Origin of the sequence: Lentzea sp. NBC_00516, assembly GCF_036346835.1 — a bacterium.
Taxonomy (GTDB): Bacteria; Actinomycetota; Actinomycetes; order Mycobacteriales; family Pseudonocardiaceae; genus Lentzea; species Lentzea sokolovensis.
In genome coordinates this window covers 4,124,665-4,181,388 of the sequence record NZ_CP107840.1, presented here as the reverse complement: position 1 = coordinate 4,181,388, position 56,724 = coordinate 4,124,665, and the positions used below count along the sequence as shown (strand labels likewise).

Genomic DNA, 56,724 nt, shown 5'->3' with positions numbered 1-56,724 from the left:
GTCGTAGAGCCGAGCCAGTCTTGGGTCGGCGAAAATCGCGTCAGGCATGCCACATCCTAGGTCCGACCACGAAGGGCATCAGCAACTCGATCACCTCGCGGTCAGGTCGTCCGTTGAGTTCTTCCTCGGCGACCCGTCGCGCGATTCCGGCCAGGAAGTCGGCAACCTGCACGCGGGCGTCGTACTGCGAGTCGACCAGCGTCAGGCTTTGCAGCCGTGGCGCGAGTTTCTTGAGCTGCCGGATCCGTCCATCGGTGAGCGACAACTGCTGGTCGTGCACGATCGACACCGGCCCGCCCCCCGAAGTCTGCCACTGCGCCACCGCGCGCAGGATGGCGGGGAACAGTGGGTCGAGATTCCCGCGCGGACCGCGGGCCCGCAGCAGGTCGTTGTAGAGCTCCAGCGGCCCCGTCACTCCGCCGAACTCGGCACGTACCCGCGAGGCGAGGTACCGCCGTTTGTCCACGAGTTGTACGCGCGCCTTGCCCACCAATGGGCCGTCTGGCCCCAAGAACCACAACAGCACCCACCTGTTCTTCTGCCGCAGCAGGTGGTTCGCCTTGTACTCCAGCGCGGGCGACTTGATCATCTCGCGCAGCGTGTCGACGCACGCCGAGGCCTCCTCCCGCGAGAGCAGCACCCCGGCATGGGCGAAGACCGCGGTGACCCCGCCGACGAGCTTCTCGCCCTCGGACCCCGACTCGTCGCAGGCGATCTCCATCAGGACATCCGGAAGACGGGGCCGCGAGCGCGGAACGGCAGATGCGCGCCCGCCGGGATCAGGAACGCGTGCTCGCGCCGGATCCTCAGCACGTCGCACCCGGCGTCGGTGATGATGAGAATCGGACCGGCCTCGGGAAAGTCTGAGGCGCGTTCGAGCAGGTCGACACCGGGCTGCAGCACCGTTCCGCCGCGCCCGCGCACCGTCACCCGGCCCGCGATGTCCTCCACGGGCACGTATCCAGCGTCATATGCCATCGCGTCACAGAAAACCACGCGTGCGGCGGGCACGTCACGTGCCGCGGCATAAGAAGCGATCGCGCCGAGTGCCTTTCCCAGCAGTTGGGGGTCCATCGAGCCGGACGTGTCGAGCACGACGCCGAACGTCGACCGCGCCTCCAGCGACTCCGGCCGCACCCAGCCGGGCCGTGGAATGTCCGGAGTGGACGCTTGCCGCCGTGACGCGCGAGCGTAGGTGCGGCGCTTCTCCACGGCCGGAACGAACTCCTCGAACCACCGCGCCAGCTGGGCGTCCCACGACAGCGGCGGGTGCTCCAGCGCCCGGATCTCCTCGACCAGTCCGGCGGGCAGGAGCCCGCGAGACGACGTGTGACAGCTCAGCCCCGTCAGCAACGCACGCCGGTAGAAGTCGTCCAGATCGGCCACGTCCGAAGGCCCGCGAAGAGGTTCGCCAAGCAGGTCGCCCTGATGGTTTCCCCGCAACGTGAGCAGCTTGCGGTACCGCCGCAGGTCCACCGCGATCCGGTCGTAGACGGACTCCGCCGAAAGGCCGCGCAGCTCGCGGTCGTGCAGGACCCCGGAAGGCGGGGAGCCGACGCCCATCTCGACCAGCCAGCCGTTCACCACGAAGTCGGCGGCGATGTTCCACAGGTACGGATCCCGCCCGCCGACCCGGTCGCAGTGGCGCAGCGCGGCGTGCAGCATCTCGTGCGCGAGCACGAACCGCCATTCGGGCTTCGTCAAGCCCGCCAACGGGTTCACGTAGATCTCGGCCGAGGCCGCGGACACCGCCGCGATCGAGATGTCCCAGCCCCGCGCCAGTTCCGCGTCCGCCACGACCGTCATCGTCGACGCCAGCGCGCCCAGCAACGGGTAGTTCGACACGAACCAGCTCAGCGCGAGGTCCCATTCGCTGCGCACCGGCCGTGAGTCGGACAACGACGACCTCGCGCCGCCCGCCACGTCGATCGCGGCCACGGCGGCGTTGGACAGTCCGGCGGCGAACCGATCGACCCAGCGCTTCGGATCTTCGGCCGGTCCGCCGCGCACGCATCGACCTGGCTCCCAGGAGAACGGGCGGGTGCCGAGCCGGATCGCGGGCTGGAAGTCCAGCACCTCGTCGCACGAGCCGGTGCCGAAACCCAGGTGCAGCAGACAATGCGCGAACACCCACACCCATTCGGCCTCACCGGCCTTGCGCGTCGGGTGCGCGCGCATCGACCCGTCCAGCGAGATGTCCGCCCACGGGTGGTCGGAGCTCCGGCTCTCGTAGCTGCTCAACGGCGCGAACAGCGGATGCAGCCGGATCTGCGCGCGGGCGGCCTCGAAGTCCAGCGCTGCCTGGTCTACATGAGCCTTCCCGCGCCGGCTCATGCGCGTGCGGCGACCAGTCGGGGCAGGTCGCGGGTGACCTCGACGAGGAACCACGCGGGCAGCACGGGATTGCCGTCGTCGTCGGCCGCGATCACCATCTGCGCGATCTCCAGCGACAGCTCGGCCAGGTCCAGCAGCAGCGCCTTGCCCCGGTGCGCCAGCTGCTTGCCCGCCGCCGGCGCATGCGCCTTGTCGTGCGGCAGTTCCTTCACCAGCCGCGCGCGGAACGCCTCGGCCAGGAAGTACAGCAGGTCGCGGTCCTGGGGAGCGGACGGCCAGCGGGCGTCGCCGCGCAACACGGCCTCCAGCCCGTACGCGTGCCGCACGGTCTTCACGTACGCCTTGAACATCGACGCGTGGTTCGCGGTGACCGTGCCGAACGCCAGCACCTCCAGCAGGTCGTCGGAGATGTCGTCGCCGAACGAGTGCAGCGCGTCGGAGAGCATGTGCCAGCCACGCGGCGTGGAGAACGACTCCTCGACCTTCGGTGCCGCGCTCCACAGGTGGTCCGGGCGCTGCGTCAGGTACTCCAGCACCCACGGGTGGATGTCGCTCTCACGCGCCCATGCCAGCCAGTCCTTCGAAGACGCCGTGAGGTGCACGTGGATCATGCGGTTCACGAGTGCGGACGCCATCGGGCGCGCCAGGGCGTTGTCGACCGCCCGGTTGCCGGCGCCGATCACGATCGAGCCCTTCGGCAGCTCGTAGGTGCCGATGCGCCGGTCGAGGATCAGCGAGTAGAACGCCTTCTGCACCTCGGGGGAGCTGGCGTTGAGCTCGTCGAGGAACAGGCAGTACGGGTCCTGCCGCGCGATGGACTCCGGCGGGGCGAACCGGGAACGGCCACCGACCAGTTCCGGAACCCCGATGAGGTCCTCCGGCGCGAGCTGCGTGCCCAGCAGCGTCACGCACTCCAGGCCCAGCTCGGCGGCGAACTTGCGCACGAGCGAGGACTTGCCGATACCCGGTGCTCCCCACAGGAAGACCGGCCGGACGACGGCGACGTGCAGCAGCACCTCCGGGAGCTGCGCTGGGGTCACGGTGACTTTGGATCGCATCAGGTGGTTGAGGATGCCTCATCCGACTTGTTCCGGTCGCCCGAATTTGTTGACACGAGCAGTGGTCTAGTGCTGTGATTCAAGCCACCACTGATAGGAAACCTTCTTAACTAAATCGCCGCCGCGCCCTGCTCTCCCCCTTACACAGGAGGCACCCTGTGGCCAGACCCCTGTTCCTGGTCGTACCAGCAGCTCTCGCACTCGCTGTTGTTCCGGCCGTCGCCCTCGCCGCCCCGGTCCAGTACCAGGCGGAGAGCGCGACGATCGCCAACGGCCTCGTCGAGTCCAACCACGCCGGCTTCACCGGTTCGGGCTTCGTCAACTACGACAACGAGGTCGGCAGCTCCGTCGAGTTCACCGTGAACGCGGGCACCGCCGGTCCGGCGGCACTCACGTTCCGGTTCGCCAACGGCACCACGGCGAACCGCCCGATGGACATCTCCGTCAACGGCACCGTGGTGGCGTCGAACCTCGCGTTCCCTGGCACCGGCGCGTGGACCACGTGGACGACCAAGTCCACGACGGTCACCCTCGCGGCGGGGTCCAACACGATCAAGACGGTCGCGACGACGGCGAACGGTGGCCCGAACCTGGACCGCGTCGACGTCGACGCCCAGTCGGGCACGCCGGACACCGTGGCCCCCTCGGTGCCGGGCAACCTGCGCTCGACGGGCACCACGTCGTCCTCGGTCTCGCTGGCGTGGAACGCGTCCACCGACAACGTGGGTGTCGCCGCGTACGTCCTGTCCAACGGGCAGACCGCGGCCGGCACCACGCACACCGTCACCGGCCTGACGCCGGACACCGCGTACACCTTCACCGTGCAGGCGCGCGACGCGGCGGGCAACCTGTCCGGCGCCTCGAACTCCGTCTCGGTGCGCACGCAGCCGGGCACGCCCGGCGGCACCAGGCCGCACGACATCAACGGCCTGCTGCGCGTGTGCGGTGTGCAGCTGTGCAACCAGTACGGCAACCCGATCCAGCTGCGCGGCATGAGCACGCACGGCATCCAGTGGTACCACCAGTGCGCCAAGTCCCAGTGGTGGGACGCGCTGGTGAACGACTGGAACGCGGACTTCATCCGCGTCGCCATGTACATCCAGGAGGACGGGTACGAGACCGACCCCCGCAAGTTCACCGACATGATGCACGGCTACATCGAGGAAGCCACGCGTCGCGGCATCTACGTCCTCGTGGACTGGCACCAGCTCTCGCCCGGTGACCCGAACTACAACCTGTCCCGCGCCAAGACGTTCTTCACGGAGATCGCCAACCGGCACAAGGACAAGACGAACATCATCTACGACATCGCCAACGAGCCCAACGGCACGTCGTGGGCGAAGGTCAAGTCCTACGCCGAGCAGATGATCCCGGTCATCCGCAACATCGACCCGGACAGCCTCATCGTCTCGGGCACGAACGGCTGGTCGACGTTCGGCCACTCCGACGGCGAGGACCCGTCGACGGTGCTGAACAACAAGGTCAACGCGACCAACTTCATGTACTCGTTCCACTTCTACGCCAACTCGCACAAGCAGGCGTACATCGACGTCCTGAACCGCGTCTCCAGCGCCGTTCCGGTGTTCGTGACCGAGTTCGGCACGCAGACCGCGTCCGGCGGCGGCTCGAACGACTTCACGACGTCGCAGAAGTACATCGACCTGATGGCCCAGAAGAAGATCTCGTGGGCCAACTGGAACTACTCCGACGACGGTCTGTCGGGCGCGGTGTTCAAGACGGGCACCTGCTCCGGCACGAACTTCTCGGGTACCGGTGTGCTGAAGGAAGCGGGTGTGTGGGTGCGCGAGCGCGTCCGCACGCCGGACAACTTCCCGACCAGCTGAACTGAATGAAGAAGGGGGTGTGCCGTCAGTGAACTGGTCCCCAGAAGTTGGACTGGCTAACTGAAGGTTAGGCCGCGAGGGCCTGGGCTCGGTATTGGACCGGGCTCAGGCCCTTGAGCGTGGTCGAGATGCGGGTGGTGTTGTACCAGCCGATGTAGTCGTGCAGTGCCGCGGTGAACTCTGCGATGGTGTCGAACTTGTTGTGGTGGAACAGTTCTTCCTTGAGGTGACCGAAGAAGTTCTCGGCTAGGGAGTTGTCGAGGCAGTTGCCCCGTCTCGACATCGACTGAGTCAAGCCCGCGTCGGTCAGCAGGGTGCGCCAGGAGGCGTGCTGATACTGGAAACCCTGATCGGAGTGCATCAGCGGCCGGGCGCCGGCCTCGGTGGGCAGGGTCGCGATCGCCTTGCGCAGCGCGGAGTTCGTGAGTTCCAGTGTCGGTGATGGGCCGTAGGTGTAGGCGATCACAGACCGGTCGAACAGGTCGATCACCGGGGATAGATAGAGCTTGTCCACGCCGATCCGGAACTCGGTCACGTCAGTGACCCATTTCGTGTCCGGAGCGGACGCGCTGAACTCGCGGCCGAGCACGTTGTCCGCGACCGTGCCGGTGTGTCCCAGCCAGGACCGGTACCGCCGCGGCCGCCGCACCTTGCAGACAAGGCCGAGGACGTTCATCAGCTTCAGCACGGTCTTCTTGGTCACCCGCCGGCCCTGCCGTGCCAGCACGATGTGAACCCGCCGATGCCCGTAGCGGCCGTGGGCGGACTCGAACGCCTCGGTGATCGCGGTCTTGAGCTCGGCCTGCGGGTCGGGTCGGGTGAGTCTGGCCTGGTGATAGAAGAACGTCGAGCGGGCAAGCCCGGCGGCCGCCAGCAGCACCGGCAGCGGATAGTCGGCCTTGAGGGTGGCGATGACCTGGGTCTTCACTCTCGCCCCTGCTCCTTCAAGGCCCGCAGTTTTTCCAGGAACGCCACCTTCGCGGACAGCTCCAGATTCTCCTGCCTCAGGCGGTCCAGCTCGCTGAGCCCGGACGGGTCGACAGGCTTGGCAGGCCGGCCTTTCGACTTGGGCCGCAACCCGTCCTCACCGTCACGCCGATACAACCTGACCCAGGTCTCGACCTGCTTGGGTGAGGCCAGATCATGCTCGCGGGCTAACTCGATCGCGGTCGCCTCACCCGCGACGAACCGGCGCACTATCCCGAGTTTGAACTCGAACGTGAACGACCGCTTACCCGGCATGGACACCAACGCTCCCGCGCTTCGCAGCCTCCAACGATCACGCAAGCGTCGCACCGCCGACCGCGACACACCCAGCCGGGTCGCGACAGCCTTCTCGCCATACCCGGTCTCGAACAACGCGACAGCAGACTCCCGCTGCCACTCACACAACGAACTTCGCGGATGCAACGAACCACTCCCCGGACGTCAGAACTGGATTCCCAGTCCAACTTCCGGGGAGCGGTTCACAGCGGCACACCCCCTTCTTCAGCCGCTCGACGGCCAGGTGTGCACGGGTTCGTTGGCGTGCATCAGGTCCACATAGGTCCGGAGCATCGTGCGCAACGCGTCCGCCCGGTCCATGTGCGTGTGGTCGTAGTGCCGGTGGAACTCCCGGGCCTGCCAGGTAGCTCCGTTCACGCCGCTCAGGCACCGCTGCTCGATCACCCCGAGCAACCGGTCACGTTCCGAGGATTCGACGCCCCACCGGATCAGACCCTCGTGCGCCAGCGGCAGCAACCGGCGCAGCACCAGCTCGACCACCGGCACGGTGCCGACGCCGGGCCAGTACATCTGGGCGTCCATCCCGTTGCGCGAGGCGGCGTTGAAGTTCTCCTCCGCCGCCTGGAAGCTCATCTGCGACCACAGTGGACGCTCGTCCTCCGCCAGCGCGCGCACCAGCCCGAAGTACAGCGCGGCGTTGGCCAGGGTGTCCACGATGGTCGGCCCGGCAGGCAGGACGCGGTTCTCGACGCGCAGGTGCGGGCGGTCGCGGACCACGTCGTACACGGGCCGGTTCCAGCGGTAGATGGTGCCGTTGTGCAGCTTCAGCTCGCTCAGCGCGGGCGTGTCGCCCTTGTCGAGCACGGCCAGCGGATCCTCGTCGTCGGTGATGGGCAGCAACGCGGGGAAGTAGCGGACGTTCTCCTCGAACAGGTCGAAGATCGAGTTGATCCACCGCTCGCCGAACCACACGCGCGGCCGCACGCCCTGGGCCTTGAGCTCGTCGCCCCTGGTGTCGGTGGCCTGCTGGAACAGGGCGATGCGGGTCTCGCGCCAGAGCTCCTTGCCGAGGAAGAACGGCGAGTTGGCGCCGACGGCGACCTGCACGCCCGCGATGGCCTGGGCGGCGTTCCAGTACGCGGGGAACTGCTCCGGTGACACCTGCAGGTGCAGCTGCGTGCTCGTGCAGGCGGCCTCGGGGACGATCGAGCTGGCCGTGAGGTGCAGCCGCTCGACGCCGTCGATGGAGATCTGCAGGTCCTCGCCCCGCGCGGCCAGCACCTGCTCGTTGAGCAACGCGTAGCGCGGGTTGCCGGAGAGCAGGGCGGGGGAGATGTCCTGGGTGCGCAGGGTCGGCAGGATGCCGTTGATGACCATGTGCGCGCCGACCGCCCGTGCCTTCTGCTCGGCGTCGTTGAGGCTGCGGCGAACGGTCTCCTCGAACGACGTGATGCCGCCGCCCGCGAGCCGGCGCGGAGCCACGTTGATCTCGATGTTCCACTGGCCGAGCTCGGTCACGAAGTCCGGGTCGTCGATGACGTCCAGGGCCTCGTGGTTCTTCATCGCCGGATCGCAGTTCTCGTCGATGAGGTTGATCTCGATCTCCAGGCCGGTCATCGGCCTTTCGAAGTCGAAGCGCGCTTCACGCAGCATCCGCGCGAACACGTCGAGACATCGCCGCACCTTGGTGCGGTACCGCGTGCGGTCCTCGCGCGTGAACTCGTGCTTCGCGACGTCCTCGCCCATGGTGGCCTCCCGGCGGTCGAGGGTTCAGCCCACCACTCTGCACCATGGTTGATCAATCCGACACTCGTGTGTCCTGTTCCGGAACAACGCGACAGGCCCCCGGAACGCCTCCGGGGGCCGTGTCACGCACTGTCTCAGTTGGCCGCGAGGTCCCAGCCGGTCCAGCCGGAACCGATCTGGGTGCCGGTGCCGAACCCGCCGGTCCCGGTGCCGAGCCACTGCCACAGCGTGTTGTCGGACGTGCGGACGGCCACGAGGTCGGCCCTGTTGTCGCCGTTCACGTCCATCGACGTCATCTGCCGGAACCCGTTCCAGCCGGAACCGACCTGCACCGCAGTGGCGAAGTCCGCCCCGCTGCGCTTCCAGAAGAAGAGCTCGCCCGCGCTGCTGGTCGCCCAGACGTCGCCGTCGCCGTCCCCGTCGGCGTCCGCCGCCGTGTGGCGGAACAGGCTCGCCCAGCCGGCGCTGACGAGGTCGCGTTCGGCGAACTTGCCGTTGCCCTTGCCGACGTAGAGGTACATCTTGCCGCCGTCACGGGCGAGGATGTCGGTCCGGTTGTCGCCGTTGACGTCGCCGAACGCCACGTTCTCCATCGCGGCCCAGCCGGTGTCGACCGTCGCCGCCGAGGTGAACGTGCCGTCGCCGCGGTTGTGCCAGTAGTACAGCGAGCCGTTGCCGATCGCCCACAGGTCCGCCCAGCCGTCGGCGTTCGAGTCGCCGATGCCGATGCGGGTGAAGCCGCCCCAGCCGGGGCCGAGCTTGGTGCCGGTGCCGAAGCCACCGCCCGCCTTGCCGCGGTAGATCCACGCGTTGCCGCTCGGGTCGACGCCCAGTGCGTCGTCGTACTTGTCGCCGTTGATGCTCTTGGCGGCCAGCACGGGGGCCGGGGGAGCCCCGATCGCCGCGCGGGCGTCGTCCACGAACTGCTTGTAGCGGCCCGACTTGTAGGTCGACCACGGGGTCCAGCCGTCGGCCTGGTCGTAGATCTTGCGCGCCGCGTTGGCGTTGCACTGCGCGTTGTAGGCGCAGGTGTCGCTGACCTCGGGGTGCCAGTAGTCGTTGATCTGCCAGAGGCCGCGGTCGACCGAGTTGTGGCTGTCGCTGTTGACGTAGCGGGCCGACGGGTCGCAGCGGGACTCGGCCATGCCGACCGCCACCGCGACGACGAGCGTCTCACCGGTGAACCCGGCGGTGCGGCCGGTGGAGACGCAGAGGTCGATGTCACCGGCTGCCTGGGCAGGCAGCACGAAGCAGGTCAGAGCGGCCGCCGTGGCCAGGATGGAGGACAGGAGCTTCATCAGTTCACCGCCAGGTCGAAGCCGGCCCAGCCGCTGCCGATCTGCACTGCCTTGCCGAACGTGCCCGCGCCGCCGCCCAGCCACTGCCACAGCGTGTTGTCGGACGTGCGGATCGCCACGATGTCGCTCTTCGAGTCGCCGTTGACGTCCATCGACACGAGCTGCCGGAAACCGCCCCAGCCGGCACCGACCTGTGTCGCCGTGGAGTAGCCGCCGGCGTCCTTGCGCCAGAAGAACAGCTCGCCCGCGTTGTTGGTCGCCCAGATGTCGCCGTCGCCGTCCGCGTCGGCGTCCCCGCCGGTGTGCCGCGCGAGACCTGCCCAGCCCTCGCCGAGCAGCGACCGCGCCGAGAACGCGCCGTTGCCCTGACCGGTGTAGACGTACATCTTGCCGCCGTCACGGGCGAGGATGTCGGTCTTGTTGTCGCCGTTGATGTCCACGAAGGACACGTACTCGAAGGCGGCCCAGCCCGGCCCGACCTCCTTGGACGCGGCGAACGTGCCGTCACCGCGGTTGTGCCAGTAGTAGAGCGTGCCGTTGGAGACGGCGAACAGGTCCGCCCAGCCGTCGGCGTTGGAGTCGTTCACGGCGACGCGGGTGAAGGCGCCCCAGCCGGGACCGAGCTTGGTCGTGGCGGTGAAGCCACCGCCCGCCTTGCCCTTGTAGATCCACGCGACGCCGTCGGGGTCGATGCCGATCGCGTCGTCGTACTTGTCGCCGTTGATGCTCTTGGCGGCCTTGCCGAGCGTGCCGCAGTTCTGGCTGACGTACGTCTCCTTGCCGGTGGCGTAGTCGAACGGGTCGTCGTGGAACGAGGCCGGCCTGATGTAGTTCGGGTAGGCCTGGCCGCCGCCGCGGTTGCGGTACTCGAAGTGCAGGTGCGCGGACAGACCGGAGGTGTTGCCGTCGGTGTTGCCGACCGTGCCGATCACCTGGCCCTGCCGCACGGTGTCGCCGTCGTGCACGGACTTCTTGTCGAGGTGGGCGTAGAGCGTCGAGTAGCCGCCGCCGTGGTCGATCTCCAGGTAGTTGCCGTAGGCGGACGACTCGCCGCCCTCCAGCACGACGGTCCCTGTGGCCGCCGCGAGCACGGGCTCGCCGAGGTCCTCGTTGCCGCTGGTGCCGGTCATGTTGAAGTCGATCTCGTTGTTGCGGTGCGCGCTGCTGGCACCGGAGTTCCCCTCCCACGACGTGCCGCAGATGAACGGCAGTTCGAGAGCGGGCGCGGCGGCCTGGGCGGCGGGTGGCGCGAGCGTCAGCGCCACGGCGGCCACGGCGATGCCCGCGACCGTCCGACCGATTCTGAGAGACATCAGGGAATTCCGTTTCTTTCGGGAGGTGGTGTGCTCCCTGAATTCCAGGTCCATTCCCTACACGGCACCTACACGGCTTCTACAGGGTTTTGGCACCTTTAGGCGCTTGGAGCCGCTGCTACGCTGCGACGCGGGGGGCCTGTCAGGCTGGGGGAGCGTTGGGGAACGCCGCGAGTTTCGAGATCCTGGGTCCGCTGAGGGTGGCCAATTCCGGTCAGCCGCTGAAGCCGGCGGGGCCGCGGCAACGGGCGCTGCTCGCCGCGTTGCTCGTCCGCGCCGGACGCCCGATCAGCCTCGACGGGCTCATCGACGCGCTTTGGGGCGAGAACCCGCCGGTGTCCGCCGTCGCGAACATCCACACCTACGTCAGCCGGTTGCGCCGCGACCTCACCGACATCGGCCTGCCCGGCAGGCTCACCACCGACAGCGCCGGCTACCGGCTGCGGGTCGAGCCGGACGAGCTCGACAGCGAACTCTTCGAAGCCGTCGCCGCCAAGGCCCGCGAGGCCCTGGCCAGTGGCGACGCGGCCAAGTCGGTGGCGTTCTGGCAGGAGGCCTGGGCGCTGTGGCGCGGCCCGCTGCTCGGCGACGTGCCGCGCGCCGGGTGGCTGGAGGCGGACGTGGTGCGGCTCGACGAACTCCTCGCCGCCGCCCGCGAGGACTCCGCCGACGCCCGGCTCGCCGCGGGCCAGTACGGCGCCCTGATCACCGAACTCGGCGTGCAGGTGCGGCAGTTCCCGTTGCGCGAGGGCCTGTGGTGGCGGCTCATGCGGGCGCAGCACCAGGCAGGACGGCGGGCCGAGGCGCTGGAGACCTACCGCGCGGTCCGCGAGGTGCTCGTCGACGCGCTCGGCGTCGACCCGTGCGAGGAGATCCAGGACCTGCACCAGGAGATCCTGCGCGGCGGCAGACCCGAGGCGCCCGGCCTGAACCCCGTGCGCCCCATGCAGTTGCCGCCCGACGTGGACAACTTCACCGGCCGCGACGCCGAACTGGCGCGGCTGCGGAAGGTCCTCACGCGACGGTCGAAGTCCACCCTGGCCGCGATCACCGGCAAGGCGGGCGTCGGCAAGACGTCACTGGCCGTCCGCGCGGCCCACGAGTCCGGCGACCAGTTCGGCGGCGGCCAGCTCTACGTCCGCCTCGGCGGCACGAGCTCGTCGCCGCGTGATCCCGCGACCGTGCTCGCCGAGCTGCTGATCGCGCTGGGAGTGCACCCGCACGCCGTCCCGGAGGACGTCGAGGCCCGTGCGGCGCTCTACCGCTCGCAGCTCGCGGCCCGCTCCGTCCTGATCGTCCTGGACGACGCGAAGAGCATGGCGCAGGTCCGCCCGCTGCTGCCCGGATCCGAGTCCTCCGCCGTGCTCGTCACGAGTCGCGTGCAGCTCGTGGGCGCGCAGACGGTCAACCTCGACGTGCTCGACGCCGAGGAGGCCGTGCGGCTGCTGGGCGAGATCGCCGGGCAGGACCGCATGACCGCCGAACCGGACGCGGCCGCCGCCGTCGCCCGCTACTGCGGCAACCTCCCGCTGGCCCTGCGGATCGCCGCGTCCCGGCTCGCCCGCCGCGGCCACTGGTCGGTCGGCCGCCTCGCCGAACGCCTGGCGGGCGAGGGCACCCGGCTCAACGAGCTGCGCATCGACGACCTGGAGGCGCGGGCCAGCCTGGCGTGGAGCTACGAGGCGCTCGACGACGTGCAACGGCGCGCGTTCCGGCTGCTCGGCCTGCTCGACGTGCCGGACTTCCCCGGCTGGGTGCTCGCCGCGCTGCTCGACGTCGGCGTGCACGACGCCGAGGAGATCGTGGACGGTCTCGCCGACGTGCACCTGCTGGAGGTCTCCGGCACGGATCTGGCCGGGCAGGGCCGCTACCGCTTCCACGACCTGTTGCGGGTGTTCGCCCGCGAACGCGCGAACGAGGTCGACGCCCCCGAGGAGCGTGGTTCGGCGCTGCGCAGGGCGTTCACCGCGTGGCTCGACCTGGCCGTGCAGGCCGAATCCGGTCTGCCGTGCCGGTTCCTCAAGGTGCGGCTCGATCCCGAGCGCAGCGGCGTCGAGCACCGGTTCGCCGATCCGCTGGCCTGGCTGGAGGCCGAACGGGACGCGCTCGTCGGTGTCGTGGAGCAGGCTCTCAAGCTAGGCATGACCGCGCTGGCGTGCGATCTGGCGTGCTCGCTGACGACGTTGTTCGACCTGCGCAGCCACTACGACCTCTGGCGCCACACGCACGAACTGGCGTTGGGCGCCGCCACCGAGGACCGCCATCGCGCGATCCTGCACCAGGGCCTGGGCGCGCTGGCGTTCTACCGCGACCACTACGGCGAGGCGAACGAGCACTTCACGACGGCGCAGGAGATCTTCGCCCGGATCGGCGAGCACCGCGGCCACGCCTACGCGAACCTCGGCCTGGGCAGCGTGCACCTGTTCCACGGCAGGCAGGACGAGGCAGCGGTGCGGCTCGGCCAGGCGCACGAGACGTTCGGCGCGTGCGCAGACGCGAGCGGTGAGGCGTTCGCGTTGCAGGCAATGGGGATCGTGCACCGCAACCAGGGCAGGCTCGACGACGCCGAGCGGTGCCTGGGCAGCGCGCTGGAGATCTTCAGCGGCCTCGCCAGCCGGTACGGGCAGGCCTGCGCGTTGTTCAGCCTCGGCCTGCACCACAAGGCACGCGGCGATCTCGCGCGGACCGAAAAGGCGTTGCTGGACGCCATCGGCCTGTTCCGCGCGGCGTCCTGCCCGCGCGACGAGGCGCTGGCGTTGCACGTGCTGGCCGCCACCTACGCCGAGCAGGGCGACGCGGGCAGGGCGTCGGAGATGATGTCCCGTTCGCTCACCGTGTTCCCGCAGGAGGACGAGAGCGTCGGCAAGGCCGCCACGCTCTACAGCCTCGGCTGGGTCGCGCACCGCAACCAGCGTCCCGAGGAGGCCGCGGTCTGCTTCGAGCAGGCGCTGCGGCTGTTCGACCGGCTCGACCTGCAGGTGCACGTCCGCCGGACCGTCGATGCGCTGGAACAGCTGGGGCTCACCGTCCCGGCCCGGTGAAGGTGACGGTGTCCACCAGCCTGCGCTGCACCAGCAGGAACACCAGCAGGCACGGCACCCCGGTGACGGTCGCCGCGGCCATCAGCTCGGGCGCCGTGAGGTGCCCGGCGTCCAGAGTGGACAGACCGACGGTCAGCGTGGTGGTCTCCCCGTCGCCGGAGACCACCAGCGGCCACAGGAAGTCGTTCCAGTGCCAGAGGAACACGAACACCGCGAGCGTGCCGAGCACGGGCCGGCACAACGGCAGGACGACGCTCCGGTAGATCCGCCAGTCGCCGGCGCCGTCGATCCTGGCGGCGTCGAACACCTCGTCCGGCAGCGCGCGGATGAACTGCCGCAGCAGCAGGACGGCCTGCGCGTTGGCCAGCGTCGGGACGATCAGCCCCCAGTAGGTGTCCGCCCAGCCGAGCTGCTGGATCAGCACCACGGACGGCAGCAGCACGGCGTGGAACGGCACCATCAGCGTCGAGAGCAACGACCACAGCAGCGCGTCCCGGCCGGGAAAACGCTTGCGCGCGAACACGTACGCGGCCATCGACGCCGAGAGCAGCACGGCCACCACCGAGACACCCGAGTAGAGCACCGTGTTGCCCGTCCACCGCAGGAAGCTCTCCGTGGACAGCAGCGCGGCGAAGTTGTCCAGGGTCAGCGCCGACGGCCACGCGTACGGGATCGTCGGCGCGAAGCGCGGCGACAGCGCGACCACCAGCATCAGCACGAACGGCGCGACCGCCACCAGCGAGACCACTGACAGCAGCACGGTGAGCCAGATCCGGTTGCGCATCACGGGTTCCGTTCGAACGCGCGACGCTGCACGAGAGACACCAGCAGCACGATCGCCCACAGCACCACACCGGCGGCCGCGGCCCTGCCGATCTCGAAGTACTTGAAACCGTAGTCGTAGATGAGGTACGCCAGCGTGTAGCTGGACTGCATCGGCCCGCCGCTGGTCATCACGTAGACCGTGTCGAAGACCTGGAACGCGCCGATCGTCTCGACCACGACCACGAAGAAGATCGCGGGCCGCAGCGAGGGCAGGAGCATGTGCCGGAACCGCTGCCAAGCGCTTGCGCCGTCCACTGTGGCCGCTTCCAGGCAGTCGGCGGGGACGTTCCGGATGCCCGCGAGCAGGATCAGCATCGCGTAGCCGAACCCCTTCCAGACCCCGACCACCGCCAGCGCCGGCAGCACCGCCGACGGGCTCCGCAGGAAGCCGCCGGGTTCGAGCACCCACTTCCAGATGACGCCGCTGAGCACGAGGCTCGTGACGTACGGCGCGAACAGCGCGGCCCGGAACAGCCCGCGTCCCCACGGCACCGAGTGCAGCAGCAACGCCGTGCCCAGCGCCACCACGACGATCAGGGGCACGTAGATCGCCACGTAGGTCAGCGTGGTGCGCAGGCTCGTCAGGAAGATCCGGTCCTGCAGGAGACTCGTGTAGTTGTCCGCGCCGGCGAACTCGAACTCACCGCCCGGCCGGTAGTCGGCGACGCTCAGCCCGGCCGCGCCCAGCATCGGCAGGAACCGGAACGCGCCGAACACCACCAGCACCGGCAGCAGGAACGCGAGGATCGTGCAGGCCTCACGCCACCGTCGTACCGTCACCGCTGCTGAAGCAACGCGTCGACCTCGTTCGCCGCGTCCGAGAGCGCCTTTTCCGGCGTCTTCTCCCCGAGCAACGCGGCCTGCAGGTGCGGTGCCAGCAGCCCCATCGCCTTGCGCGCCTGCGGATGCGCGTCGCCGGCCCGCACGAGCGGCAGCGCCTGCGCGAAACCCCTGTCGACGTCATCGGTGACGGACGGCGTGGAGTCGTTCCACGGCAGGAAGAAACCGGACTGGACGCAGAGCTCCTCTACGACCTCCCGCGAGGTCATGTAGGCGAGGAACTTCTTCGCGGCCTCGGTGTTCTTCGCCTTGCGCAGCAACGACAACCCGCCGGGCTGGCCGAACGTGACCCGTTCCCTGCCCCGCAGCGGAGGCCCGACCACCGCGTTCTCCGCGCCGACCGTGCGGACGACGTTGCGCGCGGTCGAGGAGACCATCGCGTGCGCCATCGCGGCCCTGCCACCCGCCACGGCGTCGTCGGCCAGCAGGGACCGCTTGGTCGCGGCGTCCTCCGGCAGACCGCCCATCGCCTTCAGGTCGACCAGGAACTTCAGCGCCTCAACGCCTTCCGGCGAAGAGAACGCGCTCTTCGTGCCCTCGCTGTCGAACACGCTGCCACCCGCCTGCCACAGCAACGGGTAGAAGGTCATGTTGAGCGTCTCCTCGGTGGAGCCCGCGTAGTCGAGGATCGGGACGCCGCGCGCGGCGAGCTTCGGCGCGGCGGCCTTCACCTCGTCCCAGGTGTCCGGCAGGTCGGTGATCCCGGCCTCCGCGAACACCTTGCGGTTGTACACCGTCGTCGTGACGGTCTGGTACAGCGGCAGCGCGTAGGTCTGGCCCTTCACCGTCAGCGCGTCGACCGCGGACTGCCGGTAGGCGTGCCCGGTCAGCACGTCGCCGACGGGCTGCAGCGCCTTCTCCTCCACGTACTGGGGAATCATGTCGGGCTGGAGCAGCACGACGTCCGGCCCGTTGCCCGCCATCAGCGCGGCGCCGAGCTTCTCCGGTCTGCCCTCCCACGGCTGGAGCTCGATGCGGAGCCGGACGCCGTGCTCGGCCTCGAAACCCGACTCGACCTTCTGCCAGTACGCCCGGTTCTGCGTCTGGTCGGCGATGACCGGGTACATCCACAACGTCACGGCATCGTCCGACTGGGAACCGCACGCCGTGAGCGTGGCGACGAGAGAGGCTGCGACGAGTGCTGCGGTTCGCTTCATGCGGCGACTTCCGTTCCGATGCCGAAGAGGCGCGCGGCGTTGCGCCACATCACGTGGTCCTGCTCGTCGTCGGTGAGATCGGCGTCCGCCACCACGCCCAGCGCGATCGCGGGGTCGACCAGGGTGCTGTCCGTGCCGAAGAGCATCTGCTCCAGCGGAACCCGGTCGAGCGCGTACCGGTAGCGGCCGCGATCGGTGATCGAGCAGCACGGTTCGAGGTAGAGCCGGTCGGAGCGGGTGGCCGCCTCCACCGCAGTCCGCCACGCAGGGCCGCCCATGTGCCCGGCGATCACCCGCAGATCCGGGTGCCGTTCCAGCACGTCGACGAGGCCGAGCACGCTCTCGTCCCAGGTGTGCACCAGCACCGGCAACCCGGCCTGCGCGGCGAGCGCCATGGTGTCCTGGATCGCCTGGGACAGCAGCGTCTGACCGGGGTAGGTGGTGTGCACCTTGACGCCGACGAACCGTCCGGCAGGCAGGTACTTCTCGAGTTCCCGCGCCCCGGCCTCGAGGTCGTTGGGGTTGATCACCACGTAGCCGAGCAGCCGTGGGTGGGCCTCCAGGACCTCGGCCATCCACCTGTTGCCCGCGACCATGTCGTAGGTGACGGCCTCGGACGCGGACACGATCTGCCGGTCGATGCCGTAGCGGTCCATCAGCGTGAGGTTGAGCTCGGCGGCACCCACGTCCGTGGCGAAGAACCACGGTCCTGCGTGCGCGTGGACGTCGATGATCACTGCGTCTCTCCCAGCCACTGTGCCGCGGTACCGCGGGCCACCTGGTCCCATTCCTGCTTGGTCAGTCCGGCCGTGCGCAGGCGCAGGGCGGACGGCATGACGTCGTGCATCGGCGTCTTCGACCCGTAGGCGAGGTGGTGCGCGCCGACCTCGCCCGCGATCCGTTCGATCGAGTCGGGGCCGACCAGCATCCGGGTCGAGGCCACGAAACCGGGCTCACGCCGTGCCATCACCACGAAGTCCGAGACGCGGTAGGCGTGCACGTCGAGGAAGCACACCCTCGCGCCCCTGTCCGCGAACGACCGCCAGAACTGGCTGAAGTCGCCACTCGTGAGCAGCACCAGGTCGTAGGCGACGGCGGTGTCGACGATGTGCGCGAGGCCGGGGGAGACGGGCTCGGCCCACTGCTCGGGCGGGAAGAGCCGCAGGACCTTCGTGCCGGAGTCGGCGAGCCTCGCGATCTCGTCCTCCGCGCCCAGCGCGTCCCGGATGTCGACGGTGCCGACCGCCGTGAACCTCGGGTGCTGCTCGGCGGCCTTGCGTGTCTCGTCGTTGCCGGAGCCGACGTCGAACAACGCGCCGCGCAGCGAGCAGAGCAGGCCGCGGCGGATCCCGTGGCTCTCCTGCTCCTGTGTCACCGCGTCCAGCGAGGCGTCGAGCCGGCGGTTCGGCACCGCGCCGAACAGCACGTCGACGTCGAAGCCGATCTCGTGCCGTTCGGCGGGTACTCGGGGGAGGGTCACCATGCCCGGTGAGTCTGGTGACCGCCTCTACACGTCCCCTACACGCGCGCGGGCACGGCGATGACGGTGAGCAGGAGGTCGCCCTGCACCAGCCAGCGGCCGTCGAACCCGGCGATCGGGGTGTCGGGCAGCAGGATGCGCGAGTGGAACGTGCCGTCGGCGTTGAGCGTGATGTCCGCGTCCTCGAACCCGAGCCACCGCCGGGTGACCGGGTACCAGGCCTTGTAGGTGGACTCCTTGGCGCTGAACAGCAGCCGGTCCCAGCAGATCTTCGGGTCGTCGACCTTCAGCCCCGGCATCCTGCGCAGCTCGGCGGGGATGGCGATCGCGCCCAGCACGCCGTCCGGTGCGGGCTTGTGCGGTTCGGCGTCGATGCCGATCGTCTCGAAGTCGCTCGCGCGGGCCAGTGCCGCGGCCCGGTACCCGGCGCAGTGCGTGAGGCTGCCGACGATCCCCGCCGGCCACAGCGGCTCGCGCTTCGGGCCCGGCAGGATCGGGGCGGGCTCGACGTCCAAGTGCCGCATCGCCTCGCGGGCGCACGCGCGGACCGTGCCGAACTCGAACCGGCGCTTGGGCACGGCGTTGCCCAGCAGCGCCTCCTCCTCGGGGAAGAGGTCGGCCGGCTGCTCGTCGTCGTAGCGCTCCACCGCCGCGATGGGCGGGGGAAGGACCTGCTCCAGCACGGTCATGCCTCCCGGAGCACGTCGTGCAGCTTCACCTGGGTGGTGCCGCGTGGTTTCCACTCGCGCGGGTAGCCGAGCGAGACCTCGTCGAAGCGCACGCCGTCGTAGTGCGTTGTGCGGGGGATGTGCAGGTGGCCGTAGACCATCTCGACCACGTTGAACCGCTTGTGCCAGTCGGCGGTCAGCGTCGTGCCGCACCAGAGCGCGAACTCGGGGTAGCGCAGCACGAACGTGGGGTCGCGGACGAGCGGGTAGTGGTTGATCAGCACCGTCGGGCCCTGGATCTGGGCGAGCCGCTCCTCGGTCTCCTTGACTCGCGCCTGGCACCACGCCTCGCGGGACGGGTACGGGTCGGGGTGCAGGAAGTACTCGTCCGTGCACACCACACCCGCTTCGTGCGCGATGGCGAGGGCCGACTTCACGTCCGTGGCGCCGTGCGGCCGGAAGGAGTAGTCGTAGCCGAGGAAAAGTGGACACACAGTGACCGGGCCCTGGGCGCCGTCGAACGTGACGTACGGGTCCTCCGGCGTCACGACGTCGAGGCTGCGGCACAGCTCCACGAGCTGCTTGTAGCGCATCTCGCCGCGGGCCTGGTTGGGGTCGTCCTTGGTGGTCCACAGCTCGTGGTTGCCCGGCGACCAGATCAGCTTCGCGAACTTCGGCCGGAGGGTCGCGAGCGTCCACTCGATGTCGGCGAACTTCTCGCCGATGTCCCCGGCGATGATCAGCCAGTCGGTCTCGTCCGGTGATGCGATCGTCTCCACGACCTGGCGGTTGTCCTGGTAGGAGACGTGCAGGTCGCTGGTGGCCAAGAGCTTCACAGTTCGAACGGTATCTGTGGCGTCAACGACCGGATCATTACCGTCCGGTGGGCCACTCGATCGTGAGAGCGGTACCACGACCGGTTATCCGTTCGTCGCAGACAGTGCGCCACTCGTCTCAACAGGGCAAGCCGCGTATCGCCACCGCACGCCCGTTCACCGCCTTTTATGGCCTACGTACTTACCTGTTTTCTGGCCTCCTTCCTACTGTGAGCGCTGTCACCTGACGGAAAAGTCCTGGCGGAGGACCCCATGACCGACTCACAGTTCGCTCGCACCCCGGACCCGCGACTCTCGCGACAGGTCCCGCCCCGTCAGGTGCCAGGACGCCCAGTCCCCCCACGCCAGACACCCGCGGGCCAGATCCCGCCACGTCAGGCGGCCGTGAGCCAGGTCCCCACCCGCTACGGCCAGCCGGTCGACCCCCGCCTCGCGGGCAACCCGTCGTTCCGCCGCACGGTCGGCGCCGAGATCGCCCGCCACGCCCAGCAGCACCAGGCCTACGCCGTCCCCCAGCGCCGCACCACGGCCGAGGACACCGCCCTGGCCACCCTGCTCCGCTCCCGTCAGCGCGCCGAGTCCGCCCGCCAGGACCAGCGGCCCGCCGACGTGGCGCAGCGCCCCGAAGCGTGGATGCGCACGTCCGCCTGGCCCGAGTCCGGCATGGAGTCCGGCCGCGGTGACGTCATCGACCAGCTCTCCGCCCGCCTCGTCTCGGCGAACCTCTGGGCCGTCGTCGAGCCGCTCATCCCGCCGGCCAAGGTCCGCCGTCAGGGCGGCGGCCGCGGCCGGGTGTGCAGCCGTTCGGTGTTCACCGCGATCGTGTTCGTGCTGTCGTCCGGATGCGCCTGGCGGCACCTGCCGGCGTCGTTCGGCGTGACCGTGCCGACCGTGCACCGGCGGTTCCAGGAGTGGACCGACCTGGGGCTGTGGGTCCGCCTCCGTCGTGCCGCGGCCGAGGGCGCGTGCGGGACCGACGAGATCGACTGGATCCGCGCGGTGCTGGACGCGGCGGACCGCCGGGCCGCGAAGGCCGCCAGCTGATCTCTCTCTTTGAGCTTCGCCGGAGTCACCCTGCGGAAGGGTGGCTCCGGCGTTTTCGTGCGCCTGGGCATGCTGTCTGTTGCGCGACGGCCCTTCGAGACGACATGGGTGGTTGTCTCTGCCTGGCGGTGGCGACTGGCTGACCGTTCTAGCGTGGATTGTTGACAATTCGGCTGTAACGCCACCTGATTCGGCGCTTCGTCTGGCGCCAAGGGGGCAACTTCCTGCACATTGTCGTGCACCGATGGCCAGTCGATCCCGTGGTTGGCGCCGCGAGACCTCCCGGTTGATCCGGCGACATGGCTCATCGGCCTTGACCCAGTCGATCGAACTTCGGAGGAACAACCGTTGACATGCTCTGAGCGAACAAACGTCGCACCTGTCAGCTGCGTTCGAAGAGGATGCTCCGCCAATCCCGTGCTTGAGACAAATCAGGTTGTGTTGGTGTTGGGCTTGCTGATTCTCGCTGTACCACTAGTTCTCGCGGGGTTGGCGATTCATGACGTGCTTGCGGTCGTCGCGGGCGTGGTTGCGCTTGGCATCACCGGATGCCGCCTGGCCGCAGGCGGAGATGCGATGACATGGCGGTCTCTGCATCTACCGCGCACCTGGCACTCATTCGACCCAGCGGGAGCGAACGGGGCGGCAGGGCTAGGTGATGGGCAGGCCTGAGGCTCCCATCGCCGGTGACGATCTGGTCGAAGAGTTCGCCCGCGACCTGCGCCAGCTGCGCCAGGCTGCGGGCGAACCGACATACCGTGCGATGGGCGAGGCCACGCACTTCTCGTACACGACCCTGTCCAAGGCCGCTGCCGGCAAGCGCTTCCCAACACTCGCCGTGACGCTGGCTTATGTGCGGGCCTGTAGAGGTGAAGAATCGGAGTGGGCAAGGCGATGGACGCTGGCGGCCGGGCGTGAGGTGGACGCGGATCTGCGGGTCGACGTGCCAACCGAGGAGCCCGTTCTCGCCGTAACTCGAAACCGGCTGACTTTCTTCACCATGCGCTCTCTTGGACCCAGACTTGAGATCGCCGTTTCGCTCATGATTCTGATGACGGGGCTCGCCTTGGTCCTGGCCATGCACCTGACGTGGCCAGGTCCTCAGGGCCCGTCCTACGCAGTGAGCGCGTCGGAAGGTGGCTCGCTGACGTTCGACTTGAAGCCGTTCGAGATCAACGACATTTCTGGCGCGCCCGTGCCACTCGTGCCAGGAGCGATCGGTGTCCGTCAGGTCCGGCTTACGAACCCCAACTCGGCCGCCATCGTCGTCGAGGCTCTGTCCGCTGTTCCTGGCCAGCCGATCGACGCTTCTCACCAGCGGGTGAAGGGTTGTCCCGCAGGGGTGATCACAGTCGAACCGGTGAAGGACAAGGTGGAGATCCCGGCAGGAGGTGCCGTAGAGGTCGAGATGACCGTCCGCGTTGCGGAAGTGGTGCCGCCAGTGTGTGCCGGTCTGGTGTTTCCACTGACCTACTCCGGCAGGGCGAAACACGGCTGACGGAGGCTGTGTGAACTGAAACGCCCAGGTCATTGAGTTGTTTCGTGTGTGCGAAGGTGCTGTCACCAATCGGCAAGGCCTCGCACAGTCTCCAGGTGTGCGGTAGCCATACTCTGAGGTGTGATTCCTCGATCGGAGGAATCACACCTGAGGTTGCTCGTCGACTGGGTCAGCATCAGGTCTGACGGGGCTCTCTGCGCCAACAGAGGGCCCCGTCGTCCAACTGATGTGACTCTTCAGACGGATGGCTCACATGCCGTTGATGCCCGCGTGGTACTTCGGCACCCGCACGGTGATCTTCGTGCCCAGCCCGCAGGCGGTCTCCACGACCAGCCCGTACTCGTCCCCGTACACGCGCCGCAGCCGTTCGTCGATGTTGCCGAGCCCGATGCCGGCCGACTCGTCCACCTGCCCGGCCAGCGTCCGGCGCAGCTTCTCCGGGTCCATGCCGATGCCGTCGTCCTCGATCGTGATGTGCGCCTCGGCGCCGCCGTCGTTGGCGTAGATCTGGATGTGGCCCGGCTCGACCTTGCCCTCCATGCCGTGCCGGACGGCGTTCTCGACCAGCGGCTGCAGGCACAGGAACGGCACGGTCACCGGCAGCACCTCGGGCGCCACCTGCAGCGTCACCTTCAGCCGTTCGCCGAAGCGCGCGCGTTCCAGGGCGAGGTACTGGTCGATCGAGCGCAGTTCCTCTGCCAGGGTCGTGAAGTCGCCGTGGCGGCGGAACGAGTAGCGGGTGAAGTCCGCGAAGTCCAGGAGCAGGGTCCTGGCGCGCTCCGGGTTCGTGCGGACGTAGGAGGCGATGGCGGACAGCGAGTTGTAGATGAAGTGCGGCGAGATCTGCGCGCGCAGGGCCCGCACCTCCGCCTCCACCAGCCGGGTGCGGGAGCGGTCCAGTTCGGCGAGCTCCAGCTGGCCCGCCGCCCAGCGGGCCACCTGGTTCGTCGCGCGCACGAGCCCGGCCGAGGCTTCGCGGGAGTAGGCGGCCAGGGTGCCGACCACCCGGCCCTCGACGGTCAGCGGGGCCACGACGGCGCAGTTGATCGGGCAGTTCGGTTCGGTGCAGCCGATGTCGAACGCCTGGGTGCGGCCGGTCAGGAAGACGTCCTCGGCCTGGGCCATGGCCTCGGCCGCGTGGTGGTCGGAGACGCCCTCCCAGGCCACGACCTCCGTCTCGTCGGTCAGGGCGAGAGCCGGGGTGTCGAGCAACGTGCGCAGGTGCCGGGCGGACTTCTTCGCCGCGTCGGGGACGAGACCGGCGCGCAGCGGGGGAGCGGCGGACCAGGCCGTGTGCAGGGTTTCGTAGGTGACGCGCTGGGCCTCGGTCGAGAGCGACTGCTTGTTGCGCGTGCCCCGCCACAGGACGAGCACGGCCGCTCCGCCCACGAACAGGATCGCGGCGGCGGTGAGGAAGTCCTGCATGTCACCCCTAGCTTCGCTCTTCGCCCGAGTTGGAGCTTGAGCTGTCCAGCCCGAGGTTCTCGGGCGCGTGGAGCTTGACCATCGTGCGCTGCACCCCGGCCGGCACGTGCCGCTGGGTGAGCAGGGAGACGACGTACATGACCGTGAAGCCGAGCGGGACCGTCCACGCGGCGGGGCGGGAGAGCAGGATCTCGTACCAGGCGTCGCCGGTGTCGGTGAACATCGTGACGAGGCCCGCCGTCAGCGCGGGCACGCCGCCCGCGAGCATGCCGGCGATGGCGCCGACCGTCGTGATGCGACTCGACCAGATCCCCAGCATCAGCAAGGGGCACAACGAGGACGCGGCGACGGCGAACGCGAGGCCGACCATGTCCGCGACGGGCATGCCGGTCGACACGAACGTCATCGCCAGCGGCACGAGGCCCGCGAGCACCGTGGAGATCCGGAAACCGCGCACGCCGCCCAGGCGCAGCACGTCCTGCGAGAGCACCCCCGCCAGCGACACCACCAGGCCCGACGAGGTGGAGAGGAACGCCGCGAAGGCGCCGCCCGCCACCAGGGCGCCGAGCAGTTCGCCGCCGATGCCGTCGATCATCCGGGTCGGCAGCACGAGCACCACGGCGTCGGTCTGGCCGGTCATCAGCAGCTCGGGGGTGTAGAGCCGGCCGAGCGCGCCGTACATCGGTGGCATCAGGTAGAAGACGGACAGCAGGCCGAGCACGATCAACGTCGTGCGGCGCGCGGCGGTGCCGTTCGGATTCGTGTAGAAGCGCACGATCACGTGCGGCAGGCCCATGGTGCCCAGGAACGTCGCGATGATGAGCGAATAGGCCCCGTACAACGGGAAGTCCTGGCCGCTCGACATCGGCAGCGACCACATCTCGTTGGTGTTGTGCGCCATTGTGGACAGATGGGGGACGGGCGCGTCCTTCGGGAACGTGAACTCCGCGCCCTGCCCGATGCGGTGGTAGCCCTCGGTCAGCACGATGCCGGTGTTCTCGATGCGCACGCCGTCGACCTCGCCGGTGCCCTTGATGAACAGGGCCTTCTCGGCGTGGATCGTGGTCTGGCGGTTGAACGAGACCTCGGTGTCCTGCCGGAACGTGGGGTACTCGGGCTTGGTCAGCGAGTCGGCACCGTGCGCCTGCCAGACGACGATCAGGAACACGATCGGCACGGTGATCGCGGTGAGCTTGAGCCAGTACTGGAACGCCTGCACGAACGTGATCGACCGCATCCCGCCGGACGCCACGTTGACCGTCACGACCACCGTGACCACCAGCGCGCCCAGCCAGTCCGGCGCGCCCGTCACCGTGTTCAGCGTCAGGCCCGCGCCCTCCAGCTGCGGCAACAGGTACAGCCAGCCGATCGCCAGCGCCAGGATCGACGCGACCGCGCGCACGCCGCGGGACCGGAAGCGGGCCTCGGCGAAGTCCGGCAGCGTGTAGGCGCCGGACCGCCGCAGGGGAGCGGCGACCATCGTCAGCAGCACCAGGTAGCCGGCGGTGTAGCCGACCGGGAACCACAGCATGTCCGGCCCGTAGGCGAAGATCAGCCCGGCGATGCCGACGAACGACGCCGCCGACAGGTACTCGCCGCCGATCGCGGAGGCGTTCCACCACGGGGAGACCGTGCGCGAGGCGACGTAGAAGTCGGACGTGGTGCGGGAGACGCGCAGTCCGTAGGTGCCGACCAGGATCGTGCCCAGTGCGACGACCAGCACCGCCACGATGGCGTAACCACTCGTCATGGACGTTCGACCAGCTCCGCGAACTCGCGTTCACTGCGTTCGGCCTGCCGCACGTAGAACCAGCCCGCCAGCAGCAGCATCGGGCACGTCGCCACGCACAGCAGGAACCACGGCAGGCCGAGCCCGAGGATCCGGAACTTGCCGAACTCCGGCTCGATCGCGAACAGCAGCGGCAGCAGGCCCAGCGCCCCGCACGCCACCAGGCAGACCGAGAGCCCCAGCCGTCGTTGCGCCCGGATCAGCGTGCGCATGTAGACGGCGCCGAGCTCGCTCTGCTCGTTGATCTCGCGCGTGCCCGAGTACGGGCGGCGCGCACGGGGTGCCCGCGTGCGCGGGCTCGTCACCACCACGCGCTGGGTCGGCCTCGGGTCCGGCCGCCGGGGTGGTGGCGTCGTCACGACCCGAGCCCGTTCCTCGGTTGCAGGACACCGGCGCTACCGGACACCGGAGCTGGCCGGGCGCGGCGCACGAGCAGTTGCCGCAGGTGACGGGCGTGCCGGCGGCTGACCGGCAGCACCGCGCCGCCGATCGTGACGCTCAGGTGCCCGTCCTCCAGCCGCAGTTCGTCGATGTGGCCGAGCGACACCAGGTGGCTGCGGTGGATGCGGACGAACCCGGCGCTGCGCCAGCGTTCCTCGAGTCCGTTCAACGCCGCGCGCACGAGGCCGCTGCCGGTCGCGGTGTGCAGGCGGGCGTAGTCGCCGTGCGCCTCCACGTACCGGATGTCGGCGAGACGGATGAACCGGGTGACGCCACCGAGTTCGACGGGGATGACCTCGTCACCCATCTCCGGCGGCGTGGAGTTCGCGGGCTGCGCGGGCGCCGGGGTGACGGGTTCGGCAGCGGTCTTCGAGTCCCAGACCTCGTGCACGATGCGGTGCACGGACTCCGCGAGCCGTTCCGCGCGCACGGGCTTGAGCAGGTAGTCGAGCGCCTTCAGCTCGAACGCCTCCACTGCGGGCTGCTGGTGCGCCGTCACGAACACGACGGGCGGCGGCTGCGCGAACCGCGACAGCACACGGGCGAGGTCGAGACCGTCGAGCCCAGGCATGCGGATGTCGAGGAACACGGCGTCCAACGGCTGCCCGGCGTCCATCGCGCGGTGCAGCACCCGGAGTGCCTTGGTGGCGTCGGTGACCGCTTCCACGTGGGCGATGCGCGGATCGGAGCGCAACAGGTACGTGAGGTCTTCCAGCGCGGGCGCCTCGTCGTCGACGGCGAGCACCCGCAGCGAGCGCTCGAGGCCGCCACGTCGATCCGGCCCCTCGCAGATGGGGCAGGGCAGACCTGAGGTCATTCGAGATCGAGTCCAAACTGTGTACGGCCGATCCTCACGTGGCGGCGATTAGACCACGCTCGGTCATCGCGCGCCTGGTGAGCCGTGGGCGTCGGATACGCGATCATGCCCCCTCACGGAGGGTGACCCGCCGCGGGGGTCCGGTCGCGCACCGTGTGCACCACGAGCACCCCCTCCCACCCTGAAACCCCGATCGGGCGCATCATCCGCCAGGGAGAGGAGGAGCGGAAACCCTCCGATCGGGTGTGTCTCGGTGACGAGGTGCGAACCCTCAGTGAACTCAGCCGGTCGCAGTGCGGAGAAGATCCAGTCAGGGCTGCCGGATCGCGCGAGGCTGAGCCGCCAGAGCGTCACCGAGCGTGATCTCCAGCTCGATGAACGACTCCTCGGCACGGCGGGCGGCGACGCTCACGGAGGCGGCGGCGGCCGGGCCGACCAGTCTGCGGGTGGGCGCGCGCAGCGCCTGGATCGCCTCGGACCACTGGTTCGAGAGCTTGGCGAGACCGCTCAGCGTGTCCACCAGTTCCTCGGTGTTGTCCGGCGGTGACGCGACGATCTCCGCCAGCCGGTCGCGCAAGGCGTCCAGTGCCGGGTCCACGGATTCCTCCAGTCGTGCTGCGCCAGACATTTCCCCACTGGGCAACACCATATCTCGACCTCTGCGGTCCAGTGCAATGATGTTGCCCCAAGGGGACTACCCGGTCAATCGATTGCGCAATCCGTCTCAACTGGCGGTTGTCTCAACTGGCGCACACTTATGGCCGCCGACTGAAATGAACGCGATTCGGCGTTTAGTCGACGGTTCCCGACACCGTGTCGGTTCTACGTGCCTGGTAGGCCCGGCGGTACCGGTGGCGCCGGGCCTGGCCCGTGTGTCCCAGGTCGCATGAATCACGGCATTGAGTTACGTCGGCCGAAGGACTTCTCGACCGACGTATTAACTCTCTTGCTGCAATGCGGCGCGGTCGAGCGCACGCGGAGTTCCATCGTTCGGTTCAGACGGAAATAGTGGCCGGTTCCACTAGGACGCGGCGGGCGTGCCGCGGGTCTCGTCCTCCCAGCCCAGCACCGGGGCGCCGAACCCGCCGCCGGTCGACGTCCAGGTCCACAGCTGCGTCTTGCCGTCGACGGCCCGCACGGCCGCGATGTCCTCCTTGCCGTCGAGGTCGAAGTCACCCGCTGTGAACACCGGCGCGGTCAGAGCACCGCTCCACCAGGTGCGCGCGGCGAAGTCCGCGGCGGTGTGGACGACCAGCTTCGTGCCGCTCGCGGCCACGACGTCCCCGCGTCCGTCGCCGTCCACGTCGGCGGACACCAGCGTGACGTCGGCGGCCCGGTAGTCGCCGCCCTGCCAGCGCACCTCGCCCGCACCGAACGCCGTACCGGACGACGCGTAGGTGCGCACGCTCGTGGCGCCGTTCTCGTCCCGGACCTCCGCGAGGTCGGCCTTGCCGTCACCGTCGAAGTCACCCGCGACGATCTTGCCGCTCACGCCTTCGAGCCACGTCGTGGGCGCACTCAGGTCGGCGCCGCGGAAGACCAGCACCCGCGAGCCGCTGGCGGCCGCGACATCGGTCTTGCCGTCGCCGTCGAAGTCACCGGAGGCGAAACTGGCCCGGTCCAGCGGCAGAGCACCGCTCCACGGCACGGGCGGCGCGCCCAGGCGGTTGCCGTCGGACTGGATCAGGATCAACCGGGTGTTGTCCCCGCTGCGCCGGAACTGGACCAGTTCGCTGAGGCCGTCACCGTTGAAGTCGCCCCTGACGTGCGGACCCCACTGGTCTTGCCCCGAGGTGATGCCGGTGTCGTACAGCTGCGTTCCGGCGTGGAGACCACCGTCGCGCGCCGTCGCGTTCCAGATGGTCATCCGGCCGAAGTCGTGGCGCTGCATGAACGTCACGTCCGCGCGGCCGTCACCGTTGAGGTCACCGCCCACGTGCGGCTGCACCGTGACGGCCCGGCGGGCGAACGCGTCCCAGGTCCTGGCGTGGTCGCCGCTGTTGCCCGCCCGGTCGACAGCCCGTGCGTAGAAGGAAGCCGTTCGCGTCCCGTCTCGCGGCAACGTCAGCGGGACGACGGCGCGACCGTCCGGCCCGGCCTTGACGAAGGCCGTCGCCGAATCCTGGCGCAGCCCGAACTGGTAGCCGTAGACGTCGTCGCCCGGCGTGGCGGGGGACAGGGTGATCGTCCCCGTGGTGCCGGCGGGGATCACCGCCTGGCCGTTCGGGTAGTCGGTCGAGGAGAGGATCGGCTTGCCCGGCCGGACCGAGTCGACCAGGAACCAGCAGTCGGTGCTGTACGGGCCGGTGTCCGTGCCATCACTGGTCTTCGCGCGGTAGCTGTACTTCTCGCCGTGCTTGAGCAGACCGACGGGCAGTTCGGGCCACGAGAACGCCGATCCGGAGGCGGTCGGGCCGACGGTGCTGGTGTGCACCGCGGTTCCCGCCGCGTCACGGATCTCCAGCGTGGTGCTCACGTTGTCGTCGTCGAGGTCCTTGGCGCCGCCCGAGAACTGGCCCGGTGGCGGCATGATCGTGGGCGCGTCCGCCGTGCCACACGCACGCGGGTACGAGGTGTTCACGACCGGCACGCTCGGCGCGTTGTTGTAGTCCACGGCGAGGATCACGCTCTTGGGCACGATCGCCTTGCCGTACGCGGGGTTGTGCTCCTCCTGCGCCCGCAACCCGAACCCGATCGACCCCGACCGGTCGTCGGCCGCCTGCTGGAGCACCTGCGTGATCTGGTCGCTCTCGAACCCCAATGGCGTGTTGAACTCACCGCACGCCTGCGCGGCCCCGGTCGCGACCTGGGCGCGCCAGAGATCAGCCGAGGTCCGCCAGGTCAGTGGCCTGGCCGGATCGATCGCGCCGGTGTTCCACAACTGGACGGACGTCTCGTCGCACGACTCGGTGCGGTCGACGACCAGGTAGACGCCGACCTTGATGATCCGTGCACCGGCCAGATGCCGCGTGTCGAACTGGAACAGGGACCGCCAGACACCACCGTCGATCGTGCCGGCGCGGACCGTCCCCCGGTCGGTCTCCCAGTACGAGGTGTCCGGCTGCAGCTCGTTCACCTGCGTCCACGCGACCAGTTCGCTCGCGTGGGCCGCGGCCTGGACCGGTGGTGTGATCAGTGTCGTGAGCAGCGCCAACAGCGCGCCACAAGACAGAATTCTTCTCACGAGTCTCCCCCTCGCTCATGAATGCTGCATCGCATCCACGCGCGAGGGAGAGGTTCGGTTGCCTACGTACTCAGAGCCTGCCGACGTCCGTGATCGTCACGACCGCCTCGCCCAGTTCGTCGGACGCGGCCAGGTCGACCTCGGCGTTGAAGCCCCAGTCCTTGTCCCCGGCCGGGTCCTCGAAGATCTGCCGGCACACCCAGCGCTCGCGCTCGACGTTGATGATCAGGAACGCCGGGCCGCGCGCGTTCGGGCCCGCGCCGATGTCCGAGTGCTCCTCGAAGTACGGCTCCAGCGCATCCATCCACTCCTTGGCCGTCCAGCCCGACTCGTGGTCGAGCTCGCCGAGGGAGTACCAGTCGCGCTTGGCGGCCAGTTCGACGCGGCGGAACAGCGCGTTGCGGACCAGCACGCGGAACGCGCGGACGTTGCGCGTGACGGCCGGCGGCAGGTCGGCGCGGACCTCCTCGACGGGAGCGTCCGGGTTGGTGAGCTTCTCCCACTCGTCGATCAGCGACGAGTCGACCTGGCGGACGAGTTCGCCCAGCCACGAGATCAGGTCGTTGAGCTCCTCGGTCTTCGCCTCGTCCGGCACCGTCTGCGACAGTGCCTTGTAGGCGTCGGCCAGGTACCGCAGCACGAGGCCCTCGGAGCGCGCCAAGCCGTAGAACGCCACGTACTCCGTGAACGTCATCGCGCGCTCGTACATGTCCCGCACGACGGACTTGGGGGACAGGTCGTAGTCGCCGACCCACGGGTGGCCACGGCGGTAGGTGAAGAACGCGGCGTCGAGGAGTTCGGCGAGCGGCTTCGGGTACGTGACCTCGTCCAGCATCTCCATGCGCTGGTCGTACTCGATGCCGTCGGCCTTCATCGCGCCGATGGCCTCGCCACGCGCCTTGTGCTCCTGCGCGCCCAGGATCTGCCGCGGGTTGTCCAAGATGGACTCGATCACCGACAGCACGTCCAGCTCGTAGCCCGGCGCCTCGCGGTCGAGCAGCTCGACGGCGGCCAGCGCGAACGGCGACAGCGGCTGGTTCAGCGCGAAGTTGAACTGCAGGTCGACGGTGAGCTGGAAGTCGTTGCCGTGGCGTTCGACGACACCGGCCGCGACCAGCGCCTTGTACATCGACAGCGCGCGACGGATGTGCTTGAGCTGCTTCGGTCGGTCCTCGTGGTTGTCCTCCAGGAGGTGCCGCATGGCCTGGAACGCGCCGCCGAGGGGACGGCCGATCACGTTCAGCAGCATCGCGTGCGAGACCTGGAACGACGACGTGAGCGGTTCCGGTTCGGCGCCGACGAGCCGTTCGAACGTCGCCTCGCTCCACGACACGAACCCGTCGGGAGCCTTCTTGCGGACGATCTTGCGGCGCTTCTTCGGATCGTCACCGGCCTTGGCCAGCGCCTTGATGTTCTCGACCTCGTGCTCCGGTGCCTGCACGACGACGGTGCCGATGGTGTCGAAGCCCGCGCGGCCCGCCCGGCCGGCGATCTGGTGGAACTCGCGGGCCTTCAGGATGCGGGTGCGCGTGCCGTCGTACTTCGACAACGCGGTGAACACGACCGTGCGGATCGGGACGTTGATGCCGACGCCGAGGGTGTCCGTGCCGCAGATGACCTTCATCAGACCCGCCTGCGCGAGCTGCTCGACCAGGCGGCGGTACTTCGGCAGCATGCCGGCGTGGTGCACGCCGATGCCGTGCCGGACCAGCCGCGACAGCGTCTTGCCGAACCCGGCCGAGAACCGGAAGTTGCCCATCTTCGCCGCGATGGCCTCCTTCTCCGGCTTCGTGGCGACGTTGACGCTCATCAGCGACTGCGCGCGCTCCAGAGCCGCGGCCTGGGTGAAGTGCACGACGTAGATCGGCGCCTCACGGCCGTGCAGCAGGTCCTCGATCGTCTCGTGCAACGGCGTGGAGACGTACTGGAAGTTCAACGGCACCGGGCGCTGCGCCGAACGGACCACCGCCGTCGGCCTGCCGGTGCGCCGCGTCAGGTCCTTCTCGAAGAACGAGACGTCGCCCAGCGTCGCCGACATCAGCAGGAACTGGGCCTGCGGCAGCTCGACGATCGGCACCTGCCAGGCCCAGCCGCGGTCGGGCTCGCTGTAGAAGTGGAACTCGTCCATCACGACCTGGCCGACGTCGGCCGTGTGGCCGTCGCGCAGCGCGATGTTCGCGAGGATCTCCGCGGTGCAGCAGATGATGGGCGCCTGGTCGTTGACGCTGGCGTCGCCGGTCATCATGCCGACGTTCTCCGGGCCGAACACCTCGCACAGCGCGAAGAACTTCTCCGAGACCAGCGCCTTGATCGGCGCGGTGTAGAAGCTGCGCTGGTTGGCCGCCATCGCGACCAGGTGGGCGCCGATCGCCACCAGGCTCTTCCCCGACCCCGTGGGGGTGCTGAGGATGACGTTGGCCCCCGAGACGAGCTCGATGACCGCTTCCTCCTGCGCCGGGTACAGCGCGAGGCCGCGCTCGGTAGCCCAGTGGGAGAAGGCGTCGAACAGTTCGTCTTCGTCGGCGATCGAGGTGAGCCGGTCCGTAAGTGCAGTCATCGCAGGTGAACTATAGGTGGTACGCGTATTCGGTGAACTCCCAGTCGGTCACGAACCGCTGGAACCGGGCCACCTCCTCCCACTTGAAGTCCACATAGGACCGCACGAAGTCCTTGCCCAGCACCTCGACCATCGCCGTGTCCTCCTCCAGATAGGCGAGGGCGTCCGGCAGCGTGGCGGGCAGCGTCGGGGCCTTCGACGGGTCGTAGCCGTACCCGGCGGACGGCCGCGGCGGCTCGATCCGGTCGCGAATGCCCAGGTAGGTGGCCGCGACGAGACCGGCGATGCCGAGGTAGGGGTTCGCGCTCGCGTCACCGAGCCGCAGTTCGAGCCGGGTGGTCTCGCCGCGCTCGGCCGGCACCCGGAGCATCGAGCTGCGGTTGTCGAGTCCCCAGTCGATCAGCCACGGCGCGAGCGAGTCCGGGCCGAACCGCTTGTAGGAGTTGACCGTGGGGTTGAGCAGCGCGGCCAGCGCAGGGGCGTGCTTGAGGATGCCGCCGATGGCCCACCGCGCCTCGTCCGACAGGCCGCTGGAGCTCCCCGGCGCCTGGAACGCGTTGCGGCCGTCCTTCTCGTGGCACGACAGGTGCAGGTGGAACCCGCTGCCGCCGCCGTCGTTGAACGGCTTGGCCATGAACGTCGCCAGCCGGCCCTCGCGCCTGGCCAGTTCTTTCACGCTCGTCTTGAAGCGGAACGCGCGATCGGCCGCGTCCATGGCGGGCGAATGGACGAGATTGATCTCGAACTGGCCCCCGGCGTACTCGTGGTTGCCGCCGGTCGTCTGCAGGCCCGCCGAACTGAGTGTGCGCAGAGTTCTCAACAGATGACCGTCCGAATCGCCCCGGCGGCCGGTCGCGTAGACGTTTCCGGGCTCGTCGCAGTACGGCCGCCACCCGTTCGGGCGATCTTCGTCCGGTTCGCAGAGAAAATATTCCAGCTCGGGCCCGATCACCGGGGACAGCCCGGTGGTCTCGAACACCTCCAGCGCTCTGCGCAGCACCTGTCTGGGAGATTCGTCGACGGGCCTTTCGTCGGACGGGCTCACCGCGTCGCCGATGCACCACGCGACGCCCGGCTCCCACGGGATCGGGAGCAGCGTGTCGAGGTCGGGGACCACGATCACGTCGGGCAGCCCAGCGTCGAGCACACCCCCGGTCTCAGTCGTCTTGCCGCCTGGAGTGGTGCTGTACACGGCCCGGCAGAACGACAGTCCGCGCTGAATAACCGCAGGTAGGTGCTCTACGAGGACGTCACGGCCCCGGTCGGTGCCGAGCAGGTCGGGGAAGACGACGCGCACCACGTCGATCCCGTCCTCGCCGAGTCTTGCCGCGAGTTCCCGTGTCACCTGTTCACCGACCACGTCGAACTACCTTTCCGGCACAGTGTGTCGCTGACGCGGAGGGGATAACGTTGAGGGGCAAACGCTATCGACCCGTCCGTGGAGCAAAGACCGCCATTGGTCCCCGTTCGGTGCTCCACACTCATCGTCCACCACGGGGCAACAGTCCGTAACTGGACGGGTGACGACCGTCACGAGATCATGCACGATGTGGGATCGTGATCAAAGTGGTTGCGGACCGACTCGCGCCACATCACAGACATAGTTCGGAACCGCAAGTATTGTGCCGGGAACACCTGAGCTCGAGCACGGGAGACTTTGAGTTGTCTGGTCACCACACGATTGCCGAGACCGAGAAGGCCGTCCAGGCCAAGCTCGGTGCGGTGCCGCTGCATCGCGAGCAGATGGCGGCGGTGTCGAACATCCACCGCGCCGCGACCGCGATTCGCCAGCACCTCGAGAACTCGGTGCTGCGCACCAGCGATCTGACCTGGACCGGCTTCGTCGTGCTCTGGGTCGTGTGGATCTGGGGCGAGATGGAGACGCGCTACGTCGCCGAGGAGGCGGGTATCTCCAAGGGCACCTTGACGGGCGTCGCCAAGACGCTGCAGTCACGGGGCCTGCTGGAGCGCCTGGGCCACCCGACCGATGGGCGTCTGGCGGTCCTGCGACTCACCCCTGAGGGTGAAGAACTGATGGCCGACCTCTTCCCCAAGTTCAACGAGGAGGAGGTCTTCGTCAGCGGTTCGCTGGAGTCGTCGGAGGCCCAGTCGCTGGCCGAGATGCTGCGCCGCATGGTGACGCACCTCGAGGCCAACGGCGAGCAGCGCCGGCTCGACCTTCGCGGAGACACGCCGCTGCCGCCGCGCCGATCCGGTCGGCGCGCCAAGCACGGCTGACTCGACGCCCTTGGGCGACTCACCGGGGGTGAGTCGCCCAATTTGGCGTTGAATCGAGGTCTGCCCGGTCAGAGGGCAAGGCCCTGACCAGCGCTCAGAGCAGGCTCAGCACCCGTGCGTGCAGGGTGTCGAGGTAGTCCTCGGACTCCGGCTTCATCAGCACGCTGCGCAGCACCCGCGCACCGTCCACATCGGCCTCCACCTCGGGATGCCGGGCGGCGAACGCGGTCTTCGACGCCCGTGCCACGCTCAGGAAGATCGGGTCGACGGCCGCGTTCATGCCCGTCTCCATCACGCGGTGGGAGGCGGCGTCCACCGCGGACAGGGTCAGCGGGTCGGTCCGCGGGAAGTACGTGACGATGTCCAGCTCAGGCTCCTGGTAGAGCTCCAGGGCCTCGGACTCGCGGATGATCGACGCCCACCGCACGGCCGCCCGCCGTCCGGCCGCCAGCACCTCGCCCAGACCGTCGCGCGTCAACGGCAGCAGCCGCAGCGTCAGCCAGAGCCCGGCCGCCGCGGCGCCCGCGCGGGAGCACTCCAGGCTGATCTCGCCCAGGTGCATCTCGTCGGACGTGAAGTACGTGTAGGGGGAGTCGTGCAGGTAGAAGTGGCCCACGGACGGGTCGCGGAACAGGACCGCGCCGCAGCCGTAGGGCTGTAGACCGTGCTTGTGCGGGTCCACCACCACGGAGTCGCACGAGCCGATGGCCTCCCACGGCTCGGGCGCGAGATCGGTGCCCGCGAGCAACGTGAAGAAGCCGCCGTACGCACCGTCCACATGCACCCGTGCGTCGTATCGGCGTGCGACGTCCAGTACAAGATGCACCGGTTCGATGGCACCCAAAGCGGTAGTTCCCGGGGTGACGACGACGGTTCCGACCTTGCCGGTCTTCAAGAGGTCTTCGAGCGAGTCCAGATCCATGCGACCTAGGCCGTCCACGGCGACAGGGAAACCCTCGATACCGAGGACCCCGCACATCCGTGAGTGCGTGTAGTGCGCCTCGGAGGAGTACGCGACGCCACGGGTCGGATGCAGCGAACGGGCCACGAAGAGCGCTTCGAGGTTCGCGATCGTGCCGCTGGAGGTCAGGTGGCCGAGGTGCTGATCGCCGTAACCGAACATCGTCGCCAGGTCCGAGACGACCTCGCGTTCCATCGCGGCGGTCGCGGGGCCGCCGTCGAGGGCGTGGTTGTTCGGGTTGATCAGCATCGCGGACAGGTAGCCCACGACGGCCGCCGGATGCGGCGGCTTGAGCATCTGTCCCGCGTAGCGCGGGTGGAAGAACGGGTAGTTGTCGCGCAGCCGGTCCTGCAGCTCCGCGAGCGCCGAACCGAAGAGCGCCGGGTCGACCTGCAGGGACGAGTGAGGTGTGAAGGTGCCGTAGTCGGCCGTCCACTTCTCGTGGTTGGCCAACGCCTCGTTGAGCCAGTGCTGAAGATCCACCGCACACTCCACTCGTCCACACGCGAAATCCGAATGTTCGAATTTGGACGTTACGGCAGACCCCAGCGCGAAGACGAGCCGTTCGCTTTCACATCACGTGCTGAGACGTCAGGACGTGTGCCGCGACGCGACACCACGGCGCTCTGACCTCGACGAAGCGGGATCTCGATGGCCGATCCGCGCGTCTTGTAGTCGAGGCGTCGTCCCCACGTGTCGCGGACGTCGATGTCGCCCGCGATCCCGTGCTCCAGAAGCAAAGGCGAGCCCGCCTCCGAATGGACCTTGATCCAGTCCGTCCGTCCGGAGGAACGGGAAGCGTCCACAAGGAACGCTCCTTGCGTGCGCAACGACGAGATGGACGCATCGGCCCATGTGGACGAAACGGACGGGAAGACGCGCACGACGTTGTTGTGAGACTGGACCATCATTTCCAGCACGGCCTGACCGGACATCAGCGGCGACTCGATCGCGAGGTTGCCTCCCTCGCGGTAGAAGGTGTTCTCGGTCAGCACGGCGTTCGTGCCGACCTGTTTGCGGTCGAGGAAGTAGCGCAGGAACTGGAGCGCCTCCTCCGGCCGGCCCATCGCCGACGCCATCGCGGACGCGGCCCCGTAGCTGTACCCGGCCCACGCCTGCTGCCGCGACACCCAGTGGTCGAACGTCTTGTTGATCAGGTCGCGGTGCTCCGGCATGTCATAGGTCAGTTCGCGCAACGGGTAGAACCAGAGCATGTGCGAGAAGTGCCGGTGCGAGTCGTTGAGCGACACGTCCTTGCCGATCAACGCGCCGTTCGGACCCAGGTGGTAGGGCACGAGCCTGGTGGCGATATCGCGCCAGCGCGCGTTCTCCTCGATGGACAGCAACGTGCGCACGCCCCAGCGGATCAGCGAGAGGTCGTACGTCGTGTCCGTGGCGTTCGCGTACTCCGGTGAGCGCGTCTCCGGCAGATGCAGCTTGCCGTCCGTGCCCTCGACGAGGAAGCGGGCGTAGTAGTTGACCGCCTTCGTCAGGATCGGGAAGAGGACGTCCTTGAGGATCTTCTTGTCCATCGTGTGCCGGTAGCCCAGCCAGACGTTGTGGCAGGCCCACAGAAGATTGCCCGTATGGTCGTTCGGCGCGACGCCCGGAACGCCGCAGTAGCGCGGCCCGGACCGCAGCGTGCGGTCGCCGGGGTGGCAGATCGCGTACGAGTTCCCGTCGCGGTAAGCGGGGTTCACGTTGAGCTCGAGGTTGTGCTCGAACCGCTTCAACGTCGTCGTCACCGCGTCGAGTTCGTGGTGGTTCGAGCCGTTGATCAGCGGATACGAGATCTGGACGTTGAGGTTCCACCACACGGCCGTCCAGCTGTTGCCCTGCTCGGGGAACCACGGGCCCCATTCGGAGATGACGGGCGCGTCGTTCCTCGTCGCCGCGGCCATCTTGTAGAGCTGCAACCAGTAGAAGCGCTGCACGAGCTTGTCCGGCACGGACACCAGCGACTTCGCGAAGTAGGCGTTCCACCAGCGGCGATGCTGCAGCGCCAGCACCTCGGACGGGATCGCGAGCGCCTGCCGCACCTCACGGATCGCGTCGGACGTGTGCGTGTCCGCAGGGTGTGTGTACGCAACGTGCGCCGCGAACCGGCCGTTGCGGGTCTGCCAGGCCGTTGTGTAGCCGCCGCCCGCGAGCAGCGGCTGGGCGGCGTAGGAGACGCCGTTGGCCGTGCCCAGGGTCGCGGTGGGGTTGGCCGTGTAGTCGGCCGGCCTGCGGATCTGGCGGGTCGTAGACGACTCCAGCGGCTGGAAACCCCAGGTCGCCTCGCCTTTGACGGAGGCGAGGAACGTGCTGCGCGAGTTGTGCACGAGCATCGTGAACGTGGCGCTGCCCTGCGTGGTCGTCACCGAGCCGGTGAGCTCGGCGTTCCACAGGTCGAGCGTCCAGTCGACGGCGGTGATCGCGCCGGCGAACCCCAGGGTCAGGTACCCGATCGGCAGCCGGGACAGGCCGACCGCGGCTTCCCAGTGTTCGCGCTGGTCCTGGACCTCCGAGTGGCTGAGCATGAGCTTCAGCTCGTTCGCGGTGCGGCCCGCGTAGACCTGGACGCCCAGGAATCCGTTGGCGAGGAACGGACTGTCGCCCCAGTTCTGCGGCAGTTTCCTCCACTCCATGCGGGCATCGCGGACCACGTCCCGGTGCACGTTGTGACCCGATGTTTCCGGCGCTGCGACGGCGGAGCCCACCCCGAGTGCGGAGGCCCCCACGGCCGCGCCCGTCCCGTACAAAAAGGTTCTACGCGACAGCTCTGTCACTGTTCGTCCCTCCGTGCCGTGGCGGCGGCGGAACGGATCTAACCGCAGAAATCATCCGATGACTAGCGAGCCTGTGACGATCAACGCCCTTCTTGCCCGCAAATCGTTGTTGCACAGTCCTAGCCATAGCCGAGGTCGGGCAATTAGCGTGACGGTTCATGTCACCTGTTGCCATGCACATGAGCGACGGTCTGCTGAACGCGCCGGTGTCGGTCGCCTTCCTCGTCCTCGCGGCGGTGGGCGTCGGGTTCGCGTTGGTCAAGGCCCGTGCGGACCTCGACGACCGCACGGCGCCGATGGCGGGCCTGGTGGCCACGTTCATCTTCGCCGTCCAGATGATCAACTTCCCGATCCTGCCCGGCGCGTCCGGGCACCTGCTCGGCGGCGCGCTCGCCGCGATCCTCGTCGGCCCGTGGGTCGGCGCGCTGTGCGTGACGATCGTGCTGGTGGTGCAGGCGCTGCTGTTCGCGGACGGCGGCCTCACCGCGCTGGGCGCGAACGTCACCAACATGGCGCTGATCGGCACCGCGACCGGGTTCCTGGTCGCCGTCGCCCTGCGCAAGATCGCCGAACGGGGCAAGGGCGGGCTGTTCGCCGTCGCGTTCATCTCGGCGTTCGTCAACACGGTGGTCGCCGCGACCGGCTTCATCGTCGAGTACGCGATCGGGGGCGCGGGCGGCGTGGAGATCGGCAAGGTCGCGCTGCTGATGTGGGGGCTGCACGCGCTGATCGGCATCGGTGAGGGCCTGATCACCGCCGTCACCGTCACCTCGGTCGCGTCGATCCGGCCTGACCTCGTCTACCTGCTCAAGGGCAGCCGCAAGCCGCTGGAGGTCCGGCCGTGAAGAAGTTCGCCATCGGGTTCGTCTTCGTGTCACTGCTGATCGCGGGCGTGCTCTCGTACTTCGCGTCCGGCGACCCGGACGGCCTGGACAAGACCGTCGAGGACACCGGAATCGCCGAGCACGCGCAGGAGCACCCGTTCTCCGGCAGCACGTTCGCCGACTACGCGCTCGGCGGTGACGACAAGTTCACCGGCCTCGCGGGCGTGCTCGGCGTGATCGTGGTGCTGGGCCTGTCGTTCGGCCTGTTCTGGGTGCTGCGCAAGAAGTCCGACGCCTGATGAGCGGCGGCCACGACGTCCTGCACCACGCCGGCGACTCGCCGGTGCACCGCCTCGCGCCCCACGTGAAGATCCTCGTGGCGTTCGGGGCGGTGCTGGGCGTCGTGGCGACCCCGCGCACGCTGTTCCCGCTGTTCGGGCTGTACCTGCTGGTGATCGTCGCGGTGTGGTTCGCCGCTCAGGTCCCCGTGCTGTGGTTTCTCAAGCGCGCGGTGATCGAGGCGCCGTTCGTGGTGCTCGCGTTCCTGCTGCCGATCTTCGGCACGGACCCGCGCACCGACTTCCTCGGCTTCTCCGTGTCGGTCGAAGGCTCTTTGGCGGGCTGGAACATCCTCGCCAAAGGCACGCTGGGTGTGCTGATCAGCCTGACCCTGGCTGCCACGACCGCACCGGGGGAGTTGCTGCGCGGCCTGCAGACGTTGCGGGTGCCCGCGCCGTTGATCATGATCGCGACCCTGATGCTCCGGTACGGCGAAGTCGTCGTGGGCGAGGCGAAGCGCATGCGCGTCGCCCGCATCTCGCGCGGCGACGACCCGCGGTTCCTGTGGCAGGCGGGCGCGGTCGCCCGGTCGGTCGGCACGCTGTTCATCCGGTCCTACGAACGCGGAGAGAGGGTGCATCTCGCGATGGTGTCGCGTGGCTGGACGGGCAATCCGGGAGGAGGCTCGGCGACCATCGTTCCCGAGACCGTGGTGGCTCCGGCGCTGGAGGTCTCGAAGCTGGCCTTCGCGTATCCGGACGGGCACCAGGCGTTGTTCGGCGTCGACCTGCGCGTCGACCACGGCGAACGCGTCGCGGTGCTCGGCCCGAACGGCGCCGGCAAGACCACGTTCGCGTTGCACCTCAACGGAGTTCTCGGCGGCGGCTCCGGCTCGATCTCGATCGCCGGGCTGGAGGTCCGCAAGCAGAACCTGCGCGAGATCCGCCGCCGCGTCGGACTCGTCTTCCAGGACCCCGACGACCAGCTGTTCTGCCCGACGGTCGGCGAGGACGTCGCGTTCGGCCCACGCAACTTCGGCATGTCCGATGTGGACGCGCGGGTGCTGAAGGCGTTGAGCGCGGTGGGAATGGAGTCGGTCGCGGACCGCTCCCCGCTGCACCTGTCCGGCGGCCAGCGACGCCGCGTCGCGCTGGCCTCGGTACTGGCCTGCTCGCCGGAGATCCTGGTGCTGGACGAGCCGTCGGCGAACCTCGAACCGGTGGCCCGCCGCGAACTGGCGGAGCTGCTGCTCTCGTTGGCCCCCACCATGCTCATGGTCACGCACGACCTGCCGTTCGCGTTGCAGATCTGCCCTCGCAGCGTGCTGATCGACGACGGCGTGGTCGTGGCGGACGGCCCCACCCGCGAGATCCTCGCCGACAGCGCTCTGTTGGCGCGCCATCGGTTGGAGTTGCCCTACGGGTTCCGGCTCGACTGAAGTCCTTTCAGCACGATCTCCAGCAGCACGGCGGGATTCGCCCCGTCGTGCATGCTCTGCAGCATCCCCTTCATGAGCACCACGAGGTCCGTGGCCGTGACGTCGGCGCGGACCGTTCCCGCTTCCTGGGCTCGGCGAAGAAGCCCGCCCAACGCCTTGTGCAGGCTCTTGCGCAGCTCGGGTGACACGGTGATCGCGTCGGACATGTCCCGCTTCACCGACGCCTCGTCCGCCATCTTGGTGAGGAACGCGAACAGCGCTTGCCGGGGATCGTCCGCGGGCGCGTCGGCCGACGCGATCATGGCCGACACCCGCGTCTCCGTGACGGCCTGGAACAACGCCTGCTTCGTCGGGAAGTGCCGGTAGACCGTGCCGGGCCCGACCCCCGCCCTACCGGCGATCTCGTCCAGCGGCACCTCGAACCCCTGGGTGGCGAACAGCTCCCGTGCCGCGTCCAGCACCTTCTCGCGATTCCGCGCCGCATCGGCCCTCATCGTTGCCAACCGGGGCGTGCGTTCCGTATCGTCATAACCGGGGTCACCGTTCCGATTCTACTGTGGGGATGAAGCCATGACACGCACGCCCGAGCAGATCGTCGACCACGTCCGCCGCATGGTCGCGGGGGAGCAGACGCACAGCCAGTTCGCCGACCTCTTCGCCGAGGACGGGGTGATGGCCTACCGCTTCCCGACGCACTTCCAGCCGGAGGAGATCAAGGGCCGCGAGGAGATCCGCGCGTACTTCGGCCAGGTCCGCGGCGCCGCCGTGCGCGACAGGATCGAGATCCAGAGCGTCGAAGCCCAGTGCTGGCGCACCAACGACCCGTCCGTCGCGGTCGCCGAGATCACCCACCGCGGCTGGTCGAAGGTGAAGCAGGACTACTACACGTTCACCGCCGTCGCGATCATCCACTTGCGCGATGGCGAGATCGTCCGCTACGACGACTACATGAACCCGTTGCTGCTGACCGAGCTGCTGGGCGTATGACCTTCGACCTCGCCGCCTGGTGCGTCGCGGAGCTGGGAAGCCCGGTGTCCGAGGTGCTCTACGAGCGGGTGTCGATCTCGTCGGTCCACGGCCTGCTTCTGGCCGACGGCCGCGAGGTCTACGTGAAGGCCCGCGAGGACGACGGCCGAGCCGTGTCGTGCCTGGCCGCGCAGGGAGTGTTGGCGGAGCGGGGGTTTCCGTGCCCCCGCCCGCTCACGCCGGTCGTGTTCGCGGACGGGCTGGCCGTGCACGCCGAATCGTCGTTGCCCGGCGGGGAGATGCTGCTCGGTTCCTCGCCCGACATTGCCCGGCGCTACGCGGCCGTGTTCGCTTCCTTGATGGCGTTGCTGGCCGACGTGTCCGTGCCACCACCGCTGCCGTCACCGCGCTGGGCTCGTTGGGACCACACGGATCCCGGGGTGTGGCCGGCGATCGACTTCCTCGACGCGCGGGACCAGAGCGTCGTGCCACCGTTCGTTCTCGAAGCGGCTACTCGTGTGCGTGCGCGGCTGTTGGCCACTTCGCTGCCGTGCGTGCTGGGCCACACCGACTTCGAGGCGCAGAACCTGCGCTGGCACGACGGTTCGGTGCTGGCCGTGCACGACTGGGACAGCCTGGCGTGGCAACCCGAGGCCGCCCTTGTCGGAGCGGCCTCCGGCGCGTTCGCCAACGCGTCGCCTCCCAGTCTTGTGCCCCTGGAATGTTCTTCGGCGTTCATCGAGACCTATCAGCAGGTCCGTGGGCGTGCGTTCTCCTTGGAGGAGATGGAGATCGCGTGGGCCGGGAGCATGTGGACCGCCTTGCACAACGCACGCTGGGAGGTGCTGCACGGCGATCCGACGCCGTCCGGTGACGCCGTGCGGGAGCAGGGGGCCGAACGCCTGCGGCTGGCGAACGCCTAGCTGGCCGCGCGACGCCGGCGTTCCGCCAGCACCGCCGACAGGTACGGATGCGGGTGCGTGTACTCGACGCGCGGCGACCGGATCGCGGTCCCGACGTCGTCCGACAGTCGCGACCCCAGATCCCACCGCGCCTGCTCGGTCAGCTCGTGATACCGGCTCAGGTACTGCCGCGCCGCCAGCACCAGCTCGTCCGGCAGTTGCGACAGGTCCAGGCCGGACGCCCAGTCGGCGAGCTGCGGCGGCATCGTGGCGAGTTCCACCTGTTGCTTCGGCACGCGAGTGTGGATCACGACGGTGCCCGCGAGGTAGTCGCCGACCCGCTTGCCCTGCGGGGAGAACAGCGACACGAACAGTGCGACCGCGCCGCCCATGCCGAGTGCCCAGAAGTCCACGAAGAAACCGCCGAGCGCGCGCACCAGGGCGTGGCGGAAGCGGATGGCGCCGCCGTCGTCGCGCACCACGCGCAGGCCCATCACGAGTTTGCCCAGCGAGCGGCCGCGGGACAGCGACTCGACGGCGGTCGGGTAGCCGATCAGGACGAGCACCGTCAGGGACAGCGCGAGGGCTGTTTGCAGCGCGTCGTCGAAGCCGATCGGCACGAGCAGTGACACGAGCAGCAGCAGGCCGAACTGCACGGCCACGTCGAACGCGAACGCGACGGCCCTGCTCGCGAGCTGTGCGACGCGCAGGTCCAGAACTACGGCTTCACCGGTGACGAGGTCCCCCACGCGGATAGTGTGACTCATCGTGGATCTGGACGTGTTCATCGATCGCCATCGCGAGTCGTGGCAGCGGCTCGAGAAGCTGGTCAAGCGCTCCGGCAGGCTCACCGGTGCCGAGGCCGACGAGCTGATCGAGCTCTACCAGCGCGTCACGACGCACCTGTCGATCGTGCGCAGCCAGACCCCGGACCCGGCCACGGTCGAACGGTTGTCGTCGCTGGTCGCGCAGGCGCGGTCGGCGCTGACGGGCACGCACACGCCGGCCTGGCGGGTCTTCACGCGCTTCTTCACGCACCGGCTGCCCGCGGCCATCTACCTCGGCTGGCGCTGGTGGGTGCCGGCCGGCGTCGCGTTCTACCTGGTCACCGGCATCATCGCCGCGTGGATCGCCTCCAACCCCGACGTGCAGGCCGCCATCGCCGCGCCGGACGAGCTGCGCGAGATGACCAAGGTCGGCGGCGGCTACGAGTCCTACTACTCCAGCGATCCCGCCGGGTCGTTCGCGGCGAAGGTGTGGACCAACAACGCGTGGATGACCGCCGCGTGCCTGTTGCTCGGTGTGCTGTTCGCGATTCCGCCGATCTACCTGCTCTTCACCAACGCCGTGAACGTCGCCGTCGGCATCGGACTGATGTTCGGCGCGGGGCGCGGTGAGCTGTTCCTCGGGCTGTTGGCGCCGCACGGGTTGTTGGAGCTCACGGCCGTGTTCGTGGCGGCGGGCATCGGTATGCGGCTCGGGTGGCAGGTGATCGACCCCGGCAAGCGCACAAGGGCCCAAGCCCTTGCCGCGGAAGGACGATCAGTCGTCGCCGTGGCGCTCGGACTGGTCGTGGTGCTGCTGGTCTCCGGTGTGCTGGAAGGCTTTGTGACGCCGTCCGGCCTGCCGACGTGGGCGCGCGTCGGCATCGGCGTGGTCGCGGAGGTGCTGTTCCTGTTGTACGTCTTCGTGATCGGGCGGCGGGCCGTGCAGCAGGGCGAGACGGGCGACGTGGACGCGAGCGAACGTGAGGACGTCGCGCCGGTCGCTGTCTAGAGCTTGCCCGCGGCCTTCAACGAGAGATAGCGGTCCGCGAGAGCGCGTGGCAGGTCATCGGGCAGTGCGTCGACGACGTCGACTCCGTGCCGTGCGAGCAACGCGGTGAGACGGCGGCGTTCGGCCAGAGTGCGTTCCGCGGCAGCAGCCGTGTAGACGGCCTCCAGGTCGCCACGTCCGGCGGCCATCGCGTGCACGGCCGGGTCGGACACCGAGGCGATCAGCAGATGATGTCGTGAGGCCAGCGTCGGTAGCAGCGGCAGCAGGCCGTGCTCGATCGACGGCTCCAACGACGTCAGCAGCACGACCAGAGAGCGGCGTCCGGCGCGGCGCAGGACCTCGGCCACGGCGGCGCGGGCGTCGAACTCGACCAGTTCGGCTTCCAGCGGTCCCATGGCCTGCACCAGGACCGGCAGCGTGGCGCGGGGGACCGAGGCGCGGACCTTGTGGCTGAACGCCAGGAAGTCCACCTGGTCGCGGGCCTGCGATGCCAAGGCGGACAACAACAACACGGCGTCCATCGACGTGTCCAGACGCGGCAGGCCGCCCAGGGCGCCCTCGACGCGGCTCGCGGACGTGCGGGCGGTGTCCAGCACGATCGTCACCTGACGGTCGCGTTCCGGACGCCAGGTGCGCACCACCACGTCCGTCGAACGAGCCGACGCACGCCAGTCGATGGAACGCACGTCGTCACCGATGACGTACGTGCGTAGCGAGTCGAACTCCGTGCCGGCGCCACGGATCAACGACGCACGGCGGCCGTCTAGTTCACGCAGGCGTTCCAACAGAGGCGGGAGATGACGGCGGCTGTGGAACGGCGGCAACGCGCGCACGGTCCACGGCACGACGTGCGAGCCTTGCCGTGCCGCGATGCCCAACGGGCCGAGGGAACGCACGGTCACACGGTCCGCCGTGCGATCGCCGCGACGCACAGGCCGTAGCTCGAAAGACAACACACGCGAGCCACCAGCAGGCACATCAATCGGAACGCGGTCAGAGACCACACCGGCAGAAGGCGCCCACGCGTCACGAAGAACACCACGCAGCCGACGGCCGGGGTTGTGCACGGTGAGCTGAACAGAGCACAGCTCGCCCGTGCGCACCGAGGTCGCTCCCGCACGCGAGAACGTCAACGGCCGGACGCCGGCAGCCAACAGCAAGTCAGCCGCCACGCACAGCACCAAGACACCGAGCACGACGAGAATCCCTTGCCACGACGGCAAGAGGAGTCCGACGACGAGAACCCCGATGAGCGCGAGCAGGCCCGCGCGACCCGTGAGCGCCACGTCAGCGCGGCACCTGAACCGCGCCGAGCACGCCGTCCAGCACGCCGTCCGCCGTCACGCCCTCCAGCTCGGCCTCCGGACGCAGCTCCAGGCGATGCCGCAGAGCAGGGCGGGCCAACGACTTCACGTCATCCGGCGTCACGTAGTCACGGCCCGAGAGCCACGCCCACGCGCGCGCGGCAGCGAGCAGAGCCGTTGCACCACGCGGAGAAACGCCCAGGCGGACAGCCGGAGACTGACGAGTCGCACGGCACACGTCCACGACGTACGCGATCACCTCGGGCGCCACGGTCAACGCGCGCACGGCCGCCCCACCGGCCTCCAGGTGCGCAGCACTCGCCACCGGCTGCAACGAGGACAGGTCACGCGGATCGAACCCGGACGCGTGGCGCGTCAGCACGTCGATCTCGTGCTCCCGCGCGGGAATCGGCATCGTCACCTTCAGCAGGAACCGGTCCAGCTGCGCCTCGGGCAACGGGTACGTGCCCTCGTGCTCCACCGGGTTCTGCGTCGCCACGACGATGAACGGCGAGGGCAGCGGCCGGGTCTTGCCGTCGGCGGAGACCTGCCGTTCCTCCATCGCCTCCAGCAGCGCGGCCTGCGTCTTCGGCGGCGTCCGGTTGATCTCGTCGGCGAGCAGCAGGTTCGTGAAGACCGGGCCCTCGCGGAACGAGAACGCCGCGTTGTGCGAGTCGTAGACCAGCGAACCCGTCAGGTCGCCGGGCATCAGGTCCGGCGTGAACTGCACACGCGTCGTGGTCAGGTCCAACGCGCGCGCAAGAGCACGCACGAGCAACGTCTTCGCAACGCCCGGAACACCTTCCAACAGCACGTGTCCCTTGCACAGCAACGCGAGGATCAACGACGTCACGGCGGCGTCGTTGCCCACCACGGCCTTGCCGATCTCCGCGCGCAACGCCACCAGCGCCGTGCGGGCTTCCTCGGTGGTGACCACAGCCGTCATGCCTTGCGCACCTCGTCCTCCAGAGCGTCCAGATCAGTTGCCAGCGCGACCAGCCCCCGGTCGTCCACCGACCCCTCGTCGTACAGCAGCGCCCGCACCGAAGTGACGGGACGCGAAGTCCTGCGGGCGATCTCCTCGGACGGATCGTCCCCCACCGGCACCCCCAGCAGCGGCGCCAACCGGTCCCGAGTCGCCTGCCGCAGCACCGAAGCGGCGTGTGCGGCGGCGTGCGACCGTCGATACAGCCGCGCCCTGCCTTCCACGGTCTCGGCGGCGCGCACCACGACCGGAAGCCGTTCGGGCACCACCCGGCCGAGCCTGCGCGCCCGCCACAGGGCGATCAGCACGGCCGCGATGCCGAGCTGCAGGGCGGCGAACTTCCAGCCGTCCGAGACCAGGTCGGTCAGCGTCTTCTGCTGCGACCTGTCCGCCGCCGACGGCACGTACCAGACCAGCCGTTCGTGCTGGCCCAGCAACGACAACGCGAGCGCCGCGTTGCCCTCGGAGTCGATGTCGCGGTTGGTGAAGATCCCGCCGTAGCCGATCATCGTCACGGTGCCGGTGCGCACCAAAGTCGAGTCGTAGCACCGTTGTTCGCCCTCGTAGACGAACCCGCCCGTGGTCGCGGCGCCCGCCTTGGCCGCCAGCGGGCAGCCCGGCTGCCTGGTCTCGGGCTCCAGCCGGCTCACCCCGGTCGCGGGCGCGAGGAGCACGGTCGCGGAGGCCCGGCGGCTCAGGTCCGCGAGCCGTTCCGGGTCGATGAGGTTCGGCTGCGTCACGAACAGCGTCGCACCGTCCACAGAGGACGCGTCGTCGGTGAGCTCGACGCGCACACCGTTCTGCTCCAGCAGGTCGGCGACCGCGTGGCTGCCCTCCGGCCGGAACGAGCGGGGGTCGAACGACCCGCCCTCGCCGCTGCCGCGCACCAGCGTGATCACGACCGCGGTGAAGAGGATGATCACGCCGATGAGCAACGGCCCGCGCGCGGCCGTCCAGATCCGCCCGGCGTCGGGGGAGACCGTCGTCATCCGCGCACCTTGCCGTCCACGGAGACCAACGCCTGATACCCCTCCGCGGTCGCGGTCCTGCCGCCGTACCAGACGTCGTCGAACTGCATCGCCGCGCCGCGCAGGTCGACCGCGAGCGCCGGAAGTGCCTGGCCTGCCTCGAAAGCGACCTCGTCCACGGTCCGTCCGGCTCGTGCGTCGAGCACGCCGCGTTGCTCCAGTTCGCGCACCACGGCACGGAAGCGTTCGCGCACGGCCTCGGCCAGGTCACCGGCGGCCGCGGCCTTTTCGGCGGCTGCCCGGTGCTCCGCGGCCGTCATGACAGTGGAACCGAACACCTTGGCGCCCGAACGCAGCACACGGCCCGTGCGTCCGACGCGGAGCCGGATGACGATCACGATCAGCACCACCACGGCCACGATGATCACGATCGCGGTGAGGCCGCTCATGCCACCCGCCCCGGCGAAGAGCTCGCCGAGGCGGTCGAGGATCCACTCGATGGCGCGTTGCAGCGGGTTCGGGTCGTCGGAGACGTACGCCGGGTCGCTGAGCTCCCGGGCGGCCGCCTCCCTCGCCTCGTCGCGGCCGAGATCTACCGGTACGTCAGCTACCGCCATGCCCCGCGGCCCGCTGGAGTTCGATGTCCATGCCCTCGGAACGCATCCGGCGGTCGACGTAGAGCAGCACGGTCACCGCGGAGCTGAACGGCAGCGTGATCGTCGAGGCGATGATCGCGCCGATGGTCGACAGGATCAGCGAGCCGATGCTCAGCGCCGCCGTGGGGTCGGGCGAGAACCCGGTCGTCGCCGCGCCCAGCAGACCGAACGGCAGGCTGATGATCCAGCTGATCACCCAGCCGATCACGACGGTGAGCAGCAGGATGCCGAACGTCCGCCACCAGGCGCCGTCCACGAGCTTCTTCGAACGGCCGAACGCGGTGGTGACGCCGCAGCGCTCCAGCACCAGCGCGGGCGTGACCAGGGCGAACAGCACCCACAGCCAGACGCCGGGCACGATGCACAGGATCAGGCCGACGGTGATCACGAGACCGGAGAGCAGCGTCGCGCCGAGCAGCGGGAGCAGCCGCGGCTTGAACTCCTCCCACGCCTGCGCGAACGTGACCGGCTTGCCCAGCACGGCGTGGCCCACGATGACGGTGATGAAGCCCGACAGGAACACGGTGCCGAGCAGCAGCAGGAAGACGCTGAGCAGCGTGCCGGTCAGGAAGCCGGTGATGGCGCTGGTGAACTGGTCGATCGCCTGTTCCTGCGTAACCGAGTTCGGGTCGAGCGTCACGACGGCGGTGAGGTCGTCGAGGAACGGCAGCTGCACCAGCAGGCCGACGATCTGCGTGACCGCGGCGACGACGGCGGCCGCGCCGATGATCAGCTTCGGGTAGCGGCGCATCGTCGTGATGGCGCCGTCGACGATCTCACCGACCGCCAGCGGGCGCAGCGGGATCACACCGGGCTTGATCGTCGGCTGCGCTCCGGGCGGCGGCGGGGCGTTGTAGCCGTACTGCGGCGGCGGCTGCTGCCCCGGCTGCTGCGGCTGGTTCGATGGCTGGTCCGGTGAGGACCAGCCGGGCGTTTCGGACATCTCGGCTACCCCCGGTCGTGGTGTGAGCGGCATCCTGCCAGATCAGCGCCCACGCCACTGGCGAACCCGATCACGAAACGAGCTCGGTCCGCGCCTTGGCCGGTGTCGTGCGCCGCATGCCCGCGTTGACACATCGTTTGACCACCTGAGGCTGCTCGCGCATCAGCCGCAACCCGCGCCTGACCAGCGTCGGCACCGGTTTGCGGGCCTCGGCGACGTCGCGGGCGAACCGGCGCACGAACGTGACGGGCGGACTCGGCGCGAGCACGATCGCGTCCCGCAGCACCCCCGCCTCCCGGGCGCCCTGGACCAGCAGGTCCGCGAACAGCCCCTCCGCGATGAACGCGGGCGCGTCGCCGAGCTCGATCGTCTGAGTGCCGACCGCGCGGTCCTCGCTGATCGAGTACACCGGCGCCTCGACCCTGCCGGTGTTCGACAGCTCGATGATCGCCCGCAGCGCCTTGTCCGCGTTCCACGAGCCGATGTCGTCCCAGTCGGCCCTGCCGTGCTCGTCGCGGGGCAGCAGCGGGTCGTCGCCGTCGCGGTAGAAGTCGTCCAGGCGCAGCACGGGCCAGCCGAGGTGGGCGGCGAGTGTCGACTTGCCTGAGCCGGAAGGTCCGGCGAGCAGCACGGCACGAGGGATGGGCACGGAACGCGATCCTCGCACATGACTTAGGCTCGAACGCATGAGCGAAGGTCTGTTCGACGAGGGCCTCTTCGGCGCGACCGACGAGGAGAAGGCCGAGCGCATCGCGGCCAACGCCCCGCTGGCCGTGCGGATGCGTCCGGTCACGCTGGACGAGGTCGTCGGCCAGGACCACCTGCTCGGGCCGGGCGCGCCGCTGCGCCGCCTGGTCGAGGGCGCCACGCCGGCGTCCGTGATGCTCTACGGCCCTCCCGGCACCGGCAAGACGACCCTCGCGACGCTGGTGTCGAAGGCGACCGGCCGCCGGTTCGTGGCTTTGAGCGCGCTGTCGGCCGGGGTCAAGGAGGTGCGGTCGGTCATCGACGAGGCCCGGCGCCGCCTGGTCCGCTCCGGCGAGTCGACCGTCCTGTTCATCGACGAGGTGCACCGGTTCTCCAAGACGCAGCAGGACGCCCTGCTCGGCGCGGTCGAGGACCGGATCGTGCTGCTCGTCGCGGCCACCACGGAGAACCCGTTCTTCTCGGTCGTGTCGCCCTTGCTGTCGCGTTCGCTCGTGTTGCAGCTCAAGTCGTTGACCGACGACGGCGTGCGTTCGGTCATCAAGCGCGCGGTGTCCGACGAACGCGGCCTGGGCGGTTCCGTGGTGCTGGAACCCGACGCCGAGGACCACCTGATCCGCCTGGCAGGCGGTGACGCCCGCCGCTCCCTGACAGCGCTGGAGGCGGCGGCGGACTCGGCGCTGGCGTCCAACGAGGGCGTGATCACGCTGTCGCTGCTGGAGTCCACTGTGGACAAGGCGGCGGTGCGCTACGACCGCGACGGCGACCAGCACTACGACGTGACGTCGGCGTTCATCAAGTCGATCCGCGGCTCGGACGTGGACGCGGCCCTGCACTACCTCGCGCGCATGATCGAGGCGGGCGAGGACCCGCGCTTCATCGCGCGCCGTCTGGTGATCCACGCCAGCGAGGACGTCGGCATGGCCGATCCGACGGCGCTGCAGACGTGCGTGGCGGCGGCCCAGGCCGTGCAGCTCATCGGCCTGCCCGAATGCACCCTGAACCTCGCGCAGGCCACGATCCACCTCGCCACCGCGCCGAAGTCGAACGCCGTCACCACCGCGATCCACACCGCCATCGAGGACGTCCGCAAGGGCGCCATCGGTTCCGTGCCAGCGCATCTGCGCGATGGCCACTACGCGGGCGCGGCGAAGCTGGGCAACGCGCAGGGCTACCGCTATCCGCACGACGTGCCGGACGGTGTGCTGACGCAGCAGTACGCGCCGGACGACCTGGTGGGACGCGACTACTACGAGCCGACCGGGCGTGGCAACGAACGCGCCGTGGCGGAACGGCTGCCTCGGCTGCGCCGCGTGATCCGGGGCGAGTAGGCCGCGTGCCGTTGCTCTGTTCGGACTAGTATCTGGTCGCGTTGGGTGACTGCACGTACACCAGGGGCGACGATGACTGATCCTGACCGGATCCTCGCGAACTACGAGGGGACGCTCGCCGAGGCACAACGGCGCAGCGACGCGATTCGCGAGACGCTGGCGACGTTGCAGGTCACCGAACGCAGCGCGGACGGCCAGATCTCGGTGACCGTCAACGACGCCGGCAACCTGGTGGACCTCCGGCTCGGCAACGCCCTGCAGCGCAAGGACGGCGACACGGTCGGCCGCGAGGTGCTGCGGGTCGTGCAGGCCGCGCAGGGGCGTGTCGCGTCGACGGTGCAGGAGGCCATGACGCCGTTGATGGGCGCGGACTCCGAGGCGATGCACATGATGATGGACAAGCTCCGCAGTGCCCAGCCGCCCGCCGAGCCCGAACGCCCGTCGTGGGGTCCGCCGCAGTCTGGCCTCGGCCAGATCGAGGACGACCACCCGCCGGTCCCGCGCCCGCCCCGCGCACCCCGTCCGTCCGAAGAGGACGAGGATTTCGGCGACGGCGGGTACCTGCGATGAACCACGCCAGCGACGAAGCCGAGATGAAGGCGCACCTGGGCAAGCTCGACGACATCGGCGCCCGCATCAACACCGCGGTCACGTCCGCGAACGCGACCATGGACGCGACGGCGTTCGGCCTGCTGGGCATGCCGCTCGCGGGCATCTGCGCGGGCGCGTCGGCCCTGGCCGCCAACGCCATCGAGAAGGCCGCGGACTCGGCGGTCGCGCACCACCGCGAGTTCGCGGACATGGCATTGCACATCAGGACCAACGAACAGGCGCGGGCGGCCGATCTCGACGGGATGTACCGGAAATGACGAACCCGCTGAAAGTCGCAGGCGAGGAGACCAAGGCGACCGAGGGCCTCGGCCTGGCGCACGACGCCGCCGAGACGTTCTCCGCCATCAGCCAGGGCAACTGGGCCGAGGGCCTGATGAACGCGGCGGGCGGCGCGATGGGCGTGGCGGGTTTCCTGGCGGACCCGCTCGCCGGTCTGATCGGCGCGGGCTTCGGCTGGCTGATCGAGCACGTCCCGTTCCTGCGGGAGCCGCTCGACTGGCTCACCGGCGACCAGCAACAGCTCGACGCGATGTCCAAGACGTGGGGCAACATCGCCAACCACGTCGAACAGGTCTCCACCGACCTCAAGCAGTGGGTGAAGACCGACAGCGGCCAGTGGACCGGCGAGGAGTTCCGGGCGTACGAGCGGTTCGGCGTCGACAAGGCGGACACGTACGGCTCCGTCGCGACCGGCGCGCAGGGCATCTCCGTGCTCGTCAACGTCTGCAAGACCATCCTCAACGTGGTGCGCGGCATTGTCCGCGACCTGATCTCCGAAGCCGTCGGCAAGCTGATCAGCATCTGCATCCGCTGGGCCCCGGCCATGGCCGCGTTCGGCGCGGGTGTCGCCGGTGCGATCGCCGAATGCACCGCGACGGCCGTCAAGTACGCGAACAAGGCCCTGAGCTGGTGCAAGAAGCTCTCGAAGGCGTTCAGCAACGCCACCGGCCTGTTCAGCAAGCTGGAGAACGTCTTTCAGGGCGCCATGAACGCGCTGACCAAGTTGTCCAAGGGAGTGCGGACCGGCGCGACGAACTTCTCCGTGGCCAACGCCATCACCAGCAAGGCCACCAACTTGGACGCGCTCGAGCACGGGGTGAGCGAGGCGAAGAAGCACGTCGTGGACGGGGTGAAGTCCGCGCCCGCCGACTCCGTGCCGAAGCTGGGTGTCGACCTGGGCAAGGAGGCGGGCAAGGTGTTCGACAGTCAGTCGGGCGACCTGTTCGACTCGGAGCCAGAACAGAAGCAGGGTGGATGAAGCTCCTCGGATTCCTGTTCGTCCTCTTCGTGATGCCGCCGCTCGGGTACCTCACGGCGGCCACGGTCTGGACCCACCTGGGCGACCAGATCGAAGCCAGCGGCACCAGCACACTCGTCGGGGTGGCGAGGTCGTGTGAGCGGCAGGATCCGATCACGCTGACCGGTGGCTTCCAGGCCTGGTACGTCTGCCAGGTCGACGTCAGCGCACACGGTGGGCCGGCGCGCACCATGGAGTCACGGGGTTTCCTCACCCCGGAGCACATCGGCGTCCAGGTCCCGGTCGCGACGACGCACAACGGCCGGAACCTGGTGGCCGATTCGGACACCGAGCGCTACCCGAACCTCGCCCCGCTCGCGTTGGCCGGGACCGTCATCGGCTGGATCCTGCTGATGGCCGCGATGCTGTGGTTGTTGAGCCGCAAGCACATCGCGGAGAATTCCGTCGGGCGATCGGGAAGTATCGCGTAGCTTCGGCGAGGTGACGATCAGAGAAGACTTCCTGACCACCGCCCGCATCGCCCTGGACCTCCTGCGCCACCAGCAGGTCGCGGCGAACTGGGACCGGCCCAGCGCCCTGCCGGAGTTCGGGGTCAGCGGCCTCGCCGGGCACGTCGCCTACCAGGCCCTGCCGCTGCCGGGCATGATCGGGACCCCCGCGGGCGACGAGCCGGTCGTCGGGCTGATGGAGCACTACGAGCGGGCGAAGTGGACCGATCTGGACGTCGGCTCCGAGTTCCACACCCGCATCCGCGCGGGCGGCGAGAAGCTGGCGGCGGAGGGACACTCGGCCCTGTGCGACCGGTTCGAGCAGACCCTCGACGAACTCGCGAAGACGTTGCCGGGCATGGAGAACCGGGGCGTCCGGATGCCGCACTGGGGGCCGTGGGCGGTGCCGCTGGACGAGTACCTGCTCAGCAGGCTGATGGAGTTCGTCGTGCACTCGGACGACCTCGCGGTGAGCGTCGGGCTGGAGACGCCCGAGTTCCCGCGCCGCGTCAACGAGGCCGTCATCGACCTGCTGACCCGCATGGCGCTCAACAAGCACCGCGCGATCGACGTGGTGCGCGCGCTCAGTCGTAAGGAACGCGCACCGCAGGACATCACGGCGTTCTAGCGGCGGCAGACCATCAGCAGTGCGAGCTTGCCCGGCAGCATGATCTCGTCCGCTGCCACGAAACCGCCTGCCTCGAACGACCTGATGGCGCGAGTGTTGCGCACGTCCGGTTCCAGCACGATTCGCGTGCAGTGCGGGTCGGCCTCGAACAGCGCGTCGGTGAGCCGGGGGAGCAGCGACCGCACGAGTCCGCGGTCGGTCATGGCCAGGTCGCCGACCGCGAGGTTCAGCCCGAGGTCGTGCGGCCGGGCCTGGTAGCAACGCGCGACGGCGTGCCTGGCAGCGCGGTAGACCTCGGCGTAGATCACCGGGCGGCCGTGCCAGCTGATCAGCAACGGCCGGTCGTCGTCTCCCGCCAGTTGTTCTTCGAGCCGGCGTTCCCACTGCGGCAACGTCCATGCCTGCCGCCAGAACGCCGCCACGTGCGGTGCCTGGTTCCAGCGGTGCACGAGGTGCAGGTCGTAGCCGTCCGCACGGGCGACACGGGCCTCCCACGGCATCGACAGGTCCGGAACGGGCGGTGGGCCCGCCGTGATCTGGGGCCGATAGGAGTCCAGGTGCGACACCGGCTTCACTGGGCCTCCTGCACGGGTCAACTTAGGGTTGCCTAACTTCACGCTGTGCAGGACCGAGCTGTCAAGCCCTGTGTGACGGGTATTTCACAGGCTGTGACGGCCGTGAGTCAATGAGTGGTCCGTCCCAATTGGAGGTGCGTAGGTTGACCGCCATGCCGGAGACCCAGCGCGAACCGGTGCCGCGCGTCGACACAGGAGAGCTCGACGTCGCGCACGAGTTCCTCAAGTTCCAGCGGCACTGCGTCCTCAAGAAGGCGGAGGGGCTGACCGACGAGGAGCTGCGGCGGCCGATGGTCGCCAGTGGCACGTCGATCCTGGGTCTGATCCAGCACCTGGCCGAAGCCGAGCGCTACTGGTTCGGCTACCACCTCGCGGGCGCCGAGTGGTCCGCGGACACCGAGTTCGGCATGACCGTGCCCGCCGAACGCGACGCGGCGACGGTGATCGCGGACTACCGCGCGGCGATCGCCGGCAGCGACGGGGTGATCGAGGCGGCCGGCCATCCCGGGGCGCTGATGGTGACGCCGGTCGAAGGCGTGTCGAAGACGCTGCGGTGGGTACTCGCGCACATGACCACCGAGACCGCCCGGCACGCGGGCCACGCCGACATCATCCGCGAGCAGATCGACGGCGCCACCGGTCGCTGAAGATCAACAAATGGTGCCCCTCGGTCGGGTGTCGGACCTACCCGGTAATCTCACCCGCAACCAAGCCCGAACGCCTGTTCACCAGGAGGATCCGTGTCGCCAGGGTGGCTCGCCGCCGGTGCCTTCGTGCTGCTCGTGCTCATCGTGGGGATCGTGGCGATCAAGGCGGCGCGTTTCTTCGACGAGGCCACGATCGCGATGCGCAAGGCCCACGAGAACACGGACCCGTTGTTCGTCGAGGCCAACACGACGCTCACGCACGTGAACACGCAGCTTGAGCGCGTCGACGGCATCACGGCCAACGCGCGCGCCGTCACCGGCAACGTCTCCGCGCTCACCAGCCTGTTCACCGCCACGCTGGGCGGGCCGCTGGTCAAGGCCGCCGCGCTGTCCTACGGCGTGAGCAAGGCCGTCAAGGCCCGCCGCAAAGCCGCCGAGCAGCCGAACAAGCACGCCAAGCGCCGCCTGAAGCGGGGTGCCAGGTGAGCCGTCTCTTCTGGTTCGGCCTGGGCGCCGCCGCGGGGCTGTTCGCCGCGAAGAAGGCCGCCGAGGTCGCAAAGCAGGCGACTCCGGCCGGTATCGGCACTAACGTGGGTGAAGGCCTGCGCGAACTCGCCGGCGCCATCGGTTCCTTCGGGGCCGAGGTGCGCGCGGGGATGGCCGAACGGGAACAGGAGTTGCAGGACACCGTGGAACGTCAGACGGGATTCACGCCAGGGCGCCGAGCGCCCAGGGCGAACGGGAAGCACTAGCGCCGTTCGCCCCGTGACCATGCCCTGACTGTCCCCAGCAACACACTTAGGAACTTCCCGTGCAGACCCACGAGATCATCAAGCGTTTCCGCGAGCACTTCGAGAAGGCCGGGCACAAGTACATCCCCAGCGCCTCGCTGCTGCTCGACGACCCCAACCTGCTGTTCGTCAACGCCGGCATGGTGCCGTTCAAGCCGTACTTCCTCGGCGAGGCCCCGCCGCCCGCCCCGCGGATGACGAGCATCCAGAAGTGCGTGCGCACCCCCGACATCGACGAGGTCGGCAAGACCACCCGCCA

At 69.1% G+C, this 56,724-nt stretch carries 55 protein-coding genes and 2 pseudogenes (2 of these 57 cut by a window edge); 22 read left to right on the top strand and 35 right to left on the bottom strand.

Annotated features, from left to right (window positions below; all coding sequences use genetic code 11):
- The 4 genes in view from OG205_RS18545 to OG205_RS18530 are tightly spaced (each overlapping or abutting the next) and all read right to left on the bottom strand, a layout consistent with a single transcriptional unit that may run on beyond the window.
- On the bottom strand, positions 1-48 hold the 5' end (the start) of the coding sequence (locus tag OG205_RS18545) for a class I SAM-dependent methyltransferase (RefSeq protein WP_330277486.1). It extends 651 nt beyond the left edge of the window; 48 of the gene's 699 nt are visible here — the first part of the coding sequence; its start codon is at positions 46-48; its stop codon lies beyond the left edge, outside the window.
- On the bottom strand, positions 41-721 hold the full coding sequence (locus OG205_RS18540; protein ID WP_330277485.1) for a DUF3800 domain-containing protein: 681 nt from the start codon (positions 719-721) through the stop codon (positions 41-43). Before OG205_RS18540 ends, OG205_RS18545 begins: the two co-directional genes overlap by 8 nt.
- Positions 721-2,334, bottom strand: coding sequence for a vWA domain-containing protein (locus tag OG205_RS18535; RefSeq protein ID WP_330277484.1), 1,614 nt, complete (start codon positions 2,332-2,334; stop codon positions 721-723). The genes OG205_RS18540 and OG205_RS18535 overlap by 1 nt, the downstream gene beginning before the upstream one ends.
- Positions 2,331-3,392 (bottom strand): MoxR family ATPase, encoded by a 1,062-nt coding sequence (locus tag OG205_RS18530; RefSeq protein ID WP_330277483.1) that lies wholly within the window; start codon positions 3,390-3,392, stop codon positions 2,331-2,333. Before OG205_RS18530 ends, OG205_RS18535 begins: the two co-directional genes overlap by 4 nt.
- Before the next feature lie 158 nt (positions 3,393-3,550).
- Between OG205_RS18530 and OG205_RS18525 the strand changes: the two genes are divergently transcribed.
- Positions 3,551-5,236 carry a cellulase family glycosylhydrolase gene (locus OG205_RS18525; protein WP_330277482.1) on the top strand — a complete coding sequence of 562 codons (1,686 nt, stop codon included), beginning with the start codon at positions 3,551-3,553 and terminating at the stop codon, positions 5,234-5,236.
- A gap of 67 nt (positions 5,237-5,303) precedes the next feature.
- Here the strand turns inward: OG205_RS18525 and OG205_RS18520 are convergent, their stop codons facing one another.
- The 5 genes from OG205_RS18520 to OG205_RS18500 all read right to left on the bottom strand — a co-directional run bounded on the left by OG205_RS18520 (position 5,304) and on the right by OG205_RS18500 (position 10,817).
- Positions 5,304-6,164 carry an IS3 family transposase gene (locus OG205_RS18520; protein WP_330270099.1) on the bottom strand — a complete coding sequence of 287 codons (861 nt, stop codon included), beginning with the start codon at positions 6,162-6,164 and terminating at the stop codon, positions 5,304-5,306.
- Entirely contained in the window at positions 6,161-6,628 is a 468-nt protein-coding gene (locus OG205_RS18515) for a transposase (RefSeq protein WP_442916826.1), read from the bottom strand. The genes OG205_RS18520 and OG205_RS18515 overlap by 4 nt, the downstream gene beginning before the upstream one ends.
- A gap of 96 nt (positions 6,629-6,724) precedes the next feature.
- Complete coding sequence (locus tag OG205_RS18510; protein WP_330277481.1) at positions 6,725-8,206, bottom strand: glutamate--cysteine ligase; 1,482 nt, start codon at positions 8,204-8,206, stop codon at positions 6,725-6,727.
- A gap of 134 nt (positions 8,207-8,340) precedes the next feature.
- A complete protein-coding gene (locus tag OG205_RS18505; RefSeq protein WP_330277480.1) occupies positions 8,341-9,504 on the bottom strand; it encodes an FG-GAP-like repeat-containing protein in 1,164 nt (387 codons plus the stop codon).
- Positions 9,504-10,817: a VCBS repeat domain-containing M23 family metallopeptidase gene (locus tag OG205_RS18500; protein WP_330277479.1), complete on the bottom strand. Its 1,314-nt coding sequence runs from the start codon at positions 10,815-10,817 to the stop codon at positions 9,504-9,506. The genes OG205_RS18505 and OG205_RS18500 overlap by 1 nt, the downstream gene beginning before the upstream one ends.
- A gap of 158 nt (positions 10,818-10,975) precedes the next feature.
- On the opposite strand from OG205_RS18500, the gene OG205_RS18495 reads away from it, so the two are divergent.
- On the top strand, positions 10,976-13,858 hold the full coding sequence (locus tag OG205_RS18495) for an AfsR/SARP family transcriptional regulator (RefSeq protein WP_330277478.1): 2,883 nt from the start codon (positions 10,976-10,978) through the stop codon (positions 13,856-13,858).
- Here the strand turns inward: OG205_RS18495 and OG205_RS18490 are convergent.
- From OG205_RS18490 to OG205_RS18460, 7 genes are read right to left on the bottom strand one after another with little or no spacing between them, the layout of a single operon-like run.
- A complete protein-coding gene (locus tag OG205_RS18490; RefSeq protein ID WP_330277477.1) occupies positions 13,839-14,642 on the bottom strand; it encodes a carbohydrate ABC transporter permease in 804 nt (267 codons plus the stop codon). The genes OG205_RS18495 and OG205_RS18490 overlap by 20 nt on opposite strands.
- On the bottom strand, positions 14,642-15,463 hold the full coding sequence (locus OG205_RS18485) for a carbohydrate ABC transporter permease (protein WP_330277476.1): 822 nt from the start codon (positions 15,461-15,463) through the stop codon (positions 14,642-14,644). Before OG205_RS18485 ends, OG205_RS18490 begins: the two co-directional genes overlap by 1 nt.
- A complete protein-coding gene (locus tag OG205_RS18480; RefSeq protein ID WP_330277475.1) occupies positions 15,460-16,680 on the bottom strand; it encodes an ABC transporter substrate-binding protein in 1,221 nt (406 codons plus the stop codon). Before OG205_RS18480 ends, OG205_RS18485 begins: the two co-directional genes overlap by 4 nt.
- A complete protein-coding gene (locus OG205_RS18475; protein WP_330277474.1) occupies positions 16,677-17,417 on the bottom strand; it encodes an amidohydrolase family protein in 741 nt (246 codons plus the stop codon). The genes OG205_RS18480 and OG205_RS18475 overlap by 4 nt, the downstream gene beginning before the upstream one ends.
- Positions 17,414-18,163 (bottom strand): amidohydrolase family protein, encoded by a 750-nt coding sequence (locus tag OG205_RS18470; RefSeq protein WP_330277473.1) that lies wholly within the window; start codon positions 18,161-18,163, stop codon positions 17,414-17,416. Before OG205_RS18470 ends, OG205_RS18475 begins: the two co-directional genes overlap by 4 nt.
- 35 nt (positions 18,164-18,198) lie before the next feature.
- Positions 18,199-18,849: a 4'-phosphopantetheinyl transferase family protein gene (locus OG205_RS18465; protein WP_330277472.1), complete on the bottom strand. Its 651-nt coding sequence runs from the start codon at positions 18,847-18,849 to the stop codon at positions 18,199-18,201.
- Positions 18,846-19,664, bottom strand: coding sequence for a metallophosphoesterase family protein (locus OG205_RS18460; protein ID WP_330277471.1), 819 nt, complete (start codon positions 19,662-19,664; stop codon positions 18,846-18,848). The genes OG205_RS18465 and OG205_RS18460 overlap by 4 nt, the downstream gene beginning before the upstream one ends.
- Positions 19,665-20,327: 663 nt before the next feature.
- On the opposite strand from OG205_RS18460, the pseudogene OG205_RS18455 reads away from it, so the two are divergent.
- Together OG205_RS18455 and OG205_RS18450 are read left to right on the top strand one after the other, a co-directional pair.
- Positions 20,328-20,705: pseudogene (locus OG205_RS18455) on the top strand (transposase); the annotation flags it as partial.
- A gap of 661 nt (positions 20,706-21,366) precedes the next feature.
- Positions 21,367-22,206 (top strand): helix-turn-helix domain-containing protein, encoded by an 840-nt coding sequence (locus tag OG205_RS18450; RefSeq protein ID WP_330277470.1) that lies wholly within the window; start codon positions 21,367-21,369, stop codon positions 22,204-22,206.
- Between the two features lie 249 nt (positions 22,207-22,455).
- On the opposite strand, the gene OG205_RS18445 is transcribed toward OG205_RS18450, so the two are convergent.
- From OG205_RS18445 to OG205_RS18410, 8 genes are all read right to left on the bottom strand, one after another.
- A complete protein-coding gene (locus tag OG205_RS18445) occupies positions 22,456-23,631 on the bottom strand; it encodes a sensor histidine kinase (RefSeq protein ID WP_319973294.1) in 1,176 nt (391 codons plus the stop codon).
- Positions 23,632-23,638: 7 nt separating this feature from the next.
- Complete coding sequence (locus tag OG205_RS18440) at positions 23,639-25,381, bottom strand: sodium/solute symporter (protein ID WP_330277469.1); 1,743 nt, start codon at positions 25,379-25,381, stop codon at positions 23,639-23,641.
- Positions 25,378-25,779, bottom strand: a complete 402-nt coding sequence (locus OG205_RS18435; protein ID WP_319973292.1) for a hypothetical protein — start codon at positions 25,777-25,779, stop codon at positions 25,378-25,380. The genes OG205_RS18440 and OG205_RS18435 overlap by 4 nt, the downstream gene beginning before the upstream one ends.
- The gene (locus tag OG205_RS18430) at positions 25,776-26,678 is read right to left on the bottom strand and encodes a LytR/AlgR family response regulator transcription factor (RefSeq protein WP_330277468.1); all 903 of its coding nucleotides are present in this window, start codon (positions 26,676-26,678) and stop codon (positions 25,776-25,778) included. Before OG205_RS18430 ends, OG205_RS18435 begins: the two co-directional genes overlap by 4 nt.
- A gap of 310 nt (positions 26,679-26,988) precedes the next feature.
- Positions 26,989-27,276: a hypothetical protein gene (locus OG205_RS18425; protein ID WP_093588124.1), complete on the bottom strand. Its 288-nt coding sequence runs from the start codon at positions 27,274-27,276 to the stop codon at positions 26,989-26,991.
- Between the two features lie 423 nt (positions 27,277-27,699).
- Positions 27,700-29,862: an FG-GAP repeat domain-containing protein gene (locus tag OG205_RS18420; protein ID WP_330277467.1), complete on the bottom strand. Its 2,163-nt coding sequence runs from the start codon at positions 29,860-29,862 to the stop codon at positions 27,700-27,702.
- A 70-nt stretch (positions 29,863-29,932) separates the two neighbouring features.
- Entirely contained in the window at positions 29,933-32,419 is a 2,487-nt protein-coding gene (locus OG205_RS18415; protein WP_330277466.1) for a DEAD/DEAH box helicase, read from the bottom strand.
- 10 nt (positions 32,420-32,429) lie between these two features.
- Positions 32,430-33,779, bottom strand: a complete 1,350-nt coding sequence (locus tag OG205_RS18410) for a glutamine synthetase family protein (protein ID WP_319973288.1) — start codon at positions 33,777-33,779, stop codon at positions 32,430-32,432.
- Between the two features lie 302 nt (positions 33,780-34,081).
- On the opposite strand from OG205_RS18410, the gene OG205_RS18405 reads away from it, so the two are divergent.
- Positions 34,082-34,657 carry a MarR family winged helix-turn-helix transcriptional regulator gene (locus tag OG205_RS18405; RefSeq protein WP_319973287.1) on the top strand — a complete coding sequence of 192 codons (576 nt, stop codon included), beginning with the start codon at positions 34,082-34,084 and terminating at the stop codon, positions 34,655-34,657.
- Positions 34,658-34,751: 94 nt separating this feature from the next.
- Here the strand turns inward: OG205_RS18405 and OG205_RS18400 are convergent, their stop codons facing one another.
- Positions 34,752-36,101: a pyridoxal phosphate-dependent decarboxylase family protein gene (locus OG205_RS18400; protein WP_330277465.1), complete on the bottom strand. Its 1,350-nt coding sequence runs from the start codon at positions 36,099-36,101 to the stop codon at positions 34,752-34,754.
- 50 nt (positions 36,102-36,151) lie between these two features.
- Positions 36,152-38,248 carry a glycosyl hydrolase family 95 catalytic domain-containing protein gene (locus OG205_RS18395; RefSeq protein WP_330277464.1) on the bottom strand — a complete coding sequence of 699 codons (2,097 nt, stop codon included), beginning with the start codon at positions 38,246-38,248 and terminating at the stop codon, positions 36,152-36,154.
- Between the two features lie 299 nt (positions 38,249-38,547).
- Here OG205_RS18395 and OG205_RS18390 point away from each other — a divergent pair, with 299 nt between their 5' ends.
- The 4 genes and pseudogenes from OG205_RS18390 (at position 38,548) to OG205_RS18375 (ending at position 40,930) form a co-directional block, all read left to right on the top strand.
- The gene (locus tag OG205_RS18390) at positions 38,548-39,234 is read left to right on the top strand and encodes an energy-coupling factor ABC transporter permease (RefSeq protein WP_330277463.1); all 687 of its coding nucleotides are present in this window, start codon (positions 38,548-38,550) and stop codon (positions 39,232-39,234) included.
- Complete coding sequence (locus OG205_RS18385; RefSeq protein ID WP_330277462.1) at positions 39,231-39,512, top strand: PDGLE domain-containing protein; 282 nt, start codon at positions 39,231-39,233, stop codon at positions 39,510-39,512. Before OG205_RS18390 ends, OG205_RS18385 begins: the two co-directional genes overlap by 4 nt.
- Positions 39,512-40,150, top strand: a pseudogene (cbiQ, locus tag OG205_RS18380) (cobalt ECF transporter T component CbiQ); the annotation flags it as partial. The gene OG205_RS18385 and the pseudogene cbiQ, both read left to right, overlap by 1 nt.
- Positions 40,139-40,930 carry an energy-coupling factor ABC transporter ATP-binding protein gene (locus OG205_RS18375; RefSeq protein ID WP_442916825.1) on the top strand — a complete coding sequence of 264 codons (792 nt, stop codon included), beginning with the start codon at positions 40,139-40,141 and terminating at the stop codon, positions 40,928-40,930. The pseudogene cbiQ and the gene OG205_RS18375, both read left to right, overlap by 12 nt.
- Here OG205_RS18375 and OG205_RS18370 read toward each other — a convergent pair.
- Positions 40,909-41,424, bottom strand: coding sequence for a TetR/AcrR family transcriptional regulator (locus OG205_RS18370; RefSeq protein WP_330277461.1), 516 nt, complete (start codon positions 41,422-41,424; stop codon positions 40,909-40,911). The genes OG205_RS18375 and OG205_RS18370 overlap by 22 nt on opposite strands.
- A gap of 76 nt (positions 41,425-41,500) precedes the next feature.
- Between OG205_RS18370 and OG205_RS18365 the strand changes: the two genes are divergently transcribed.
- Together OG205_RS18365 and OG205_RS18360 are read left to right on the top strand one after the other, a co-directional pair.
- Positions 41,501-41,917, top strand: a complete 417-nt coding sequence (locus tag OG205_RS18365; protein ID WP_330277460.1) for a nuclear transport factor 2 family protein — start codon at positions 41,501-41,503, stop codon at positions 41,915-41,917.
- Entirely contained in the window at positions 41,914-42,819 is a 906-nt protein-coding gene (locus tag OG205_RS18360) for a phosphotransferase (protein ID WP_330277459.1), read from the top strand. The genes OG205_RS18365 and OG205_RS18360 overlap by 4 nt, the downstream gene beginning before the upstream one ends.
- On the opposite strand, the gene OG205_RS18355 is transcribed toward OG205_RS18360, so the two are convergent.
- Positions 42,816-43,547 carry an RDD family protein gene (locus OG205_RS18355; protein ID WP_330277458.1) on the bottom strand — a complete coding sequence of 244 codons (732 nt, stop codon included), beginning with the start codon at positions 43,545-43,547 and terminating at the stop codon, positions 42,816-42,818. The genes OG205_RS18360 and OG205_RS18355 overlap by 4 nt on opposite strands.
- A 19-nt stretch (positions 43,548-43,566) precedes the next feature.
- On the opposite strand from OG205_RS18355, the gene OG205_RS18350 reads away from it, so the two are divergent.
- Positions 43,567-44,574, top strand: a complete 1,008-nt coding sequence (locus tag OG205_RS18350) for a stage II sporulation protein M (RefSeq protein WP_330277457.1) — start codon at positions 43,567-43,569, stop codon at positions 44,572-44,574.
- On the opposite strand, the gene OG205_RS18345 is transcribed toward OG205_RS18350, so the two are convergent.
- The 6 genes from OG205_RS18345 to OG205_RS18320 all read right to left on the bottom strand — a co-directional run bounded on the left by OG205_RS18345 (position 44,571) and on the right by OG205_RS18320 (position 50,079).
- A complete protein-coding gene (locus OG205_RS18345) occupies positions 44,571-45,860 on the bottom strand; it encodes a DUF58 domain-containing protein (protein ID WP_330277456.1) in 1,290 nt (429 codons plus the stop codon). The two genes, OG205_RS18350 and OG205_RS18345, sit on opposite strands and share 4 nt — an antisense overlap.
- Position 45,861: 1 nt before the next feature.
- Complete coding sequence (locus tag OG205_RS18340; protein WP_330277455.1) at positions 45,862-46,824, bottom strand: AAA family ATPase; 963 nt, start codon at positions 46,822-46,824, stop codon at positions 45,862-45,864.
- Positions 46,821-47,852, bottom strand: coding sequence for a DUF4350 domain-containing protein (locus tag OG205_RS18335; RefSeq protein ID WP_330277454.1), 1,032 nt, complete (start codon positions 47,850-47,852; stop codon positions 46,821-46,823). Before OG205_RS18335 ends, OG205_RS18340 begins: the two co-directional genes overlap by 4 nt.
- A complete protein-coding gene (locus OG205_RS18330; RefSeq protein WP_330277453.1) occupies positions 47,849-48,448 on the bottom strand; it encodes a DUF4129 domain-containing protein in 600 nt (199 codons plus the stop codon). The genes OG205_RS18335 and OG205_RS18330 overlap by 4 nt, the downstream gene beginning before the upstream one ends.
- Positions 48,435-49,430: a hypothetical protein gene (locus tag OG205_RS18325; RefSeq protein ID WP_330277452.1), complete on the bottom strand. Its 996-nt coding sequence runs from the start codon at positions 49,428-49,430 to the stop codon at positions 48,435-48,437. The genes OG205_RS18330 and OG205_RS18325 overlap by 14 nt, the downstream gene beginning before the upstream one ends.
- 70 nt (positions 49,431-49,500) lie before the next feature.
- Positions 49,501-50,079 (bottom strand): uridine kinase family protein, encoded by a 579-nt coding sequence (locus OG205_RS18320; protein WP_330277451.1) that lies wholly within the window; start codon positions 50,077-50,079, stop codon positions 49,501-49,503.
- A 37-nt stretch (positions 50,080-50,116) separates the two neighbouring features.
- Here OG205_RS18320 and OG205_RS18315 point away from each other — a divergent pair, with 37 nt between their 5' ends.
- From OG205_RS18315 to OG205_RS18290, 6 genes are all read left to right on the top strand, one after another.
- The gene (locus tag OG205_RS18315; RefSeq protein ID WP_330277450.1) at positions 50,117-51,466 is read left to right on the top strand and encodes a replication-associated recombination protein A; all 1,350 of its coding nucleotides are present in this window, start codon (positions 50,117-50,119) and stop codon (positions 51,464-51,466) included.
- A 72-nt stretch (positions 51,467-51,538) separates the two neighbouring features.
- Complete coding sequence (locus OG205_RS18310) at positions 51,539-52,036, top strand: YbaB/EbfC family nucleoid-associated protein (RefSeq protein WP_330277449.1); 498 nt, start codon at positions 51,539-51,541, stop codon at positions 52,034-52,036.
- Complete coding sequence (locus OG205_RS18305) at positions 52,033-52,335, top strand: hypothetical protein (RefSeq protein ID WP_330277448.1); 303 nt, start codon at positions 52,033-52,035, stop codon at positions 52,333-52,335. The genes OG205_RS18310 and OG205_RS18305 overlap by 4 nt, the downstream gene beginning before the upstream one ends.
- Entirely contained in the window at positions 52,332-53,336 is a 1,005-nt protein-coding gene (locus OG205_RS18300) for a hypothetical protein (protein WP_330277447.1), read from the top strand. The genes OG205_RS18305 and OG205_RS18300 overlap by 4 nt, the downstream gene beginning before the upstream one ends.
- Positions 53,333-53,806, top strand: coding sequence for a DUF6346 domain-containing protein (locus tag OG205_RS18295; protein WP_330277446.1), 474 nt, complete (start codon positions 53,333-53,335; stop codon positions 53,804-53,806). The genes OG205_RS18300 and OG205_RS18295 overlap by 4 nt, the downstream gene beginning before the upstream one ends.
- Before the next feature lie 10 nt (positions 53,807-53,816).
- The gene (locus tag OG205_RS18290; protein WP_330277445.1) at positions 53,817-54,452 is read left to right on the top strand and encodes a maleylpyruvate isomerase N-terminal domain-containing protein; all 636 of its coding nucleotides are present in this window, start codon (positions 53,817-53,819) and stop codon (positions 54,450-54,452) included.
- Here the strand turns inward: OG205_RS18290 and OG205_RS18285 are convergent.
- A complete protein-coding gene (locus tag OG205_RS18285; protein WP_330277444.1) occupies positions 54,449-55,027 on the bottom strand; it encodes a GNAT family N-acetyltransferase in 579 nt (192 codons plus the stop codon). The two genes, OG205_RS18290 and OG205_RS18285, sit on opposite strands and share 4 nt — an antisense overlap.
- A 152-nt stretch (positions 55,028-55,179) precedes the next feature.
- On the opposite strand from OG205_RS18285, the gene OG205_RS18280 reads away from it, so the two are divergent.
- The 4 genes from OG205_RS18280 to alaS form a co-directional block, all read left to right on the top strand.
- Entirely contained in the window at positions 55,180-55,674 is a 495-nt protein-coding gene (locus OG205_RS18280; RefSeq protein ID WP_330277443.1) for a DinB family protein, read from the top strand.
- A 93-nt stretch (positions 55,675-55,767) separates the two neighbouring features.
- Positions 55,768-56,160, top strand: coding sequence for a DUF948 domain-containing protein (locus OG205_RS18275; RefSeq protein ID WP_319973263.1), 393 nt, complete (start codon positions 55,768-55,770; stop codon positions 56,158-56,160).
- Positions 56,157-56,426 (top strand): hypothetical protein, encoded by a 270-nt coding sequence (locus OG205_RS18270; protein WP_093588095.1) that lies wholly within the window; start codon positions 56,157-56,159, stop codon positions 56,424-56,426. The genes OG205_RS18275 and OG205_RS18270 overlap by 4 nt, the downstream gene beginning before the upstream one ends.
- A 59-nt stretch (positions 56,427-56,485) precedes the next feature.
- On the top strand, positions 56,486-56,724 hold the 5' portion of the coding sequence (gene alaS / locus OG205_RS18265) for an alanine--tRNA ligase (protein WP_330277442.1). 2,431 nt of this gene lie beyond the right edge of the window; the window shows 239 of its 2,670 coding nt (coding positions 1-239); it begins with the start codon at positions 56,486-56,488; its stop codon lies off the right edge, out of view.

Bases quoted from the DNA above. Each gene is read 5' to 3' on its own strand.
- OG205_RS18540 (WP_330277485.1), bottom strand. From the start codon at position 721: ATGGAGATCGCCTGCGACGAGTCGGGGTCCGAGGGCGAGAAGCTCGTC.
- OG205_RS18535 (WP_330277484.1), bottom strand. From the start codon at position 2,334: ATGAGCCGGCGCGGGAAGGCTCATGTAGACCAGGCAGCGCTGGACTTC.
- OG205_RS18530 (WP_330277483.1), bottom strand. From the start codon at position 3,392: ATGCGATCCAAAGTCACCGTGACCCCAGCGCAGCTCCCGGAGGTGCTG.
- OG205_RS18510 (WP_330277481.1), bottom strand. From the start codon at position 8,206: ATGGGCGAGGACGTCGCGAAGCACGAGTTCACGCGCGAGGACCGCACG.
- OG205_RS18505 (WP_330277480.1), bottom strand. From the start codon at position 9,504: ATGAAGCTCCTGTCCTCCATCCTGGCCACGGCGGCCGCTCTGACCTGC.
- OG205_RS18500 (WP_330277479.1), bottom strand. From the start codon at position 10,817: ATGTCTCTCAGAATCGGTCGGACGGTCGCGGGCATCGCCGTGGCCGCC.
- OG205_RS18490 (WP_330277477.1), bottom strand. From the start codon at position 14,642: ATGCGCAACCGGATCTGGCTCACCGTGCTGCTGTCAGTGGTCTCGCTG.
- OG205_RS18480 (WP_330277475.1), bottom strand. From the start codon at position 16,680: ATGAAGCGAACCGCAGCACTCGTCGCAGCCTCTCTCGTCGCCACGCTC.
- OG205_RS18470 (WP_330277473.1), bottom strand. From the start codon at position 18,163: ATGGTGACCCTCCCCCGAGTACCCGCCGAACGGCACGAGATCGGCTTC.
- OG205_RS18465 (WP_330277472.1), bottom strand. From the start codon at position 18,849: ATGACCGTGCTGGAGCAGGTCCTTCCCCCGCCCATCGCGGCGGTGGAG.
- OG205_RS18450 (WP_330277470.1), top strand. From the start codon at position 21,367: ATGGGCAGGCCTGAGGCTCCCATCGCCGGTGACGATCTGGTCGAAGAG.
- OG205_RS18445 (WP_319973294.1), bottom strand. From the start codon at position 23,631: ATGCAGGACTTCCTCACCGCCGCCGCGATCCTGTTCGTGGGCGGAGCG.
- OG205_RS18440 (WP_330277469.1), bottom strand. From the start codon at position 25,381: ATGACGAGTGGTTACGCCATCGTGGCGGTGCTGGTCGTCGCACTGGGC.
- OG205_RS18430 (WP_330277468.1), bottom strand. From the start codon at position 26,678: ATGACCTCAGGTCTGCCCTGCCCCATCTGCGAGGGGCCGGATCGACGT.
- OG205_RS18415 (WP_330277466.1), bottom strand. From the start codon at position 32,419: ATGACTGCACTTACGGACCGGCTCACCTCGATCGCCGACGAAGACGAA.
- OG205_RS18395 (WP_330277464.1), bottom strand. From the start codon at position 38,248: ATGGAGTGGAGGAAACTGCCGCAGAACTGGGGCGACAGTCCGTTCCTC.
- OG205_RS18390 (WP_330277463.1), top strand. From the start codon at position 38,548: ATGTCACCTGTTGCCATGCACATGAGCGACGGTCTGCTGAACGCGCCG.
- OG205_RS18375 (WP_442916825.1), top strand. From the start codon at position 40,139: ATGGTGTCGCGTGGCTGGACGGGCAATCCGGGAGGAGGCTCGGCGACC.
- OG205_RS18370 (WP_330277461.1), bottom strand. From the start codon at position 41,424: ATGAGGGCCGATGCGGCGCGGAATCGCGAGAAGGTGCTGGACGCGGCA.
- OG205_RS18365 (WP_330277460.1), top strand. From the start codon at position 41,501: ATGACACGCACGCCCGAGCAGATCGTCGACCACGTCCGCCGCATGGTC.
- OG205_RS18360 (WP_330277459.1), top strand. From the start codon at position 41,914: ATGACCTTCGACCTCGCCGCCTGGTGCGTCGCGGAGCTGGGAAGCCCG.
- OG205_RS18340 (WP_330277455.1), bottom strand. From the start codon at position 46,824: ATGACGGCTGTGGTCACCACCGAGGAAGCCCGCACGGCGCTGGTGGCG.
- OG205_RS18335 (WP_330277454.1), bottom strand. From the start codon at position 47,852: ATGACGACGGTCTCCCCCGACGCCGGGCGGATCTGGACGGCCGCGCGC.
- OG205_RS18330 (WP_330277453.1), bottom strand. From the start codon at position 48,448: ATGGCGGTAGCTGACGTACCGGTAGATCTCGGCCGCGACGAGGCGAGG.
- OG205_RS18325 (WP_330277452.1), bottom strand. From the start codon at position 49,430: ATGTCCGAAACGCCCGGCTGGTCCTCACCGGACCAGCCATCGAACCAG.
- OG205_RS18315 (WP_330277450.1), top strand. From the start codon at position 50,117: ATGAGCGAAGGTCTGTTCGACGAGGGCCTCTTCGGCGCGACCGACGAG.
- OG205_RS18310 (WP_330277449.1), top strand. From the start codon at position 51,539: ATGACTGATCCTGACCGGATCCTCGCGAACTACGAGGGGACGCTCGCC.
- OG205_RS18305 (WP_330277448.1), top strand. From the start codon at position 52,033: ATGAACCACGCCAGCGACGAAGCCGAGATGAAGGCGCACCTGGGCAAG.
- OG205_RS18300 (WP_330277447.1), top strand. From the start codon at position 52,332: ATGACGAACCCGCTGAAAGTCGCAGGCGAGGAGACCAAGGCGACCGAG.
- OG205_RS18295 (WP_330277446.1), top strand. From the start codon at position 53,333: ATGAAGCTCCTCGGATTCCTGTTCGTCCTCTTCGTGATGCCGCCGCTC.
- OG205_RS18280 (WP_330277443.1), top strand. From the start codon at position 55,180: ATGCCGGAGACCCAGCGCGAACCGGTGCCGCGCGTCGACACAGGAGAG.